48 protein-coding genes and 1 tRNA gene (2 of these 49 running past the window's edge) are annotated in these 57671 nt (G+C 72.4%); 29 read left to right on the top strand and 20 right to left on the bottom strand.

What is annotated here, in order from left to right; all coding sequences use genetic code 11:
* A protein-coding gene (locus ABD784_RS07020; RefSeq protein ID WP_344882021.1) for a TIGR03089 family protein crosses the window boundary here: on the bottom strand, positions 1 to 164 show its start. 607 nt of this gene lie to the left of the window's left edge; only the first 164 of its 771 coding nucleotides appear in the window; its start codon is at positions 162 to 164; its stop codon lies off the left edge, out of view.
* A gap of 280 nt (positions 165 to 444) precedes the next feature.
* Here ABD784_RS07020 and ABD784_RS07015 point away from each other — a divergent pair, with 280 nt between their 5' ends.
* From ABD784_RS07015 to ABD784_RS07005, 3 genes are read left to right on the top strand one after another with little or no spacing between them, the layout of a single operon-like run.
* Entirely contained in the window at positions 445 to 1071 is a 627-nt protein-coding gene (locus ABD784_RS07015) for a WhiB family transcriptional regulator (RefSeq protein ID WP_344882019.1), read from the top strand.
* Entirely contained in the window at positions 975 to 4415 is a 3441-nt protein-coding gene (locus ABD784_RS07010) for a glycosyltransferase family 2 protein (protein ID WP_344882017.1), read from the top strand. The genes ABD784_RS07015 and ABD784_RS07010 overlap by 97 nt, the downstream gene beginning before the upstream one ends.
* Positions 4412 to 6820, top strand: coding sequence for a DUF5719 family protein (locus ABD784_RS07005; RefSeq protein ID WP_344882015.1), 2409 nt, complete (start codon positions 4412 to 4414; stop codon positions 6818 to 6820). The genes ABD784_RS07010 and ABD784_RS07005 overlap by 4 nt, the downstream gene beginning before the upstream one ends.
* Before the next feature lie 124 nt (positions 6821 to 6944).
* On the opposite strand, the gene ABD784_RS07000 is transcribed toward ABD784_RS07005, so the two are convergent.
* Together ABD784_RS07000 and ABD784_RS06995 are read right to left on the bottom strand one after the other, a co-directional pair.
* Entirely contained in the window at positions 6945 to 7340 is a 396-nt protein-coding gene (locus ABD784_RS07000; protein ID WP_344882012.1) for a VOC family protein, read from the bottom strand.
* 109 nt (positions 7341 to 7449) lie between these two features.
* Positions 7450 to 7989 carry a metallopeptidase family protein gene (locus tag ABD784_RS06995; protein WP_344882009.1) on the bottom strand — a complete coding sequence of 180 codons (540 nt, stop codon included), beginning with the start codon at positions 7987 to 7989 and terminating at the stop codon, positions 7450 to 7452.
* A gap of 55 nt (positions 7990 to 8044) precedes the next feature.
* Between ABD784_RS06995 and ABD784_RS06990 the strand changes: the two genes are divergently transcribed.
* The 4 genes from ABD784_RS06990 to ABD784_RS06975 all read left to right on the top strand — a co-directional run bounded on the left by ABD784_RS06990 (position 8045) and on the right by ABD784_RS06975 (position 11665).
* Positions 8045 to 8509, top strand: a complete 465-nt coding sequence (locus ABD784_RS06990; protein ID WP_344882006.1) for a DUF3499 domain-containing protein — start codon at positions 8045 to 8047, stop codon at positions 8507 to 8509.
* Between the two features lie 105 nt (positions 8510 to 8614).
* Complete coding sequence (locus tag ABD784_RS06985) at positions 8615 to 8797, top strand: Trm112 family protein (protein WP_344882003.1); 183 nt, start codon at positions 8615 to 8617, stop codon at positions 8795 to 8797.
* A 62-nt stretch (positions 8798 to 8859) separates the two neighbouring features.
* Positions 8860 to 10329 carry an adenosylhomocysteinase gene (ahcY, locus tag ABD784_RS06980; protein WP_344882000.1) on the top strand — a complete coding sequence of 490 codons (1470 nt, stop codon included), beginning with the start codon at positions 8860 to 8862 and terminating at the stop codon, positions 10327 to 10329.
* A 106-nt stretch (positions 10330 to 10435) separates the two neighbouring features.
* Positions 10436 to 11665 (top strand): DUF1461 domain-containing protein, encoded by a 1230-nt coding sequence (locus ABD784_RS06975; RefSeq protein ID WP_344881997.1) that lies wholly within the window; start codon positions 10436 to 10438, stop codon positions 11663 to 11665.
* 128 nt (positions 11666 to 11793) lie between these two features.
* Here the strand turns inward: ABD784_RS06975 and ABD784_RS06970 are convergent, their stop codons facing one another.
* A complete protein-coding gene (locus ABD784_RS06970; protein ID WP_344881994.1) occupies positions 11794 to 13686 on the bottom strand; it encodes an AMP-dependent synthetase/ligase in 1893 nt (630 codons plus the stop codon).
* A gap of 112 nt (positions 13687 to 13798) precedes the next feature.
* Positions 13799 to 15598, bottom strand: coding sequence for a dolichyl-phosphate-mannose--protein mannosyltransferase (locus ABD784_RS06965; RefSeq protein WP_344881991.1), 1800 nt, complete (start codon positions 15596 to 15598; stop codon positions 13799 to 13801).
* A 289-nt stretch (positions 15599 to 15887) separates the two neighbouring features.
* Between ABD784_RS06965 and rsmI the strand changes: the two genes are divergently transcribed.
* The 3 genes from rsmI (at position 15888) to ABD784_RS06950 (ending at position 19367) form a co-directional block, all read left to right on the top strand.
* Entirely contained in the window at positions 15888 to 16712 is an 825-nt protein-coding gene (rsmI, locus tag ABD784_RS06960; protein WP_344883448.1) for a 16S rRNA (cytidine(1402)-2'-O)-methyltransferase, read from the top strand.
* A gap of 88 nt (positions 16713 to 16800) precedes the next feature.
* Positions 16801 to 18282: an NAD-dependent succinate-semialdehyde dehydrogenase gene (locus tag ABD784_RS06955; protein WP_344881987.1), complete on the top strand. Its 1482-nt coding sequence runs from the start codon at positions 16801 to 16803 to the stop codon at positions 18280 to 18282.
* Between the two features lie 179 nt (positions 18283 to 18461).
* Entirely contained in the window at positions 18462 to 19367 is a 906-nt protein-coding gene (locus tag ABD784_RS06950) for a TatD family hydrolase (RefSeq protein ID WP_344881984.1), read from the top strand.
* Between the two features lie 72 nt (positions 19368 to 19439).
* Here the strand turns inward: ABD784_RS06950 and ABD784_RS06945 are convergent, their stop codons facing one another.
* Positions 19440 to 20738 (bottom strand): peroxiredoxin family protein, encoded by a 1299-nt coding sequence (locus tag ABD784_RS06945; RefSeq protein WP_344881981.1) that lies wholly within the window; start codon positions 20736 to 20738, stop codon positions 19440 to 19442.
* A gap of 415 nt (positions 20739 to 21153) precedes the next feature.
* Between ABD784_RS06945 and ABD784_RS06940 the strand changes: the two genes are divergently transcribed.
* From ABD784_RS06940 to ABD784_RS06895, 10 genes are all read left to right on the top strand, one after another.
* Positions 21154 to 22308, top strand: a complete 1155-nt coding sequence (locus ABD784_RS06940) for a transglycosylase family protein (RefSeq protein WP_344881978.1) — start codon at positions 21154 to 21156, stop codon at positions 22306 to 22308.
* Between the two features lie 202 nt (positions 22309 to 22510).
* Positions 22511 to 23491 carry a 16S rRNA (adenine(1518)-N(6)/adenine(1519)-N(6))-dimethyltransferase RsmA gene (gene rsmA, locus ABD784_RS06935; RefSeq protein ID WP_425582938.1) on the top strand — a complete coding sequence of 327 codons (981 nt, stop codon included), beginning with the start codon at positions 22511 to 22513 and terminating at the stop codon, positions 23489 to 23491.
* Positions 23488 to 24408: a 4-(cytidine 5'-diphospho)-2-C-methyl-D-erythritol kinase gene (locus ABD784_RS06930; protein WP_344881972.1), complete on the top strand. Its 921-nt coding sequence runs from the start codon at positions 23488 to 23490 to the stop codon at positions 24406 to 24408. Before rsmA ends, ABD784_RS06930 begins: the two co-directional genes overlap by 4 nt.
* Before the next feature lie 38 nt (positions 24409 to 24446).
* Complete coding sequence (locus ABD784_RS06925; RefSeq protein WP_344881969.1) at positions 24447 to 26264, top strand: ABC-F family ATP-binding cassette domain-containing protein; 1818 nt, start codon at positions 24447 to 24449, stop codon at positions 26262 to 26264.
* 133 nt (positions 26265 to 26397) lie between these two features.
* The gene (locus ABD784_RS06920) at positions 26398 to 27378 is read left to right on the top strand and encodes an AraC family transcriptional regulator (RefSeq protein WP_344881966.1); all 981 of its coding nucleotides are present in this window, start codon (positions 26398 to 26400) and stop codon (positions 27376 to 27378) included.
* 46 nt (positions 27379 to 27424) lie between these two features.
* A complete protein-coding gene (locus ABD784_RS06915; RefSeq protein ID WP_344881962.1) occupies positions 27425 to 28546 on the top strand; it encodes an acyltransferase family protein in 1122 nt (373 codons plus the stop codon).
* A 206-nt stretch (positions 28547 to 28752) separates the two neighbouring features.
* A complete protein-coding gene (locus tag ABD784_RS06910; RefSeq protein WP_344881959.1) occupies positions 28753 to 29310 on the top strand; it encodes a hypothetical protein in 558 nt (185 codons plus the stop codon).
* A 160-nt stretch (positions 29311 to 29470) separates the two neighbouring features.
* Positions 29471 to 29545 (top strand) — tRNA-Gln (locus tag ABD784_RS06905).
* A gap of 85 nt (positions 29546 to 29630) precedes the next feature.
* A complete protein-coding gene (gene glmU / locus ABD784_RS06900; RefSeq protein ID WP_344881956.1) occupies positions 29631 to 31082 on the top strand; it encodes a bifunctional UDP-N-acetylglucosamine diphosphorylase/glucosamine-1-phosphate N-acetyltransferase GlmU in 1452 nt (483 codons plus the stop codon).
* Between the two features lie 42 nt (positions 31083 to 31124).
* Entirely contained in the window at positions 31125 to 32108 is a 984-nt protein-coding gene (locus ABD784_RS06895) for a ribose-phosphate diphosphokinase (RefSeq protein WP_344881953.1), read from the top strand.
* A gap of 122 nt (positions 32109 to 32230) precedes the next feature.
* Here the strand turns inward: ABD784_RS06895 and ABD784_RS06890 are convergent, their stop codons facing one another.
* Positions 32231 to 32632, bottom strand: a complete 402-nt coding sequence (locus tag ABD784_RS06890) for a PqqD family protein (protein WP_344881950.1) — start codon at positions 32630 to 32632, stop codon at positions 32231 to 32233.
* Between the two features lie 241 nt (positions 32633 to 32873).
* On the opposite strand from ABD784_RS06890, the gene ABD784_RS06885 reads away from it, so the two are divergent.
* The 5 genes from ABD784_RS06885 (at position 32874) to lepB (ending at position 36731) form a co-directional block, all read left to right on the top strand.
* The gene (locus ABD784_RS06885) at positions 32874 to 33467 is read left to right on the top strand and encodes a 50S ribosomal protein L25/general stress protein Ctc (RefSeq protein WP_344881947.1); all 594 of its coding nucleotides are present in this window, start codon (positions 32874 to 32876) and stop codon (positions 33465 to 33467) included.
* A gap of 11 nt (positions 33468 to 33478) precedes the next feature.
* On the top strand, positions 33479 to 34057 hold the full coding sequence (pth, locus tag ABD784_RS06880) for an aminoacyl-tRNA hydrolase (protein WP_344881944.1): 579 nt from the start codon (positions 33479 to 33481) through the stop codon (positions 34055 to 34057).
* A gap of 135 nt (positions 34058 to 34192) precedes the next feature.
* Positions 34193 to 35497 (top strand): aminotransferase class V-fold PLP-dependent enzyme, encoded by a 1305-nt coding sequence (locus ABD784_RS06875; protein ID WP_344881941.1) that lies wholly within the window; start codon positions 34193 to 34195, stop codon positions 35495 to 35497.
* On the top strand, positions 35494 to 35958 hold the full coding sequence (gene sufU / locus ABD784_RS06870) for a Fe-S cluster assembly sulfur transfer protein SufU (protein WP_344881938.1): 465 nt from the start codon (positions 35494 to 35496) through the stop codon (positions 35956 to 35958). Before ABD784_RS06875 ends, sufU begins: the two co-directional genes overlap by 4 nt.
* Before the next feature lie 2 nt (positions 35959 to 35960).
* Positions 35961 to 36731 carry a signal peptidase I gene (lepB, locus tag ABD784_RS06865; RefSeq protein WP_344881935.1) on the top strand — a complete coding sequence of 257 codons (771 nt, stop codon included), beginning with the start codon at positions 35961 to 35963 and terminating at the stop codon, positions 36729 to 36731.
* 106 nt (positions 36732 to 36837) lie between these two features.
* Here the strand turns inward: lepB and ABD784_RS06860 are convergent, their stop codons facing one another.
* On the bottom strand, positions 36838 to 38145 hold the full coding sequence (locus tag ABD784_RS06860; protein WP_344881932.1) for a hypothetical protein: 1308 nt from the start codon (positions 38143 to 38145) through the stop codon (positions 36838 to 36840).
* 11 nt (positions 38146 to 38156) lie between these two features.
* Positions 38157 to 38657, bottom strand: coding sequence for a DUF2505 domain-containing protein (locus ABD784_RS06855; RefSeq protein WP_344881929.1), 501 nt, complete (start codon positions 38655 to 38657; stop codon positions 38157 to 38159).
* Positions 38658 to 38850: 193 nt separating this feature from the next.
* Here ABD784_RS06855 and mfd point away from each other — a divergent pair, with 193 nt between their 5' ends.
* Positions 38851 to 42456: a transcription-repair coupling factor gene (gene mfd, locus ABD784_RS06850; protein WP_344881926.1), complete on the top strand. Its 3606-nt coding sequence runs from the start codon at positions 38851 to 38853 to the stop codon at positions 42454 to 42456.
* 24 nt (positions 42457 to 42480) lie between these two features.
* Here mfd and ABD784_RS06845 read toward each other — a convergent pair whose 3' ends face one another.
* The 6 genes from ABD784_RS06845 to ABD784_RS06820 form a co-directional block, all read right to left on the bottom strand.
* Positions 42481 to 42870 (bottom strand): hypothetical protein, encoded by a 390-nt coding sequence (locus ABD784_RS06845; RefSeq protein WP_344881923.1) that lies wholly within the window; start codon positions 42868 to 42870, stop codon positions 42481 to 42483.
* 201 nt (positions 42871 to 43071) lie between these two features.
* On the bottom strand, positions 43072 to 43482 hold the full coding sequence (locus ABD784_RS06840) for a YtxH domain-containing protein (RefSeq protein ID WP_344881920.1): 411 nt from the start codon (positions 43480 to 43482) through the stop codon (positions 43072 to 43074).
* A 183-nt stretch (positions 43483 to 43665) separates the two neighbouring features.
* On the bottom strand, positions 43666 to 43914 hold the full coding sequence (locus tag ABD784_RS06835; protein WP_344881917.1) for a hypothetical protein: 249 nt from the start codon (positions 43912 to 43914) through the stop codon (positions 43666 to 43668).
* Between the two features lie 88 nt (positions 43915 to 44002).
* Positions 44003 to 44674, bottom strand: coding sequence for a deoxyribose-phosphate aldolase (gene deoC, locus ABD784_RS06830; protein WP_344881914.1), 672 nt, complete (start codon positions 44672 to 44674; stop codon positions 44003 to 44005).
* 83 nt (positions 44675 to 44757) lie between these two features.
* On the bottom strand, positions 44758 to 46560 hold the full coding sequence (locus ABD784_RS06825; RefSeq protein WP_344881911.1) for a phospho-sugar mutase: 1803 nt from the start codon (positions 46558 to 46560) through the stop codon (positions 44758 to 44760).
* A 10-nt stretch (positions 46561 to 46570) separates the two neighbouring features.
* The gene (locus ABD784_RS06820) at positions 46571 to 47380 is read right to left on the bottom strand and encodes a purine-nucleoside phosphorylase (RefSeq protein ID WP_425582936.1); all 810 of its coding nucleotides are present in this window, start codon (positions 47378 to 47380) and stop codon (positions 46571 to 46573) included.
* A 116-nt stretch (positions 47381 to 47496) separates the two neighbouring features.
* On the opposite strand from ABD784_RS06820, the gene ABD784_RS06815 reads away from it, so the two are divergent.
* Both ABD784_RS06815 and ABD784_RS06810 read left to right on the top strand, forming a co-directional pair.
* Entirely contained in the window at positions 47497 to 48906 is a 1410-nt protein-coding gene (locus ABD784_RS06815; RefSeq protein WP_344881908.1) for an NAD(P)H-quinone dehydrogenase, read from the top strand.
* Between the two features lie 174 nt (positions 48907 to 49080).
* Complete coding sequence (locus ABD784_RS06810) at positions 49081 to 50484, top strand: MFS transporter (protein WP_344881905.1); 1404 nt, start codon at positions 49081 to 49083, stop codon at positions 50482 to 50484.
* A 158-nt stretch (positions 50485 to 50642) separates the two neighbouring features.
* Here the strand turns inward: ABD784_RS06810 and ABD784_RS06805 are convergent, their stop codons facing one another.
* The 4 genes from ABD784_RS06805 to ABD784_RS06790 form a co-directional block, all read right to left on the bottom strand.
* A complete protein-coding gene (locus tag ABD784_RS06805) occupies positions 50643 to 52385 on the bottom strand; it encodes a glycoside hydrolase family 13 protein (RefSeq protein ID WP_344881902.1) in 1743 nt (580 codons plus the stop codon).
* An 80-nt stretch (positions 52386 to 52465) separates the two neighbouring features.
* Entirely contained in the window at positions 52466 to 53359 is an 894-nt protein-coding gene (locus tag ABD784_RS06800) for a carbohydrate ABC transporter permease (protein WP_344881899.1), read from the bottom strand.
* A 2-nt stretch (positions 53360 to 53361) separates the two neighbouring features.
* A complete protein-coding gene (locus ABD784_RS06795; RefSeq protein WP_344881896.1) occupies positions 53362 to 54285 on the bottom strand; it encodes a carbohydrate ABC transporter permease in 924 nt (307 codons plus the stop codon).
* A 17-nt stretch (positions 54286 to 54302) separates the two neighbouring features.
* Positions 54303 to 55574, bottom strand: coding sequence for an ABC transporter substrate-binding protein (locus ABD784_RS06790; protein ID WP_344881894.1), 1272 nt, complete (start codon positions 55572 to 55574; stop codon positions 54303 to 54305).
* 111 nt (positions 55575 to 55685) lie between these two features.
* Between ABD784_RS06790 and ABD784_RS06785 the strand changes: the two genes are divergently transcribed.
* Positions 55686 to 56924: an ROK family transcriptional regulator gene (locus tag ABD784_RS06785; protein WP_344881892.1), complete on the top strand. Its 1239-nt coding sequence runs from the start codon at positions 55686 to 55688 to the stop codon at positions 56922 to 56924.
* A 76-nt stretch (positions 56925 to 57000) separates the two neighbouring features.
* Here the strand turns inward: ABD784_RS06785 and ABD784_RS06780 are convergent, their stop codons facing one another.
* A protein-coding gene (locus ABD784_RS06780; protein ID WP_344881889.1) for an acetyl/propionyl/methylcrotonyl-CoA carboxylase subunit alpha crosses the window boundary here: on the bottom strand, positions 57001 to 57671 show its 3' portion. It continues 1096 nt past the right edge of the window; only the last 671 of its 1767 coding nucleotides appear in the window; the start codon falls outside the window, past its right edge; the stop codon is at positions 57001 to 57003.

Below are 57671 nucleotides of genomic sequence, written 5' to 3'. Positions count from 1 at the left end.
GACTTGGCGACCCAGTTGTCGAACACGCGGCCGGAGAGCTCGACGCGCTCGCCGCCGGCGCCGTGCCACACGAGCAGCGGGGCGGCCGAGGCCCGGAGGGGCCGCAGCACGTCCTCGGCCCCGGTGAACGGCAGGTGGTCGGAGGGAGAAGATTTTCCGGTCATGGTCGCTCCTCGAGTTGCTGTGAAAACCCTGACAATCCGCGGAAGTCGTGTTCTGACTGGTCTGGCGCGGAATCCGCTCGGCGTGGCGTGCCGGGACACGCCGATGCTGAGTCTCTAGAATCCCCCAGCTCGCTTGACGGCGTCGAGTTACACAAGTGTAATTATGGCGGCGGCACGGCCCGCTTCCCTCTCAAGGTAGCCGACCGCCCGAACAAGCAATCGAGCGCAAGACGAGAGTCATCCGCCGGAACCACCACCTGGACAGTCGAAGGGCTCAACAATGGGGACACCCGAACGCATTCACGAGCACAACTCCGCCGCCGCGCAGGCCTCCAAGAACTATGGTTCGCGCGGCGTCCCGGCGGACTGGTTCCTCGACCCGGCCGACGACGCCGCAGCCGAGCGGTTCCGCGAGTCCTCGCTGAAGCTCGAGGACCAGGCCACGGCCTTCCTCGCCGCGCACGAGGCCGCCGGGCTGCCCTCCGAGACCGCGGTCGGCGGCACGCTCGGCGACGTCCAGGACCTCTACGCGGACCGCGGCCACGGGGACGCGGCGCCGGCCGAGGCGCTCCAGGCCGACCCGCTGCAGACCGAGGCGCTCCGGGGCTCCGGCGAGCGGCCCGCCGAGGCGCAGCCCGCCGAGCGCAACCTCTGGCTCGGACTGATCGGCGACGCCGAGGACGAGGGGGAGCTCGGCTGGCAGACCGAGGCCCTCTGCGCCCAGACGGACCCGGAGGCCTTCTTCCCGGAGAAGGGCGGCTCCACCCGCGATGCCAAGAAGGTCTGCGGCGCCTGCAACGTGCGCGCCGAGTGCCTCGAGTACGCCCTGGCCAACGACGAGCGCTTCGGCATCTGGGGCGGGCTGTCCGAGCGCGAGCGCCGCCGTCTGCGGAAGCGAGCGGTCTGATTTCCGAGCACGTCCGGGTCACCGCCGTCGTCGCGACGCACGACGGCGCCGCCTTCCTCCCCAGAACACTCGAGGCCCTCACCAACCAGACGCGGCCCGTCGACTCCTACATCGGGGTCGACGCGTCCTCGCGGGACGGCTCGGCCGACCTGCTGGCCGAACTCCTCCCGGAGGGCGCCGCCGTGGTCGAAGCGGCGGCGCGCGGCTTCGGCCACTCCGTGGCCGAGGGGCTGCGGGGCCGCCTGCCCGAGGCCGACGCCGATGTCCAGGACTGGATCTGGCTGGTCCACGACGACTCGGCCCCGGCGCACGACGCGCTGGAGAACCTGCTCCGCGCCGTGGAGACCAGCCCGTCCGTCACGATCGCGGGCTGCAAGCAGCTCGACGCCGACCGGCCCCGGCGCCTGCTCGACGTCGGGCTGTCGATGAGCCGCACCGGCGAGCGGCTGACCATGATCGAGGCGGACGAGCTCGACCAGGGGCAGTACGACAACCGCTCGGACGCGTTCGCCGTGAACTCCGCCGGCCTCCTGATCCGCCGCGACGCCTGGGAGCTGCTCGACGGCTTCGACCCCGCGCTCCAGGGCGTCGGCGACGACCTCGACCTCGCCTGGCGGAACCGGCTCGCCGGGCACCGCGTCGTGGTGGTCCCCCGCGCCCGGATGTACCACGTGGCGGACGCGGTCAAGAGCATCTCCGGGCCGCTCGCCGCGCGCCGCTCGCAGGTCTACCTGCGCCTGAAGCACGCCCCTGCGGTGGCCGTTCCCTTCATCGCGATCGGCGCGCTCCTCGGCGGCATCGGCCGCTTCCTGGCGGGCCTCGTGGCCAAGGACCCCGGCTTCGGCGCGCGCCAGCTCGCGGCCTCCTTCCTCGCCGTCTTCAGCCCCGTCAGCCTGATCCGGTCCCGCCGCCGAGCAGCCCGCACGCGCCGCCAGCGGCGCTCCGCCGTCAGACCGCTGATGACGGACCGGCGGGACGTCCGCGAGCACAAGCGCCACCTCCTCGCGGGAGCCCACCACGACGCCGTCGTCGGCGACGGGGCCGGCGGCTCGCTCGAGGCCTCGAACCCCTCGGGCGACGCGAACGACGACTTCGCGGCCATCGCCACGCCGCACCGCACCAGCTCGGTGGTCAGCGCCCTCCTCGCCACCGGCATCGCGCTGGTCCTCTCGCTCGTCGGCCTGCGCCACATCATCGGGGCGGCGGCGGTGGCCGGCGGCTCGGCGCTGCCCGTGACCGCAGACCTCTCCGATCTCTGGACCAGCGCCACCACCTGGTGGCAGTCCACCGGCGCGGGCATCGGCGGCCCGCCGGACCCGTTCGACCTCTTCCTCGTGCTGCTCGGCGGCCTCGGCCTCGGGCACACGAACGCCGCGGTCACCGTCTTCGCGCTCGCCGCGATGCCACTGGCCGCGCTCTTCGCCTGGCTGGCGCTCGGCGCCGTCACCGGCTCCCGGGCGATCCGCCTCCTCGGCGCACTCCTCTGGGCACTCCTGCCCGCCCTCCAGGCCGCGCTCGCCGGCGGCCGCCTCGGCGCCGTCGTCGTGCACGTGTTCCTGCCGCTGGTGGCGCTCGGCGTCGTCCGCAGCATCGGCGGCGCCCGGCGCCGCGGCCAGGACGGGCTCAACGAGTACGACGACGTCGGCGCGCCCGAGCGTCCCGGCGTCGGCGGCGTCCCGTCGTGGACGGCCGCAGCGGGTGCGGCCCTGGCGCTCGCCGCAGTCGTCTCCGCGGCGCCGGCCCTGCTGGTGCCGGCCATCGTCGCCATCGTGGTGCTGGCCGTCGCGACCGGGCGCCGGGCCCGCACACTCTGGTGGGTGCCGGTCCCGGCGCTCGCCGCCTCGGCCGGGCTGATCGCTGGCGCATTCGAGAACTCGCGCGTACTCCTGGCGGACCCGGGGCTCGCGCAGGCCTTCACCCCCGCCCCGGTGTGGCAGCGCCTGCTGGGCTTCCCGGAGGCCCTGGGGACGCAGACGGCACCGGAGTGGCTGCCCGCCCCGCTCGCTGACCTGGACCTGCCGCCGTGGGTCCTGGCCGCAGCGGCGGTCGTCGCCCTGCCGGTGCTGGCTTTCGCCGTCGTCGGCGCCCTGCTCCCGGCCCGCGCCGGGTGGGCCGCACGCGCCGGCTGGGCCGTTGCGATCGTCGGCCTCGCCGCCTCGGTCGGGGCCCAGCTGGTCGCGACCGGACTGGACCAGGGCGTCGCGGTCACGCCGTACACGGGTACGTTCGTCTCGGTGGCTGCGCTCGGCCTCCTGTTCGCGGCCGCGGTCGGCGCGACCCAGGCGCGCGAGCCGAACACCACACGCGACGGCCGGCCCGCACTGGGTGCTGGCCGGCGCGCCGCGGTGAACGCCGGCGCCGTCGTCGCGGTCCTGTCCCTGCTCCTCGCCGCGGGCGGGTGGCTGGCCGCAGGCTCGCTCCCGGGGGCGGACCTGCGCCTGGCGGCCGCGCCGGAGCGCACTCTGCCCGCGACGGCCGCGGATCGCGGCACGGGGGAGTACCAGACCCGGACGCTCGTGGTGGAGCAGCGGGAGGCCGGAGTCATCCAGGCCTCGCTCGTCAGCGGAGGCGGGGCGACGCTGGACGCGTCCGCCGTGGTGGCGCAGACCCACGAGTTCTACGGGTCGCTGCTCGAGCAGCAGCGCCGTGAGGACGACGCGGCCACCACGGCCCTGCGCGCCACGGTCGCCGCGATCGTCTCCGGCCAGAGCATCGACCCCCGCGAGGACCTGCGCGACCTCGGCGTCGCGTTCGTGGTCCTCGACGAGTCGAGCGCCGGCGGCGACTACCTCGCCTCCCAGATCAACGTGGTGCCCGGTCTGGCCAGCGTCGGCAAGACCGCCTCCGGCTGGCTCTGGCGCGTCCACGACGCCGCGAGCGAGGCGACGGGGGAGGGCACCGCCGACTTCGCCTCCCGCGTGCGCATCGAGAGCGACGGCGCGGTGGAGCACCTCGTGGAGAACGACCGCGGGCGGGTGGCCGACCAGTCCATCCCGGCCGGCTCGACCGGGCGCACCGTGGTGCTCGCCGAGCGCGCCGACACCGGCTGGCACGCGACCTTCGACGGCCGGCCCCTGCACGGCACCGAGGCCGGCTGGGCGCAGGCCTTCGAGCTGCCGCCGGAGGCGGGCGAGCTGCGGGTCTGGCATGCCAGTCCGCTGCGCCTGCCGATCGCCGTCCTGCAGGTGGCGGTCCTGATCCTCACCGTCCTGCTGGTGCTTCCGTTCCGTGCCCGCCGACGGGTCGCCGTGGCGCAGCCCCGCTGGCGGCACGAGGGTCACGCCGAGGAGGACGAGACCGGGCTGGATGCCGCGGACGAGCCCACGGAGGAGGAGTCCCGATGAGCAAGAAGACGCGAGACCAGTCGGACCCGGAGCGCGAGGAGCCCCTGGGCCGCGACGCGCGCCGGGGCGGCGACGACTCCGAGCCGGGCCGTGGGCCGGAGGGCCGCGACGAGAGCCCGGTCCCCGCGCCCGGTCCGGTCGACCGGACGGAATCCGACGCCGGACCGCAGGGCCTCCCGCGGCCGGTTCCCGCCGGGGCGGTGGCCGGCTCCGGCGGGACCGGTGCGGCCGACGACGACGCGCATCGCCGCGACCTCGAGGAGGCACTCGCCGCCCTCGGGGACGACGACGAAGCCCCCGCGACGGACGGGGTGCCGAACGGCGACGCCGGCGAGGGTGCCGACCCAGGCCACCGCGACGCCGCGCCGTCAGCGGGGGACCCGCCGCAGGGCGCCGCCGCGGACCGTCCCGACCTCGCCCCCGCGCCGCCGGATGCTGAGCCCGAGACCTCCGACCGCGCGCCCGAGCCCTCCGACCGCGCACCCGAGCCTTCGGAGGAAGCGCCTGCGTCGTCGGACGCCCCGACGCAGCCCGCGAGTGCTGCAGCGGCGTCCTCGACCACGAGCCCCGAGCCGACGCCCGAGCCGACACTCGCGGCGTCGGAGCCCCAGACCGCGGAGCCCGAGACCAGGGAGTCACGGGCCGCGGAGCCCGAGGCGTCGAAGGCCGCCTCGGAGCCGGCGCCCGAGCGGGCTCCGGACGCGGCTCGTCACGAGGCGGCCGCGCCGAAGGCAGCCCCGGAGGCCGAGGCGCCCCGCCGCTCGGCCGCCGTGGCCGGCACGGCGACCGCGGGGAGCCGCCGCGCCCAGCGCGAGAAGCGACGCCGGACGCGGAGGCTCATCGCGGCGGCCGTGGGCGCCGGGCTCGTGATCGTGGCCGGCGGCGGCGTGACCGCCGCCAGCCTGCTCCCCACGCCGAACGCCGCCGTGGACCTCGGCGTCACCCAGGCCACGGTCCCGGCCGGCGACACCGTGCTCTCCTGCGCGCCGGAACCACGCATCGTCGAGGGCACCACGGCCGAGGGCAGCGATCCGCAGTTCGCCCCCGAGTCGGAGACCGCCTCGTCGCCGATCCGCGCCACGGTCGTCAGCGATGCGGCTCAGCGCCTGCCCGGCGCCGCGGTCTCCGCACTCGGCGGTGACGTGCTCCAGCAGCTGGCCGAGCGCATCCCCGAGGACCAGGCCGCCGAGGCCTCGGGGTCCAGCGCCGAGGGCTACACGGGCCAGACGGCCGAGACGGCCAGCGGCGTCGACCACCCGGGGTGGGCCGTGCTCCGCGCGCAGCCCCTCGGGGGCCTCAAGTCCCTCGCCGGGATGTCCCGCAGCTTCAACGCGAACGACGGCGACCTGGCCGGCTACGCGGCGACGACCTGCCAGGCGCCCTCCAACGACCAGTGGATCACCGGAGTCTCGACGCAGGTCGGGCGCACCGGCCTGCTGACGCTGGCCAACCCGTCCGAGTCGGCGGCCACGGTGGACCTCGAGCTGATCGGGACCACGGGCCGGGCGGACGCGGCGAACCTGCGCGGGATCGTGCTGGCGCCGGGGGAGACCCGCAGCATCGTGCTGGCCGGCATGATCCCGGACGATCCGGCCGTCAGCGTCCACGTGACCTCCACCGGGGCGGCCGTGAACGCCGTCGTGCAGCAGTCCGTCCTGCGCGGGCTGACGCCCGGCGGCGTCGACTACCTGCATTCCGGTGCGTCGGCGGGCCGGCAGCAGACGGTGCCGGGCATCGTGGTGCAGGCGCCCGAGGACCGGGCTCCCGCCGAGGGCGACTACGCGGACGCCGTGCCGCAGCTGCAGGTGGCCAACCCGAGCACTGTCGACGCCGAACTGAACCTGCGGGTGTTCGGGCCGTCCGGCGAGGTCGAGATGCCCGGCGGGGCCACCGTCACGGCGGCCGCCGACTCCGTCACCGGGCTGAGCCTGGCCGAGCTGCCCGAGGGGACCTACACGGTCGCCATCCAGTCGTCGGAGTCCGTGGTGGCCGGGGCCCGCTCCGTGCGGGCAGGTTCCGGAGAGGACGGCGCACCGACCGACTTCGCCTGGGCGCCCTCCGCCGCACGGCTGGCCAACCAGCACGTCATGGTGCCGCCGCAGCTCGGCGACACGGCCCTCGTCCTGGCCTCCGCCGGCGGCGAGTCCACCGTCGAGGTCCGGCCCATCGCGGCCGACGGGACGATCGGCGAGGCCCGCACCATCGAGATTCAGCCGACGCGCACGGAGACGCTGGCCCTGGACGACCTCGGCGAGGACACCGCCGCTGTGCTGATCGACTCGGCCGGGGAACCGGTCTACGCGGCGCAGCGGAGCCTGACCGACGGCGGGCACGGCATCTCCGTGCTGCCGGTGCCACCGCCCAGCGAGGGCCAGCGGAACATCGCCGTCGACATCGTGCACTGAGCGGGCACAGCGGTGGGTCAGGCCCGGGCGGATCCGCCAGGGACCGACCCACCGGTCTCAGCCATCCCCCGGCCCCTGTCCTCGTTAGGGCTTGCGGGACGGTCCTCAGCCCTCGGGGTCGAGATCAGCCGAGGTCAGGCGCGGTCTGGATCTGGATCAGATTGCCGCACGTGTCGTCGAGGACGGCGGTGGTGACCGGGCCCATCGCCGTCGGTTCCTGGGTGAACCGGACGCCCAGGCCGCGGAGACGCTCGTACTCGGCGTGGACGTCGTCGACCTCGAAGGCGGTGAACGGGATGCCGTCGGCGACCAGCGCCTCCTTGAAGGGGCCCGCCGCCGGGTGGCCGCTCGGTTCCAGGAGCAGCTCGGTACCATCCGGGTCCTCGGGGGAGACCACCGTCAGCCACCGGGCCTCGCCCATGGGGATGTCGTGCTTCTTCCGGAAGCCGAGGATCTCCGTGTAGAAGTGGTCGGCCCTCGCCTGGTCGTCGACCAGGACGCTCGTCAGATTGATGCGCATTGCTCTGCCTCTCGTCGGTTCGTTGCCATCGGTCGTGGTCTCGGTTTGCCGTCCGCCGGTGCTGACGCCTCCCGCTGCGCTGCTGCCTCCCGCTGCGCTGCCGCCGGTGCTACTGCGGTCCGCGCAGGGTGCTGCGCCCGTAGGCGGGGTCGACGTCGTACGGGTCCATGTCCAGGAGCTCGCCGACGAGCTCCACCAGCACGTCGTGCACCAGGTCCGGGAGGTCGCTCGGCGTCAGGCACAGCTCCTCGACCGGTTTCCGGTAGACCACGATCTCCTCGCGCGGGCCCTTCGCCGCGGTCCCGCCGTCGCCGGGGGCGCCGGCCGCGCCGGCCTTGTACCGGACGCTGCGGCCGAGGGGAACGCTCGCGCTGCGCGCCTCCGCCCGGTCCAGCGCGGATTTCTCGGGCGTGAAGGAGACCAGGAACTGGACCGCCGAGAGACGCTTCGGATGCAGCTGCTCGAGCCGCAGCTCGGACTCCGCCACGAGCTCCTCGAAGCGCTCCTGACGTGTGCGCGAGCCCGGGAGCTGGGGCAGCAGGAGCGGGCCGCGCAGCCCGCGGCCGTGGCGATTGCGGCGGCGGCGCCAGAAGCCGCGCGCGTTCGGCGGCCTCTCGACGGAGCCGGAGTCGAACGTGAAGCTACCCATGAAACGAGCTTAGCCTCCACGGTCCGGTGGGCCTCTGCGGGTAGGGTGGTTCCTCGTGGGATCCATTCGCCTGTGTTCGCGCTCGGCCTGTCAGGAGCCGGCCATCGCCACCCTGACGTACGTCTATGCCGAGTCCACGGCCGTGCTGGGGCCGCTCGCCACCTTCGCCGAGCCGCACTGCTACGACCTCTGCGTCACGCACGCCAACCGCATGACCGTGCCGCGCGGATGGAACGTCATGCGCCTGCAGATCCCCGACGCGCCCCGGCTCGCCCCCGACGAGCTCTCGGCCCTGGCCGACGCCGTCAGCGAGTCGCCGAGCGCCGCCCCGGACGACGACGCTCGGAACGGCACGTCCCAGAGCGGCATGTCCCAGAACAATGCGTCCCAGACCGGTTCGAACGGCCAGGCCCAGCGTGGCCGCGAGCCGCTCACCCCGCCCGCGGACGCGGGCATCGAGGGCATCCCGCAGCCGGGCGAGCGACCCAATCTCCGGATGCTCCGCGAGCCCAACGAGTAGGGCCGCCTCGCCCCGTCCGCCAGCCGGACGACCCGCCCGGGACCCGCGTCTCGTGACGTCATCCGTGGTCGCCGGACCGTGCCTGCCACGGCCTAGACTGGGGCCATGGCCCATATCTCTGTGCAGCTCCTCGCCGACCTCCGCTGCCCCGTGACCGGCTCCGCGCTGGCGCTCGACGGCGACTACCTGGTCTCCGTGGACCCGGCCGCCGACGGCGAACGCGTCCGGTACCCGATCGTCGACGGGATCCCGGTGCTGCTGCCGCCGGACGCGGCCGCGGCCTCCTGACGCACCCGCAGACCCCGCCCTGCCGCGGCAGGGCCGCCCCCACCACCACGGAGAGAACCCGGATGACTTTCGACTACAAGATCGCCGACCTCGGCCTCCACGAGGCCGGCCGCCACCAGATCCGTCTGGCCGAGCATGAGATGCCCGGGCTGATGGCTCTGCGCGCCGAGTACGGCGACGCCCAGCCCCTCAAGGGGGCCCGCATCGCCGGGTCGCTGCACATGACCGTGCAGACGGCCGTCCTCATCGAGACGCTCGTGGCGCTCGGCGCCGAGGTGCGCTGGGCCAGCTGCAACATCTTCTCCACGCAGGACGAGGCGGCGGCCGCCGTCGTCGTCGGCCCGGAGGGCACCGCCGAGGAGCCGCAGGGCGTCCCGGTGTTCGCGTGGAAGAACGAGTCCCTCGAGGACTACTGGTGGACCGCCGAGCAGATCCTCACCTGGCCGGGCGCGGCCGAGGACCCCGAGCTCGGGCCCAATATGATCCTGGACGACGGCGGCGACGCCACGCTCCTGCTCCACAAGGGCGTCGAGTTCGAGGCCGCGGGCGCCGTCCCGGCCACAACGGACGCCGACTCGCACGAGTACTCGATCATCCTCGACCGGTTGCGGAAGTCCCTCGCCGCCGACCCGCAGAAGTTCACCCGCCTCTCCGCCGGGATCCTCGGCGTGACGGAGGAGACGACGACGGGCGTCATGCGGCTGTACCAGCTCGCCGAGGCGGGACAGCTGCTCTTCCCGGCCATCAACGTCAACGACTCGGTGACCAAGTCCAAGTTCGACAACAAGTACGGCATCCGGCACTCGCTGCCGGACGGCATCATGCGCGCCACCGATGTCCTGATCGGCGGGAAGGTCGCCGTCGTCTGCGGCTACGGCGACGTCGGCAAGGGGGCCGCCGAGGCGCTGCGCGGGCAGGGTGCGCGCGTGGTCGTCACCGAGATCGATCCGATCTGCGCCCTGCAGGCCGCGATGGACGGCTACCAGGTGGCGCGCCTGGACTCCGTGCTGGAGCAGGGCGACATCTTCGTCACCACCACCGGCGGCAAGGACATCATCATGGCCGCCGACATGCTGCGCATGAAGGACAAGGCGATCGTCGGGAACGTGGGGCACTTCGACAACGAGATCGACATGGCCGGGCTCGCCGCCGTCGACGGCGTCCGGAAGGTCGAGATCAAGCCGCAGGTCCACGAGTGGGTGTTCGACGGCGGGACCGAGCGCGAACGCTCGATCATCGTCCTCTCCGAGGGCCGCCTGCTGAACCTCGGCAACGCCACGGGCCACCCGAGCTTCGTCATGTCGAACTCCTTCGCGAACCAGACCATCGGCCAGATCGAGCTCTTCACCAAGGCCGGCACCGGCGAGTACCGGAAGCAGGTCTACGTCCTGCCGAAGCTGCTGGACGAGAAGGTCGCGCGCCTGCACCTGGACGCGCTCGGCGTGGAGCTGACCGAGCTCTCGGCCGGCCAGGCCGACTACCTCGGCGTGCCCGTCGAGGGCCCCTACAAGTCGGACCACTACCGGTACTGAGGGGAGGGGCGCGCTCCGTCGGGCCGCCGCTGGTTCCGCGCCCTTCCGGGGCTGTGCGGGCCGCGCCCACTAGGGTGGACGTAGACCCACGCTGGAAAGGAACTGGATGAGCGAGAAGGACGCGGCCACGACGAGGGCCGAGGCCGTTGCAGGCCGCGGCACCGCCACGACGGATCCGAGGCCCGCCGGTGACGCGACCCCGGCGACGAACCCGACGCCCAAGGTCGCCCCGGCGGCCACGGGCCGGTCGCAGGCCGATTCCCCGCGTGGTTCCGGCAGCGATGCCGACCGCGCCCCGGGCCCGTCACCGTCCCCGTCCCCGTCCCCGTCACCGTCCCCGTCCCCGTCACCGTCGGCCGCCTCCGGTCCGGAGGCGGCCCCCGTGACGCGCGCCCAGCTCCGGGCGTCGCGCCCTGCGCCGTCGCCGTCCCCCGCCCCGGGTCCCGCGAAGGACGCGCATGACCCCCTGCTCAGCGCCGTCCGCACCAGCGCCCCCTCCGGGGCGCCCCGTTCGCGGGTCCTGCGCAACGCGGAGGAGGTCGCGCAGCGGTCCACCCCGGCCCCCGTCTCGGCGCCGGTCAGCGATGCCGAGGGCCGCCGACGCCGCGGGGAGGCCCGTGAGGCGGCCCTGCGCGCCAAGCCGGTCATGCCCCGGATCGTTCAGGCTGTGCTCGCCGTCATCTATCCGTTCCTGCTGGTCGTCGGCGCGCTCAAGGCCGTGGCCAGCCCCTGGTTCCTCTGGCTCGAGTACCACCGGCCCGGGTTCCCCGCCGACGAGTTCGGCTGGGACACCGCGACGCGGCTGACCTACGGCTCGTACGGGGTCGACTACCTGAACAACGCCGCCGGGCCCGACTTCCTGGCCGGCCTGCGCGACGGCAGCGGCGATCCGCTGCTGCTCGCCTCCGAGGTCGCCCACATGGCGGACGTCAAGGCCGTGCTGGGCACGGCGTTCGCCGGGGGACTCGTGCTGCTCGGGCTGACGCTCGTCGGCCTGTGGTACCTGGGCCGGAGGTATCCGGGCGGGGTGCGTCGCGCGCTCTTCGCCGGCTCGGTGGCGACACTGGGCCTCGCCGCGGCCCTCGCGCTGGCCGCCGTGGTCAACTGGGGCGCCTTCTTCACCTCGGTCCACTCCGTGTTCTTCGCCAACGGGACGTGGACGTTCCGCTACTCCGACGCCCTGATCCGGCTCTACCCGGAGCAGTTCTGGGTCGACTCGGCGATCGCCGTCGGGGCGCTCGTCCTGGCCGCCGTGGTGATCACGCTCATCGCCACCTGGCCCACGGCCAGCCGCCGCCAGCGCTCGCGCGCGCTGGTCTTCGGCCGCCGCTCCTGACCGGGCGGTTCCCCGACCAGGCCGCTCCTGACCGATAGCTCCTGCCCGGGGCGTCCCCGCGGGCGACGTCCCGGGCAGGAGCCGTGGTCGGCCGGGCACGCCGGCCCGGGCTTCGGCCCTCCGGCGCGCTACGTCCGGTAGAGCGCCTCGATGTCCGCGGCGCAGGTCTCCACCACGGCGTTCCGCTTGAGCTTGAGCGACGGCGTCAGGTGTCCGGACTCCTCCGAGAACCGGTGTCCCACCACCGTGAACTTCTTGACGCCCTCCGCCTGGGAGACGGTCCGGTTCGCCTCGTCGATGGCGCGCTGCAGCTCCCCGAGGACCTCCGGGTGCTCGGCGGCCTCGGGGACCGTCATCGGCGGCAGGCTCCGGCCGGAGAGGTAGGCGGCGAGCTCGTCCTCGTCCAGGGAGACCAGGGCCGAGACGAACGGACGGCCGTCGCCGACCACCACGGCCTGGTCGACGATCCGACTCGCCCGGATGAGCTCCTCCAGCGGTCCGGGGGAGACGTTCTTGCCGCCGGCGGTGACGATCAGATCCTTCTTGCGGCCCGTGATGGTCAGGAATCCGTCGCCGTCGAGCTCGCCCAGGTCCCCGGTGCGGAAGAACCCGTCCGCGGTGAACGCCTCCGCGGAGGCCTCCTCGTTGTTCCGGTACCCGGCGAAGACGCCGACCCCGCGCAGCAGCACCTCGCCGTCGTCCGCGATCCGCACGGTGGTGCCCGGGATCGGGAAGCCGACCGTTCCCATGCGCACGTAGTGCGGCTGGTTCACGGTCGCCGGAGCGGTGGTCTCGGTGAGGCCGTAGCCCTCCAGCAGCTGCACGCCCGCGCCGCGGAAGAAGTGGCCGAGCTCGTCGTTCAGGGCGCTCGCGCCGGAGATCGCGAAGCGCGCCCGTCCGCCGAGGACGCCGCGCAGCTTCGGGTAGAGGATCCGGTCGAAGAGCAGGTGCTGGGCGCGTGTGCGCACCGGGAGCCGGGACTCCTCGCCCCGGGCGGCGGCGTCACGGTGCCGGGAGACGGCGATCGCGACCTGCTCGGCGCGCAGGAAGAGCGAGCCCTTCCCGGCCGCCTCCGCCTTGGCCAGCGCCCCGGTGCGGATCTTCTCGAACACCCGCGGCACGGCCAGCAGGAACGTCGGCCGGAACGAGGCGAGATCCTCCATCAGCGTCGCCATCGACGGCGAGTGCGCCACCGTGGTGCCGGAGTGCACGCAGCACTGCTGCACGGCCCGGGCGAGCACGTGCGCCAGCGGCAGGAACATCAGGGTCCGCGAGCCCTCGTGGACCACTTGCCGCATGTGCGGGACCAGGTTCACGGCCACGCCGGCGAAGTTGCCGTGCGTCATCCGGCACGCCTTGGGCCGCCCCGTGGTGCCGGACGTGTAGACCAGCGTGGCGACGTCGTCGTACCCGGCCGAGCGGCGGGCCTCCTCGACCTGCGCATCCGTCACGGTCGAGCGCTCGCCGGCCGCGAGGAGGAGCGCCACGTCGCTGCCCGAGGTCACGCCCAGCGGCGCCCGGCCGCCGGTGGCGCTCCCGGCGACGCTGCCGCCGGCCACGGAGTGCGCGGCGTCGAAGCAGAACGTCTGCACGGGCTCGCCGAGCCCGTCGACGGCGGTGGCGACGGTAGCGGCGCGCTCGGCGCTCTCCGCGAAGACGTGCCGGGCGCCCGAGTCCCGCAGGATCCACTCGATCTGGTAGGCGGAGCTGGTCTCATAGATCGGGACGGACACGCCGCCGGCGAACCAGATGGCCTGCTCCACGAGGGCCCACTCGTAGCGGGTGCGGGACATGATCGCGACCGCCGAGCCAGGGGTCACGCCGACGCCGATGAGGGCCTTCGCGAGCCGCCGGACGACGTCGACGTACTCGGCCGTGGTGACGTCGGCCCACCGGCCGGAGGCGTCGTGGACCTGGTAGATCGGGGGAGTGTCGCCGCGCGCGAGCCGGTCCAGCAGCAGCTGGGTGACGTTGTAGGACTTCGGTAGTTCGATGAGCAGATCGGTCCTGGCTTCGCGCACGGGGCTCTCCCTGGTGAGGTGGTGGTCCAGCCGACAGTCTAGCGACGCCGGATGACCCCTCCGCGGGAGGGTGCGCGCCGGAGTGCGCCTCCCCGCGGCGGGCGGTCCCGGGTCAGCCCCAGGAGGGCAGCCAGAGGCGCAGGTGCCATCCCTCGGGGCCCATGGGCTGCCCGGTCCAGACCGGCAGGAAGAACGCCGACACGGCCAGGACGAGGGCCAGATAGACGCCGACGACGGCGAGGCCGACGCGTCGTTGCTCGAGCCCGACGGGCCGGCCGCCCGAAACCCCGCCGGTGGCCGGCGCCCGGCTCGCGGACGGGTTCAGCATCAGGCCGATCACGTAGGCCACGGCCAGCATCAGGAACGGGTGGAAGGCGATCGTGTAGAAGAAGAACATGGTCCGGTCCGGGAAGAACCACCAGGGGACGAACCCGGCGGCGATGCCGGAGAGGATCGCCCCGGCCCGCCAGTCACGGCGCCCCGCCCAGTAGAGGAGCACCACCAGCACGGCCAGCGCGGCCGTCCACCAGAGCACCGGGTTGGGCAGATCGGTGATGACGTACGTGCAGCTGTCGAAGCGGCAGGCCCCCTGGCCGCCATCGACCGTCTCGAAGTGGAACAGGACCGGCCGGCCGGCCACCAGCCACGTCTCCGGGCCGGACTCCCACGAGTGGTCCGAGTCCAGGCCACCGTGGAACTCGAAGGCGCTGCGGTGGTACTCGATCAGCGAGCGCACGGCGTCCGGGACCAGCGGCCACGCCTCCTCGGGATGCTCGGCCGCCCACTGGCGGTCGTACCCGCCGGGTGCGGCCAGCCAGCCCGACCAGGAGGCGAGGTATGCCGCGGCGGCGGCCGGGACGATGGTGAGGAACGCGGGGATCCCCTCGCGGAGCAGCCCGGCGGCCAGCCAGTGCCGGATGCCGGCGGCGCGCCGGGCCCCGACGTCCCAGAGCACGGTCATCAGGCCGAAGACCGCCACGAAGGCCAGGGCGGACCACTTCACGCCGACCGCCGCGCCGAGCAGGAGGCCGGCCACCAGACGCCACGGCCGCCACAGCAGCCACGGCCCGTACAGGAACGGCGGCTCCGGCAGTCGGCCCCGGGAGCGGGCGGTCGATGCGCTGCCCGCTCCCGGGGAGTCGTCCGGCGCTCGGCGGCGCGTGTCCCGGCGGTCGATGCGGTCCGCGCGTGCCAGTGCGGCGGCCAACCGCCGCCGTCCGTCCTCCCGGTCCCGCAGCAGCGCGTAGAACGCCGCGAGGACGAAGAGCATGAGGAAGATGTCCAGGAGCGCCGTGCGGGACATGACGATGTGGTGGCCGTCCACGGCGGTCAGCAGCGCGGCGGACGCGGCCAGCGCCGTCGAGCCCAGGAGGCGCCGGCCGACGAGGTAGACGAGCGGCACGGACAGGGTCCCGGCGACCGCCGCCGCGAACCGCCAGCCGAGGCCGTTGTCCGTGCCGAAGACGAGCATCCCGAGGCCGATGAGCCACTTGCCGAGCGGCGGGTGCACCACGTAGGACGCCTCCCCGAGCGGCTGCGGCTCCCCGGCGAGGAACTGCTCGTCGGCTCCTTCCTCGGGCCACTGCCGCTCGTACCCCGACTGCAGGAGGGTGAAGGCGTCCTTAACGTAGTAGGTCTCGTCGAAGGTGAGGTCGTGCGGCTGCGCCAGATGCGCCAGCCGCAGCCAGGCGGCCAAGGCGGTGATGAGGACCGGCAGCAGCCACACGGCGTGGTGCAGGAGCCAGCCGGACAGCCGGGCGGAGCCGGCCCGGACCCGGTCCGAGGGGCGCCGTCGCGTGCCCGTCCCGCGTCCGTGCGCGGTTCCGCGACCGTGCGTCGGGCGGCCCAGCAGCCGGCGCTGCAGGGCCTCGGCCGTGGCCTTCTCCTCCGGGGGTGCGATCCAGCTCCTCACGCCATCACCCTAGCGGGGCGCGCCCACGATTCGGCGCTTCCCGTCCCCGGCGTGGAGCCGCGCGAGGCGGGCCGGAGACCTCCGGGGCCGGCGGAGCCCCGCGCGATAGGCTGACCCGGTGGCCGACCCGACGAACCCCTCCGACGACAGCACCGACGACGTGACCCCTGCCGGCAGCACTGTCGACGGCTCTCCCGACGACAGCGATCCCCCTGCCGACAGGACTCCGGACGGGCCGGCGGGCCCAGCCCACGGCGTCGCGCCCGGTGCCCGCCCCGGAGAGGGCCGGATCGTGCTCGCGGCGACCCCGATCGGCAACCTCTCCGACGCATCGCCCCGCCTGGTCGAGTGCATGACGACGGCGGACGTGGTCGCCGCGGAGGACACCCGCCGGCTCCTGCACCTCGCCAACGCGCTCGGCGTCCGGGTGCCCGGCAGGCTGATCAGCTACCACGAGCACAACGAGTCCCACCGGATCGCGGACCTGCTGCGCCTCGTCGAGGACGGCGCCACCCTGCTGGTGGTCTCCGACGCCGGCATGCCCGCCGTGTCCGACCCCGGCTTCCGCCTGGTCGAGGCCGCCGTCGAGGCGGGCCTGGAGGTCACCGCCGCGCCCGGCCCGTCCGCCGTGCTCACCGCGCTGGCCCTCTCCGGCCTGCCGACGGACCGCTTCACGTTCGAGGGCTTCCTGCCGCGCAAACCGGGGGACCGGGCCTCGCGTCTGGCCGACCTGGCGGGCGAGCGCCGCACCATGGTGTTCTTCGAGGCGCCCCACCGGCTCGAGCCGATGCTCCGCGCGCTCGCCGACGCCTTCGGGCCGGCCCGCCGCGCCGCGGTCGCCCGGGAGCTCACCAAGCTCCACGAGGAGGTCCGCCGCGGGCCCCTGGACGAGCTCGCGGAGTGGGCGTCCGACGGCGTCCGCGGCGAGATCGCCGTCGTCGTCGCCGGGAGCACCGCCGAGGAGGAGACGGACGACGTCGACCACGTCGCCGCCGTCGAGCAGCTCATGTCCACGGGGATGCGGCTGAAGGACGCCGTGGCCGCGGTCGCCGAGCGGGACCGCGTCTCCAAGCGCGAGCTGTACGCCGCCGTGGTCGCGGCGCGCGGCAAGTAGCCCGGGAACCGTTCACGTGTTTTCGGGTTGCCGGGTCCGTACCGTAAATTGATGACACGCATTCATTTACGACCTTCGGGAGTTACCAATGACGATTAGCCCCGAGCGCGAGGCTGCCCTGCTGGCTTCGGTCCCCACCGGACTGCTCATCGACGGCGAGTGGCGCGACGCGTCGGACGGCGGCACGTTCGACGTGCACGATCCGGCGACCGGCAAGGTCATCGCCACGCTCGCGTCCGCGACCAGCGAGGACGCGAAGGCCGCGCTCGACGCCGCCGATGCCGCCCAGGCCGAGTGGGCGCGCACCCCGGCGCGGGTCCGCTCGGACATTCTGCGCCGCGCGTTCGACCTCATCAACGAGCGCGCCGAGGACTTCGCGCTGCTGATGACGCTGGAGATGGGCAAGCCGCTCGCGGAGGCCCGGGGCGAGGTCGCGTACGGCAATGAGTTCCTGCGCTGGTTCTCGGAGGAGGCCGTCCGCGACTACGGGCGTTACCTCACCACCCCCGAGGGCAAGAACAAGATCCTCGTGCAGAACAAGCCGGTGGGCCCCTGCCTGCTGATCACCCCGTGGAACTTCCCGCTGGCCATGGCCACCCGCAAGGTCGGCCCGGCCATCGCCGCCGGCTGCACCATGGTGCTGAAGCCGGCCAAGCTCACCCCGCTGACCAGCCAGTTGTTCGCGGCCGTCCTGCTGGAGGCCGGCCTGCCGGCCGGCGTGCTCAACGTGGTCTCCGGCAAGAGCGCCTCGTCGATCTCCGGCCCCATCATGAAGGACAGCCGCCTGCGCAAGGTCTCCTTCACGGGGTCGACGCCGGTCGGCCGCCAGCTGCTCAAGGACGCCGCGGACAATGTGCTGCGCACGTCGATGGAGCTCGGCGGCAACGCGCCGTTCCTGGTCTTCGAGGACGCCGACCTCGACAAGGCGGTCGAGGGCGCCATGGCCGCCAAGATGCGCAACATGGGCGAGGCCTGCACCGCGGCCAATCGCTTCCTGGTCCAGGACACGGTCGCGGAGGAGTTCACGCGCAAGTTCGCCGAGGCCATGCGTGGGCTCAAGCCCGGCCGCGGCACCGAGGACTCCACCACCGTCGGCCCGCTGATCGACGGCGGGGCGCGCGACGACGTGCACCAGCTCGTCACGGCGGCGATCTCCGCCGGCGCGGAGGCCGTCTGCGGCGGCGAGCCGATCGACGGCGACGGGTACTTCTACGCCCCGACCGTGCTCGGCAACGTCCCGAACGACGCGGCGATCCTCGGCGAGGAGATCTTCGGCCCGGTCGCCCCGGTCACCACGTTCAAGACCGAGGAGGAGGCCATCGCGCTCGCCAACGCCAGCGAGTACGGCCTGGCCTCGTACCTCTTCACCCAGGACTACGCCCGGATGTTCCGCGTGGCGGAGCAGATCGAGTTCGGGATGGTCGGCTTCAACGCCGGCGTCATCTCCAACGCGGCGGCACCGTTCGGCGGCGTCAAGCAGTCGGGCCTGGGCCGCGAGGGCGGCGCGGAGGGCATCGCCGAGTACAGCACCGTCCAGTACATCGGCATCGCCGACCCGTACGCCAAGTAGTCGGTCCGGCCTACACCGAGGCGGCGGGCGCGCGGACTCCGGTCCGGGCGCTCGCCGCTTTTCTCTGCCCAGCCCGGCCGTTTCCGGTCCGGCCGTTCCCGGTCCGATCGTTCCCGGGGCGGGCGGTCCTGCTCCGGGCCCGGCGGCTCGGCCCGCAGGCGCCCGTTAGGATGGACGGTGTGTCCGATGATGCTGTGATTCCCGGGTCCGTTCCCACCGCTTACGCGCCCCCGGAGGGCGAGACGGTGGACAAGCGCAAGAACTATCCGCCGGCCCCGGAGCCGCTGCCGGTCCCGGTTCCCGACAACCACACCCACCTGGATTTCCGCGGCGGCTGGGTGACGGTCGGCCTGCAGGACGCCCTGGACACGGCCGAGGCCGTCGGCGTGCCGGGGGCGGTGCAGGTCGGGTGCGACGTCGAATCCTCCCGCTTGGCCGTCGAGGCCGCCGAGACGCACGGTCGTCTCCTCGCCGCCGTCGCGATCCACCCGAACGACGCCGCAGAGCTCGCCGGCCGCGGGGAGCTCGACGCCGCGATCGCCGCGATCGACGAGCTGGCCGCCGGCGAACGGGTGCGGGCGGTCGGGGAGACCGGCCTGGACTACTACCGCACCGGCCCCGAGGGGCATGCCGCGCAGCGCGAGTCGTTCCTCGCCCACCTCGAGATCGCCGCCCGCCGCAGCAAGGCCCTGCAGATCCACGACCGCGACGCCCACGCGGACGTGGTGGACGTCCTGACCAGCGGGGTCCAGCTGCCGGACCGCGTGGTGTTCCACTGCTTCTCCGGCGACGCCGAGCTGGCCCGCCTCTGCAACGAGCACGGATGGTTCATGTCCTTCGCCGGGACGGTGACGTTCAAGAACTCCATCGGCCTGCAGGAGGCCCTCCTGGTGGCGGACCCGAGTCTGGTCATGGTCGAGACCGACGCGCCCTTCCTGACGCCGCACCCGTACCGCGGGCAGCCGAACGCGGCCTACATGATCCCCTACACGGTGCGCTTCATGGCCCGGCACCTGGACCGGGACCTCGCCGAGTGGTGCTCCACGCTGGCCGACAACACCCGCCGGGTCTACGGGGACTTCTAAGGGGAGGAGGGGTCCAGCGGGAGCGAGGCGGCGAGAGCGGGCCCCGCGGGCGCGTCCCCGCGACCGCGGGGCCTAGCGGCCGGACTCCGTGGCGGTGTCCTCGGCCGGCGCGACCGAGCCGGTGATGACGTCGGCCAGGCCGGCGATGTACTCCGGTCCGGTGGTCGGGCCGGCCGCGATCGTTGCGTCCGGTGCCACCAGCAGTGAGGACGGGGTGTAGCGGACCCCGAGGAGCCGCTGGATGGCCCGGCTCGGATCCTCCAGGACCAGCGGGCGGAGATCGGGGTGCTCCGCGAGGAACCGCTCGGGATCGCGGGAGACCAGCAGCCGGACATCCACGCGCTCGCCCCAGGCCTCCCGCCAGTCCTCGAGCTGCGCCAGCACCTGATTGCAGGCATTGCAGGCGGGGCGGACCAGGATGAGCAGCACGGCCCGGTTCGGCGCGATCCGGCGCAGACCGACGAGCTCGTCGCCCTCGATCGGCCGGACCATGACGTCCGGGAGCACGACGCCGGTGAGGTCCTCGGGCTGGGCCTCCTCCATCGAGGACGGGGCCGGCTGCTCCGACAGCAGCCAGCGCACGCGTTCCGGTGTCGCCGGCGCCGCGTCCATCGTCGGCGCCTCGTCCCGCGCCGATTCTCGGTCGGTCGTCGGTTCCTCGTCCCGTGGCGTTCCTCGGTCCGGCTCCGCTGTTGCCTTCCCGCCCTCGGTCTCGTCGGACGGCTTCCCGGCGGAGGCATCCGCGGCGTCCCCGGCGGCGGCACCCCCGGCGGCAGCGGTTCCGGCGGCGGTCGTGCCGGCCGTTCCGGTCGCGGCGGCTACCGGCCGCGAGACCTGTCCGCGCGGCGCCGCGAGCCGCCACGCCAACGGCACCACGACGGCGAGGAGCACCGCGGCGAACCACCACCAGTCGGAGGCGCCGAGGGCGGCCAGATCGGCCGGGACGGACCGTCCGAGCGCTGCCCAGAGGACCGCGAGCGCTCCCAGCAGCACCAGGCCGACGTTGCGCGCCAGGTCCCGGCGGCCCACCGGCCCCCGCGAGAGCGCACCGAAGCAGGCGCATTCCTGCGGTTCGTCGGCACGGAGCAGCTGCGCCACGAGCCAGGTGTAGAACCCGCACAGGAGCAGCGCCAGCACGGCCGCGGCCAGGTTGCCGGGCCACGGTGCCAGGAGGGCCAGCCCGAGCACGATCTCCACCCACGGATGCAGGCGGCGGACCCATCGCGCGTTGACCACCGCGGGTATGCCGGGCGCCGATAACAGCTCCGTTGCAGCCTCCCGGCGAGATTTCGTCATGACTTTCGCCACGCCGGCGACGACGAGGACGACGGCGAGGACGAGGGGCGGGGTGACTAGCGCGAATGGCGTCATGCGGCCATTCTCCCACCGGGGCGCCGGTCGCGTTCAACCTCAAGATTCGGCGCGCTTGAACGTTGCATCGATTGTGACTTGGTAACGGAAAGGTTACGGTTAAGGTCAAATAGCCGGGATCGGGGAAGGTCTCGGGTGTTCAGCGCTCGCGCGTCACAACCACATAGCAACCTGCTTGGACGCTCCGTTCGTGTGTCCAAGCGCGGTCGGCTCCGCGAGAGGCGACGCGCCCCGGCCCCTCCGGCCGGGGCGCGGCACGCCTCCGGGAGGACCGCGTGCGGGCCGGCTGTGACACGCGATTGATGGAGACGTCGGCCAGGCCGGCAGGTCCGCACGTGAGACTCGTGCGGGAAACCCCTGCCGCGCTGTTTCCCCGCAGCCGGGCAGAACCGAAGTTGGGAAACCCTTGAAGAACATGTTCCGGAACCGATGGGCCAAGGTCGCGGCCCAGGCCGTCGTCCTCACTGCACTGATCCTCGGCGTCGTCGCCTACGTGGGCGCCTCCAAGACCATCGACGTCACGGTCGACGGCGAGACCCAGAGCGTCACCACCTTCGGCGGCACCGTCGCCGACGCACTCCAGGCCTCGGAGATCGAGCTCGCCGCCAAGGACGAGGTCGCACCGGCTCTGGACGCGGCGATCGACGACGGCAGCACCGTGACCGTCAATCGCCACAAGACGGTCGAGGTCGTCATCGACGGCGAGACCCGCACCGTCGGCACCACCGGGCTCACGGTGGCCGACATCATGAAGCAGCTCGGCGTCAACGGGGAGGCGGAGATCTCCCTCGGCGCCGGCATGGAGCTGGCCGCGCTCAGCACCCCCATCGAGGTCCAGACCCCCAAGAGCGTCACGCTGAACGTCGGCGGCGAGGAGCAGGAGCTCCAGACCACCGGCCTCACCGTCGCCGACGCGCTCGCCGACGCCGAGATCGAGGTCGGCGAGGCCGACATCGTCGAGCCGGCCGACACGGCCACGGCCCTCGAGGACGGCATGGGCATCACGGTCGTCCGCGTCACCACCGAGACCCGCACGGCCACCGAGGCGATCCCGCACGAGACCGAGAAGGTCGAGGACGACTCGATGGACCGCGGTGACACCGACGTCGAGACGAAGGGCGTCGACGGCGTCCGCGAGATCACCAGCCAGGTCACCCTGCACAACGGCGAGGTCGAGAGCACCGAGGTCGTGGGCACCGAGATCACCGAGGAGCCCGTCACCGAGGTCATCAAGGTCGGCACCAAGCGCGAGGAGCCCAAGCCGGAACCGAAGTCCTCCTCCTCGTCGTCCTCCTCCGGCGGCACGACCGCGTCCGGCCCGTCCTCGGGCGCCTGGGCCGCCCTCGCCCAGTGCGAGTCCGGCGGCAACTGGTCCATCAACACCGGCAACGGCTACTACGGCGGCCTGCAGTTCAGCGCCTCGAGCTGGGCCGCGGCCGGCGGCACCCAGTACGCGCCGCTGCCGCACCAGGCCTCGCCGTCCGAGCAGATCGCGACCGCCGAGCGTCTCCGCGCCAACGGCGGCTGGGGCCACTGGCCGCACTGCTCCGCCCAGCTCGGCCTGCGCTGATCCCCGCGCAGCGCACTGGTCCCACCGCGTAGCGCTGCCCGCACCGCGCCCGTCCCACCGCCTCCGAGGCGGAGGGGCGGGCGCGGCCGCGTCTCGGCCCCGCGGACGCACACCCCGACGGCCCGGCCCGGGACGATCCGGGCCGGTCCGGTGCGGTCCCGCCGATGCGGGCAGGAGCCCGGCGCGACCCAGACGAACTAGGATGGACACCGTGACTTCCGACGCCGACACGACCCCGCCCGCCGGCGAATCCGCCGCCCCGCTCCTCGGCGCCACCGAGATCCGCCGCCTCGCCGACGAGCTCGACGTCCGGCCCACCAAGACGCTCGGCCAGAACTTCGTGATCGACGGCAACACCATCCGCCGGATCGTCGCCGCCGCGCACCTCGGCCCCGCGGAGACGGTGCTGGAGGTCGGTCCCGGCCTGGGCTCGCTGACGCTGGGCCTGCTGGACGCCGCCGAGCGCGTCGTCGCCGTCGAGATCGACCCCAAGCTGGCGGCCCGCCTGCCGCAGACGGTCCGGGAGATGCGTCCCGCCAAGGCGGACGCCCTGGACGTCGTCCTCGCCGACGCGATGCGCGTGACCGAGCTGCCCCACGAGCCGACCGCGCTGGTCGCGAACCTGCCGTACAACGTCGCCGTGCCCGTGGTGCTGCACCTGCTCGAGCACTTCCCGTCGCTGCGCCGGGGCCTGGTCATGGTGCAGGACGAGGTCGCGGACCGGCTCGCCGCCAAGCCGGGCAGCAAGATCTACGGCGTGCCCAGCGTCAAGGCGACCTGGTACGCGGACATGCGCAAGGCCGGCGTCATCGGGATGAACGTCTTCTGGCCGGCCCCCAAGATCCACTCGGGGCTCGTCGGCTTCGAGCGGCACGAGCCGCCGGTCACGACGGCGTCGCGCCAGGAGGTCTTCGCCGTCATCGACGCCGCCTTCGCCCAGCGCCGCAAGACCCTGCGCGCGGCGCTGTCCGGGTGGGCCGGCGGCGGGGCCGCCGCCGAAGCGGCCCTCCGGGCGGCGGGGGTCGATCCGCAGGCGCGCGGCGAGAAGCTCGGGATCGAGGAGTTCGCCGCGATCGCCGCCCACCAGGGCGCGGCCCCCGCCGTTCCCGAGGCGGCCGCGCCCGCCAGCGACGCCGTCCCCGGCGATGCCCCCGCCGGCGAGGCAGGGGGCGAGGCCCCGTGAGGGACGCCGTCACCGCCCGCGCGCCGGGCAAGATCAACGTCCACCTCCGGGTGGGGCCGCCCCGCCCGGACGGCTACCACGACGTCGCCAGCCTCTACCTGGCCGTGGATCTCTACGAGGACGTCAGCGCGGCCCTGCGCGAGGACGACGGGATCACCGTCCGCCTCGACGAGGACTCCACCGCCGTGCGCGATCCCGAGGACTTCCCGCTGGGCCCCGACAACCTCGTCATCCGGGCGGCCACCCTGCTCGCCCGGCACACCGGCACGGAGCGCGGCGTCGATCTGACCGTCACCAAGCGCGTCCCCATCGCCGGCGGCATGGGCGGCGGCTCCGCGGACGCGGCCGCGACGCTCGTGGCCTGCAATGCGCTCTGGGAGACCGGCCTGAACCGCGAGCAGCTCTGCGAGCTCGGCTCCCAGCTGGGCGCCGACGTGCCGTTCGCGATCACCGGCGGCGCGGCCGTCGGACTCGGGGTCGGCGACCGGCTCTCGCCGTTGCTGGCGCGCGAGCGCACCCACTGGGTGGTCCTGCCCGCCTCCTACGGCCTCTCCACGCCGCAGGTGTTCGCGCAGCTCGACGCGCTCCGGGCGGACCGCGACGTCGACACGCCGACGGAGGTCGACTCCGCCGTCGTGCACGCGCTGGTCCACGGGGACACGGACGCGCTGGCCCGGCTGGCGGCCAACGACCTCGCGCCCGCGGCGCTCTCGCTGGCCCCGGAGCTCGGCGCCGTCCTCGACGAGGCGCGGACCGCCGGGGCGCTCGCGGCGATCGTCTCCGGATCCGGTCCCACGGCGGCGCTCCTGGCCGCGGACCCCGTGCACGCGGAGGAACTGGCCGTCCAGCTCGCCGACGCCCCCGGCGTCGCCGCGCTCCCGGTCCACGGGCCGGTGCGCGGCGCCGCGCTGATCTAGCCCACCGACACCCATAGCACCACCGCAAAGGACACCACTTGGCACACCTGCTCGGCGCGCAGAATCTGCGCATCTCCTTCGGCACGCGCACCGTCCTGGACGGCGTTACCGTCGGCGTGGACGACGGCGACCGGATCGGCATGGTCGGCCGCAACGGCGACGGCAAGTCGACGCTGATGCGCCTCCTGGCGCGCCAGCAGACTCCGGACGAGGGGCAGGTCACCCACCGCAGCGGCCTGCGCGTCGGCTACCTGAACCAGCTGGACGTGCTCGACGGCGACCTGCCCGTCGGGGAGGCGATCGTCGGCGACGCGGCCGATCACGAGTGGGCGTCCAACCCACGCGTCCGCGACGTCATGGGCGGGCTCGTCGCCGAGGTGGACTGGCACGCGCGGGTCTCCTCGCTCTCCGGCGGGCAGCGCCGCCGAGTGGCCCTGGCGAAGCTGCTCATCGGCGACCACGACATCATCATGCTCGACGAGCCCACCAACCACCTCGACGTCGAGGGCGTCGCCTGGCTCGCCCAGCACCTCCAGCAGCGCTGGCGGCCCAACCAGGGCGGCCTGCTGGTGGTCACCCACGACCGCTGGTTCCTCGACGAGGTGAGCACGCGCACCTGGGAGGTGCACGACGGCGTCGTGGACGGATTCGACGGCGGGTACGCCGCGTACGTGCTCGCCCGGGCGGAGCGGGACCGCATGGCCGCCGTCGTCGAGAACAAGCGCCAGCAGCTGGTCAAGAAGGAACTGGCGTGGCTGCGCCGCGGCGCCCCCGCGCGGACGTCCAAGCCGAAGTTCCGCATCGACGCCGCCAACGAGCTGATCTCCGATGTCCCGGAGCCGCGCGACTCGATGCAGCTGGCCAAGATGGCCACGGCCCGGCTGGGCAAGGACGTGATCGACCTGGAGGACGTGTCCCTCAGTTTCGGGAGCGACGGCGGCCGCCCCCTCTTCGACGACATCACCCTGCGCCTGGCGCCGGGGGAGCGCGTCGGGATCGTCGGCGTCAACGGCGCCGGCAAGTCCACGCTGCTGCGATTGCTGAACGGCGAGATCGAGCCGACGTCCGGCCGGATGAAGCGCGGCAAGACCGTGAAGACGGCCGTGCTGACCCAGGAGGTCCGCGAGCTCGAGGAGCTGGGGGAGCAGCGCGTGATCGAGCTGATCCAGCGCGAGCGCAACCACTTCCAGGTGGACGGCAAGGAGATCTCCGCCGGGCAGCTGGTCGAGCAGCTCGGTTTCTCCCAGCAGAAGCAGTGGACCCGGATCAAGGAGCTCTCCGGTGGCGAGCGGCGCCGGCTGCAGCTGCTGCGCCTGCTGATCGGGGAGCCCAACGTCCTGATGCTGGACGAGCCGACCAACGACCTGGACACCGACACCCTCGCCGCGATCGAGGACCTGCTGGACGGCTGGCCCGGCACCCTGGTGGTCGTCAGCCACGACCGGTACCTGCTCGAGCGCGTCACGGACTACCAGCTGGCGCTGCTCGGCGACGGGAAGATCCGCTTCCTGCCCGGCGGCGTGGAACAGTACCTGCAGCTGCGCTCGGAGGCCGAGGCGGCCGGCGGCATCGCCTCCAACACGACGACACCGGCGTCCTCCGGTGGATCGGCGGCGACGTCGTCGTACGCTGAGGCGGACAAGCGCGAGGCGCGCAAGACGCTGAACCGGCTGGACAAGCAGATGGCCAAGCTGAGCGCCTCGATCGAGGCGCTGGAGCTCCAGATGGCGAAGGCGTCCGAGGCGATGGAGTTCGAGCGGCTGACGGAGCTGACCCAGGAGGTCAACGGGCTCAAGGACCAGCGCGAAGAACTCGAGCTGGAGTGGCTCGAGGCCGCGGAGATCGCCGAGGGGTAGTCCTCGGGCGCTCCGGATCGGGTGCTCCGGGGCCGGGCGCTTCGAAGGGCGCTCCGGATCGGGCGTCGCGGATCGGGCGCCGCGGATCGGGCGCCGCGGATCGAACAGGGGGGATGGAGCGAGCGTGGCGGAGATGAGGCAGCGGATTGTCCGGCGTCGCCGGATGGTCTTCACGGCGGACAGCGTGATCGTCGACGGCGTGGCGACGCGGACCGGCGAGCAGGGCGCCTTCGGGCTGGTCACGCCCCGGCAGCCGAGCTGGGGTGCCACCGTGGACCGGCTCGACGTCGGTGCGGTGAGCCTGCTCCGGGCGTCGGTCCGTCCCGGGGCGGGCCGGTTGGAGCCGGACGACGGGGAGCGGCAGCTGGTCTTCGCCCGCGTCGACTCCGGCCGGCTCGAGGTCGTGCCGGAGACCGGGCCGGCCTTCTCCGTGCAGGGCGGGCAGATGTTCCTCTATCGCTCGACGGAGCCCTATGGGCTCCTGTGGCATGAGCACGTGGAGGTCCTGCTGGTGGGCGTCCCCCTGGAGCTCGCCGACGAGTTCGGGATCCGGCAGGAAGCCGTGGATGGTCGCCTGCGCACGGACTCGGCGCTCCGCGCCCCCGTGCTGGCGTTCCTCGAGGCCATGGCGGCCATCGACAGCGCGGTCGGACCGCTCGATGCCTACTTCCTCGAGAAACTGGTGCACGAGATGGCCGCGGCGGTCCTGCTGTCCAATCGCCGCGTCGGCGGCATCGCGGAGGAGAGCCAGCCGGGCGTCTACGATCGGGCGCTGTCCCTCATGACGGCCCTGCGCGCGGACCAGAACCTGACTCCGGAGCGGGTGGCCGGCGAGCTCAACGTCTCCCTGCGCAACCTGCAGCGCGAGTTCTCCCGGAACGGGAGCTCCGTCGCCGCGACGCTGCGCCGGCTCCGGGCCGAGCTCGCCGTCCAGCTGCTCACCGACCCCCAGTACGACGTTCTGACCATCCCTCAGGTCGCGTACTACGCGGGATTCGGGTCGGCGCCGCTGATGCGCCGCGCGCTCACGGCGCACGGTTGGGGGACGCCGGCGGAGGTGCGTCAGCGGCGGAGCGAGGGGAACGCGCTGGGGCGCACCGGGAGCAGCAGATGACGCCGCCCGCTGGTGGCGCGGGGTCGCACAGGGAAGAATCACAGCCATGACCCAGACCACGAGTGGATCGCCCGCGCACGATCGACCGGCTGATCGTGCCCGGTCCCGCGGCACCACTGGCTCCTCGCCCTCCGCCTCCGGCCGACGCGTCTCGGCTCTCGACATCGCGCGTGGCGTGGCGATCCTCGGCATGCTCTTCGCGCACGCTGCGCCCATCGGGCCGGACAGCGCCCTGCCGCTCAAGGCGCTCGCCGCGGCCGCGCAGGTCACGGCGCCGATGTTCGTCATGCTCGCCGGACTCTCGCTCGGCTTGATGACCGGCGGCGGCAGCCCGGCCGTGGACGGCCGCTGGAGTCTCCGCTGGCAGATCCTCCGCCGGGGACTGGTGCTCATCGCGCTGGGGCTGGCGCTGTGGCGGATCGACTCGGGCATCGCCGTCGTCATCGACTACATCGGCGTGGTGATCGTCCTGCTGGTGCCGGTGCTGTTCGCGCCCCGCTGGCTGCTCGCGGCGCTCGCGGCCGCGGCCCTGGTCGCCTCGCCCCTGCTGCGCGCGTGGGCCGAGCGGGAGGGCCTGATCGTTCAAGTGGCGGGCGACCCCGTGCTGGGCAAGCTCGCCTCCTGGCTGGTCCTCGGCCCGCACTACTGGGCGGCCCTGTTCCTCTTCTTCGCGCTCGCCGGTCTGATCATCGCGCGGTCGGACGTGCGCGCGGCCAGGACACCACGGCGTCTCATCCTCGCCGGGGTGGCCGCGGGTGCCGTCGGCGTCGCGGTGGCGCTGACGACGTCGTACTCCCCGCACCCGGGCTCGACCGAGCCCAGCGGGAACCTCGTGGCGCTGGGCTGCGCGGTGGGCCTCGTCGGCGTGTTGCTGTTCCTGGAGGGGCGCACGGGGGCGCGCGGCGTGCTGCGGGCGCTGGCTCCGCTCGAGTGGGCGGGACGGATGCCGCTGACGATCTATACCCTTCAAATCGTGCTCTTCGGCATCGTGCGCGGGGCCACAGGTTCCATCTCCTCGTGGCTGCTGCTCTTCGGGGCGATCCTTCTCTCGCTCGTCTTCGCCTGGGCGTGGACGCGTTGGGTCTCCCGCCAGGGACCGCTCGAGGCTGCCGTGGCCTGGGTGTCGGGCCGGCCGGTCAGCCTCGGGAGAACGGAGCGTTCGGCGTAGCAATTCGTGCAATGGTCGTCGCGCAACCCGATACAGCGAACTTTTCACGCCAGGTATGGTGCTATTTCGCGCCAAACTGGACGTTACGTGGCAGTTCCATTGGATCTTGAGGTTTGACTGGGTGCTGTTCACCACAACCGGGGGGATTGCTGGCCGAAAGGCGGCATGGGTCTCTTCCATTCCTCAACTTCAAGGAGCGACACCGCATGTCCAACGAAGAAATCACCACGTCCGGCCTCAGCCGCCGTTCCGTGACCAAGGCCGCCGCCTGGTCCATGCCCGTCATCGCAGCGGCCGTCGCCGCCCCGATGGCCTCGGCCTCGCCGGCCACCACGTTCGACGTCGCCATCAGCGGCTCCTGTGTCGGCGGTATTACTGTCGCCGGGATCAACGCTTTTGGCGATCCGACTTTCACTATCACGGCCGCATCCGGTGTCATCCCGGCAGGCACCATCTTCAACCTGTCCACCGGTTCGTTGCTGAGCCTTGGCGTGATCAGCTCCTCCGATCTCTTGGCGGCGAGCCTCCTGGACGACGGCTCCATCCAGCTGGTCACGACCGCGGATATCGCCACCAGCGTCCCGGTCTCGATTCCGGTCTCCGACGGCGTGATCAACGCTGACCTGCTCGGAAACTACACCTTGTCGTACGTCTCCGCTCCGGCTGGCTTCACGGAGTCCGGACCTGGCGCCAACTCGGACAGCGTGAACAACACCCGGGTCGGTTTGCCGCTCCTGCCGGACGTCAGCCTCTGCACCGCCTAGTTGGCTAGCGGCCCGCTCCCGCGGACCGCTCGACGGCCCCGCTTTCTCCCCGGAGGAGCGGGGCCGTCTCGCGTCCAGCCACTGGTGCACGACCACAGCTGTGTCGGGCCAATATGGCAGAATGGTTGATCGTGCCCAGCCCCGCACGGGGCGAACACGGTCCGCCCTGGTGTAATGGCAGCACGCCGGCCTTTGGAGCCGTGCAGTCTAGGTTCGAATCCTAGGGGCGGAACCACGCCGAAGGGCGCGGACGATCAACCGTTAGACTGAGGACGCTCGGCGCAGGCTGGGCTCATGCAGTCGATCGCAGGGAGTAGAACTTGAGCGTGGAAGCCACCGCACCGGCAGCCGTCATTGTCCTCGCAGCCGGGGCTGGCACTCGGATGAAGTCCGCGAAGCCGAAGATCCTGCACCAGATCGGCGGGAAGTCCATGGTCGGCCACGCCATCGCCGCCGCCCGCGGCCTCGACCCTGAGCGCCTCGTCGCCGTCGTCCGCCACGAGCGTGACCGCGTCGCCGCGCACCTGCTGGAGATCGATCCCAGCCTCGTCATCGCCGACCAGGACGAGATCCCGGGCACCGGCCGCGCCGTGCAGGTCGGTCTGGAAGCGCTCCCCGAGGATCTCGAGGGCACCGTCGTCGTCACCTACGGCGACGTCCCGCTCCTCACCGGGGAGCTCCTCGCCGAGCTGGTCGCCGAGCACAACGCCGGCGGCAACGCCGCGACCGTCCTCTCCGCCCGCCTCGAGGATCCGACGGGCTACGGGCGCATCGTCCGCGACACCGACGGCTCCGTCGCGGGGATCGTCGAGCACAAGGACGCCAGCGACGAGCAGCGCGCCATCGACGAGGTCAACTCCGGCATCTACGCGTTCGACGCCGCCGTCCTCCGTTCCGCGCTCAAGCAGGTCACCACGGAGAACGCCCAGGGCGAGATGTACCTGACGGACGTCCTCTCCATCGCCAGGAACGACGGCGGCCGCGTCGCCGCCGTCGTCACCGAGGACCCCTGGCAGGTCGAGGGCGCCAACGACCGCGTGCAGCTCGCCGCGCTCGGCAAGGAGCTCAACCGCCGCACGCTCACCCAGTGGATGCGAGCCGGCGTCACGATCGTCGATCCCGAGTCCACGTGGATCGACGTCCAGGTCGCCCTGAGCAACGACGTCACCATCAAGCCGGGAACACAGCTCCACGGCCACACGGCCATCGGCACCGACGCGGTCGTCGGCCCGGACACCACGCTCACCAACGTGCAGGTCGGCCCGGGTGCCACCGTCACACGCACGGACGCCACGGACTCGGTCATCGGCGCCAACGCCAAGGTCGGCCCCTTCGCCTACCTCCGTCCCAAGACGGATCTGGGCGAGGACGGCAAGATCGGCGCCTTCTACGAGACCAAGAACGCCCGCATCGGCAAGGGCTCCAAGCTGAGCCACCTGGGCTACTCCGGCGACTCCGTCATCGGCGAGTACACCAACATCGGCTGCGGCAACATCACCGCCAACTACGACGGCGAGAAGAAGCACCAGACCGTCATCGGCTCGCACGTGCGCACCTCGTCGAACACCGTCTTCATCGCACCCGTCAGCGTCGGCGACGGCGCCTACACCGGCGCCGGGGCCATCGTCCGCAAGGACGTCCCCGCCGGCGCGCTCGCACTGTCCGTGGCGCCGCAGCGCAACACCGAGGGCTGGACCGAGGCCAAGCGCCCGGGCTCCGACTCGGCGCGCGCCGCCGCCCAGGCCAGCGGTCAGCCCGCGAGCAATTCCTAGAACCCCCTCTCTAGCCCCGCCCCGTTTCAAGGAAGAGGATCGATGAGCGAACTCCGCCGCACAGAAGACAAGAAGATGGTGGTGGCCACCGGCCGGGCCCATCCTGAACTCGCGGAGGAAGTCGCGAAGCACTTGGGCATCGACCTGCTGCCCATGAGCGCCTACGACTTCGCGAACGGTGAGATCTACGTCCGCTCCGGGGAGTCGGTCCGCGGCAAGGACGTGTTCCTCATGCAGTCGCACCCGGCGCCGCTGAACAACTGGCTGATGGAGCAGTTGATCATGATCGACTCGATGAAGCGCGCCTCGGCCCGCCGCATCACCGTGGTCGCCCCGTTCTACCCGTATGCGCGGCAGGACAAGAAGGGCCGCGGCCGCGAGCCGATCTCGGCCCGCCTGGTCGCCGACCTCTACCGGACCGCCGGTGCGGACCGCGTCATCAGCGTCGACCTGCACACCGCGCAGATCCAGGGCTTCTTCGACGGCCCCGTCGACCACCTGGTGGCCATTCCGCTCCTCGCCGACTACATCCGCGGCCGGGTGGGCTCGGACAGCGTCACCGTGGTCTCCCCGGACACCGGACGTGTGCGCGTCGCCGAGCAGTGGGCCGAGCGCCTCGGTGGCGTTCCCCTCGCCTTCGTCCACAAGACGCGCGATCTGACCGTCCCGAACCAGGCGCTGTCCAAGACCGTGGTCGGCGACATCAAGGGCCGCACCTGCGTCCTGATCGACGACATGATCGACACCGGCGGAACCATCTCCGGCGCCGTGCGTGTCCTCAAGGACGCCGGTGCCAAGGACGTCATCATCGCGGCCACCCACGCCGTCTTCTCCGAGCCCGCGTCCCAGCGGCTCGCCGAGTCGGGCGCCCGGGAGATCGTCGTCACCAACACGCTGCCGATCCCGAGCTCGAAGCGCTTCGAGCAGCTGACCGTCCTCTCGATCGCGCCGCTGCTGGCCCGCGCGATCAAGGAGGTCTTCGAGGACGGCTCGATCACCAGCCTGTTCGACGGCGTCACCCACTGACGCACCACGCCGCCCTGGGCTGACGGAGGGCCCGGACGGGACGCTCACCGAGCGTCCTCGTCCGGGCCTTTCCGCGTCCGGGGCGCTCCTGTGTCCGCCGGCCTCGCTAACGGACGGCGTCGCTAATGGACGGCGTCGCTGGAGGCCGGGACCCGCTCGGCCAGCCCGGCGTCCGCCAGCCGGTCGAGGAACTGCTCGACGTCGGTCTCAATCTCCGCGGGCTCGACGCCGAACTCGGCCGCCGTCGTGCAGGCAATCTCGGTGGCGGTGGCACCCTCGCCGGGGGCCGCACCGAGGGCGTCCCAGATCGCCGACGCCGACCCCGTGAGCACGAGCGGCTGGGGTGCCTCGCTCGGCGGCCGCCCGGCCATGTCGAACAGGGGCAGGAGCGCGTGCCGGTCCTCCGTCTCCGAGCGCACCTCGGCGACCTCGCTCGCCCGGCGGTAGCGGACCGGGGCGGATCCCCGGGCCGTGCTGCCGGCCTGTCCCTCGCCGTGGGGCCGTTCGGGTGCAGTGGGAGTCATGCAGCGATTGTAGTGCGGAGGGCCGGTGGAGGGGCCGCGGCCCCGGTGCCTGCACGGGCTGGTAGGATGGGCTGCGAATGCCCAGGCGAGGGAACGGCCCGATGGCCGATTCCGTGATCGACGAGGCTAGCGACACCACACGTGTGTCCCTAGATTTCTCGGCCGGCCTACGCACTGACGTGGCCGGCCGTTCTGCTGATCGGCACCCGGGCGTGCACGACGCATCGAAGATGGAGAAACCATGACTGATCAGTTCAAGCTCCCGGTAGAGCTCCGCACCGAGTTCGGCAAGGGCTACGCCCGCCGCGCCCGTGCCAACGGCCAGGTCCCCGCGGTCATCTACGGCCACGGCACCGACCCGATCCACGTGCTGCTCCCGGCCCAGGAGGCCTCGCTGGCCCTCCGCCACTCCAACGCCCTCCTCGACCTCCAGGTCGAGGGCAAGTCGCAGCTGGCCCTGGCCAAGGACATCCAGCGCGAGGCCATCCGCGGCTTCCTGGTCCACGTGGACCTGCTGGTCGTCAACCGCGGCGAGAAGGTCACCGTGGACGTCAACGTCCACACCGAGGGCGAGACCGCGCCGGGCAGCATGCTCGAGCAGGAGCTCTTCACCGTGTCCGTCGAGGCCGACGCCACGCAGCTGCCCGAGTACGTGACCCTGGACGTCCAGGGCAAGGAGGTCGGCGACCTGCTGCACGCCTCGGACCTGGTCCTCCCGGCCGGCACCACGCTGCTGACCGAGCCGGACGCCGTGGTCGCCACCGTGCACGCCCCGCGCGGCGCCGACACCCCGGCCGAGGCCGCGTCCGAGGGCTCCGCCGAGTCCGCCGAGTAATCTCGGACTCCATGTCCCAGGACATCTGGCTTGTAGCCGGGCTCGGAAACCCCGGGCCCGGCTACACGCATCATCGGCACAATATCGGCCAGAAGGTCGTGGATGAGCTGGCCGTGCGCCTCGGCGCCAACTTCAAGGCCCACAAGGCCCGCGCCCAGGTCGCCGAGGGGCGCCTCGGCATCGGCGGGCCCCGGCTGGTCCTCGCCAAGCCCCTGACCTACATGAACCTCAGCGGAGGACCGGTCTCCGCCCTCGCCAAGTTCTACTCCGTCGACCCCGCGCACGTCATCGCCGTCCACGACGAGATCGACGTGGACTTCGGCCGCGTGCGGGTCAAGGTCGGCGGCAGCGAGAACGGCCACAACGGCCTGCGCGACATCTCCAAGGCGATCTCCACGAAGGCCTACCCCCGCGTCCGGGTCGGCGTCGGCCGGCCCCCGGGGCGCATGGAGGCGGCAGCCTACGTGCTCCGCGACTTCTCCACCACCGAGAAGAAGGAACTGCCGTTCCTGATCGACGACGCCGCCGACGCCGTCGAGCTCCTCGTCACCCGCGGCCTCGAGGCCGCCCAGGAGCGCTTCGCCGGCTGACCCGCAGACCGCGCGGCATAGGTAAGGCAGTGCTGGGGTGTGCACGGCACGTCGAAGTGGGATGATTCGGATACAGACACGTAGCGAAATTGCGGCCCGGCACTGTTCGAGCCGCACGCGAGAAAAGGACTTCGCGTGGAATCTACTCCGAGCCCAACCGTCGCCACACCGGAGACCGGCCTGACCCCCGCCGAGGTCGGCCGGCTCCGCGCCGATTTCCCACTGCTGACGCAGACTCCTGGTCTCGTGTACCTCGACTCGGGCGCCACGAGCCAGAAGCCGCGCTGCGTCTTCGAGGCCGAGCAGCACTACTACGAGCGGGCCAACGCAGCCGTGCACCGCGGCGCCCACTCGCTCGCCGTCGAGGCGACGGACCAGTACGAGGCGGCTCGCACCGCCGTCGCACGCTTCATCGGCGCGGACGACGACGAACTCGTGTGGACGTCCAACGCCACCGAGGCGCTGAACCTCATCGCCTACGCCTGCTCCAACGCGAGCGCCGGCCGCGGCGGCGAGGCGGCCGAGCGCTTCCGGCTGGGGCCGGGCGACGAGATCGTCGTGACCGAGCAGGAGCATCACGCCAACCTGATCCCGTGGCAGGAGCTCGCGTTCCGCACCGGCGCCACCCTGACCTACATCCCGGTGACGACCGACGGCGCGCTGCAGGTGGACCGGCTTGAGGACGTCGTCACGGAGCGCACCCGCATCCTCGCCTTCACACACGTCTCCAATGTGCTCGGCACCATCACGGACGTCGCAGCGTTCGTGGCGCGGGCCAGGGCCGTCGGCGCGCTCACCGTCCTCGACGGGTGCCAGTCCGTCCCGCATCTGCCCGTGGACGTGAAGGCGCTCGACGTCGACTTCATGGCGTTCTCGGGGCACAAGATGCTGGGCCCCACGGGCATCGGCGCGCTCTACGGGCGGCGCGAGCTGCTCAACGCCATGCCCCCGTTCCTCACCGGCGGCTCCATGATCACCACGGTCACCATGGAGCGCGCCGAGTTCCTGCCGGCACCGAATCGCTTCGAGGCCGGTACGCAGCGCATCGCGCAGACCATCGGGCTCGCCGCCGCGGTCGGCTACCTCGACGAGGTCGGCATGGACCGCGTCGCCGCCTGGGAGGAGCACCTCGGTGCCCGCATGGCCGCGGGCCTGGCCGGGATCGACGGCGTCCGGCTCATCGGACCGGCGGGCGTGGAGCGGATCGGGACCGCCACCTTCGCGGTGGAGGGCGTCCACCCGCACGACGTCGGGCAGTTCCTGGACAGTCGCGGTGTCGCCGTACGCGTGGGCCATCACTGCGCCCAGCCGCTGCACCGGACGCTCGGGGTCACGGCCACCACCCGCGCCAGCACCTATCTGTACAACACCGAGGACGACGTCGACGCGCTGCTCAGCGCCGTCGCCGACGTCCGTGGCTTCTTTGGAGTGACACCGTGAGCGGGCTCGAACAGCTCTACCAGCAGATCATCCTGGACCATGCCAAGCGCCGCGTCGGCGAGCCGCTGGCGGACCCGCAGGGCGGGCACCCGGCCGGGGAGTCGCACCAGCACAACCCGATCTGCGGCGACGAGATCCGGCTGCGCGTGGAGCTGGACGGCACCACGGACCAGAGCATCATCGAGCGCATCAGCTGGGAGGGCAACGGCTGCTCCATTTCCATGGCGGCCGCGTCGGTGCTCAGCGAGATGGCCGCGGGGACCACGCGCGGCGAGCTCCTGGAGCTGATCGACGAGTTCCGCGAGATGATGCGCTCCCGCGGCACCACGGAACCGGACGAGGAACGGCTCGGCGACGGCGCCGCGTTCGCCGGGGTCTCCAAGTTCCCGGCGCGCGTCAAATGCGCCATGCTCTCCTGGGTCGCGGCGGAGAACGCCCTGCTCGACGCAGCGAAGGCCTAGGCGTGGCCGGGGAGGAGCCGCAGGGCCGGGTCGCGGAGGACGCCGGGTCCCCGGCCGACGGCGGGGCGCGCCGCCCGCGCCGTCCCTGGCCGTTCTGGCTGAGCTTCATCGTGAACCTGCTGGTCGCCCTCGTGGTGGTGGCCCTCGTGCAGGCCTTCGTGGTGAAGGTCTTCACCGTTCCCAGCGGTTCCATGGAACCGACGCTGAACGTCGGGGACCGCATCGTCGCCAACCGGATCCCGTACCCGGAGACGACTCCGGAGCGCGGCGACGTCGTCGTCTTCAGCGCCGACGGCGCGTGGGAGCCCCAGCTGCCCGAGCCCGGTCCGCTCCTGCGGGCGGCGCAGTGGTTCGGCGACCTGACGGGCATCGGCCCCTCGAGCGAGTACTACCTGGTCAAGCGGGTCGTCGGCGTGCCCGGGGACACCGTGGAGTGCTGCGACGACGACGGCCGGCTCCTCGTCAACGGAGAGCCGCAGGAGGAGCCGTACCGCGGCAACACCTACCCGTTCGAGCCGGATGTCCTCGACTGCGCCACCGAGAACCGCTCGCAACGCTGCTTCGGACCCATCACCGTGGGCGAGGGCGAGCTACTGGTGATGGGCGATCACCGCAGCAACTCCGCGGACTCCGTCATCGGGTGCCGCTCGGCGCTCCCGCCGGAGGAGGGCGATGACGCAGCGCGTCAGGACTGCTTCCGGCCGGTGGAGACGGACGATGTGGTCGGCAAGGTGGTGCTGAAGCTGATCCCGTGGGGCAGAGACGGGCTCTGAGCGCGCCCTCTGAGCGACGCTTCTGAGCGCCGCCTCGGAATTCCACCTCTGAGGTCCGCCCCGGAGTCGGGAGGGCGGCGTCAGAGCGAGGTGGGCCCGGGAGGGATCAGCTGCGCACGAGGACGCCGTGCTCCACCAGCGTCTCGAGCTGCTCGTCGAGCAACCGTGCCCCGTCGGGGTGCTCGCCGACGGCCGCGACGACGCCGGCCAGGAGCTCCTCCGGCGTGCGGGGCTCGGCGGTCAGTTCCCAGAGGAGCGGCCCGAGCCCGCGGAGGACCACCAGTTTCTCGTCGATGAGCACGGACAGGCTGTGGCCCAGGGCATCGTCGATGGCGATCGCGTCGTCGGCGCGCTGGCGCCGGTAGCGCCGCAGCCCGTCAGCCGCCCCGCCTCCCGAGTCGCCGCCCGCCGCCGGAGCGACGCCGGAGTGCCCTGCGGCCGGGACGTCCGGTCCCAGGGGCAGCGGTGCCCACTCGCGTGCGGGCCCGCCCGGGCGGCCCTCCTCCTGGGAACCCTCGTGCCCGTCCTGGGACCCCTCGTGCTGGGACCCCTCGTGCTGGGCATCCCCGGGCTGCAGGTGCGCGGCGCGGCCGGTCCCGGCGTCCGGTCCGGCAGCGGAGAGCAGCCGGCGCACGAGGGGCACCAGCGTCTCGGACTCCGCATACGTCAGGCGCAGCGCCCCGCCGCAGGCATCCAGAAGCTCCGCCAGGCGGCACAGCCCGCGGGGCAGATGCGAGAGGGACGAGGTCTGGGGCGCCAGATACTCCAGTGCCTCGGAGAGCGGCATCCGCGTCGCGGTGGGGGACTGCGGAGCCGACTCCCGGCGGTCGAGTACGGCGACGCGACGCAGGACCGGAGCCTCCGGGGCCGGCAGCAGGCCGAGCTCGTCCGGCCCGGCCTGGCGCTTGGGCCGCCGGCCGGAGGGCGGCAGCAGCGACAACGGCTTGGGGAACGGGACGATCCCGCCGTCTTCCCGCACCACCACTGTCTCATCGGTGAGGTAGCCGAAGTGCCGGCCGAGGACCCGGGTGGCGGTCGTCTTGCCGACTCCGCTGGCCGCGACGAGCGCGATCGTCGCCCCCGACTCGGGGAGCGCCAGGGCGGCCCCGTGGAGCATCACGGCCTCGCCCCGCCCGGAGGCGATGGCCGCCCCCGTGGCCGTGTAGACCAGACGCTCGTGGAAGCCCTCCCAGTCGTGCCCGGGGTGCTTCACGAGGCCGTCCTCGGCGTGCCCGGAGTCGAGCACGGGGGAGTCGAGCACCCCCGAGTCGAGCACGGGGCGGCAGCGGCTCCAGGCCGTCTCCAGGGTGCGGGACTCGGCCTCGTCGAGTCCGGCCGCAGCGAAGGTCCCCGCGGCGGCGCGGGCGCGGAAGCGCCAGGCGTCGGGCCGCCCGGGGACGGATGAGTCAGACACGTGCCGGTCCGTCAGGCGCGGCCGTCGAGCCAGGCCTGGGCCTCCTTGGCCTGCAGGTTGAGGGCCTTGCCGAGGAACGGCTCGGCAGCGGAGGCGATCTTGCCGCCGAGGAACGGCACGCTGGACTTCACCTCGCCGGAGAGCTCGACGACGGTCTCCCCGCCGCGTGCGACCAGGCGCTGGACGGCCTTCACGTCCACGGGGGCGCCCGCGACGTCGATCGCGATGTCCACGGTGCGGCTGCCGTCGGCGGCGGGCACGGACCAGTTCTCCCGCTGCGTGACGGTCATGGTGGCGCCGACGAACTTGCGGGCCAGGTCCGGCAGGCGATCGGTGGGCACGGCGCGGACGGCGGTCAGCGTGAAGGCGCCCGAGGCCGGGCCGGTGACGTCGAAGTCCGTCAGTGTGCCGCCGGCCTTGGTGCTGACGTGCTGGACGAACTCGCGGTCGGCGAAGACCTCGGCGATCCGCTCGGCCGGGTAGGGCAGGGTGGTGGTGGCGCTCAGGGCCATGGGGGTGCTCCTTCTTCGGTGACGTCCGTCTCCGGCCTACTCTATGCGAGCCGGTGCTCAGGCCGATGGCACCGCGCGCCCCGGCACGGTGCGCCGCCGACGGGGTAATCTTGTACAGCTCCCGGTATTCCCGTCCTCGGTGGATCCCGGGTCTTCGTGTTGCCCTCCCCACGGACTTCCGAAAGGGAAAACCATGGCACTCTCCGGCCTGCGCGCTGCGCTCTCCGAAGACCGCACCTTCGCTCAGATCCGGACGTACGCGTCCAAGCCGTACGAGGCGCGCAGCCGGGATCTGGCGGTCTCCGGGCCCGCGGGTCTCCGGGCTCCGCTCGTCGCCGAGGTCCTCGACGGCCTCGCCTCCGCCGGAGCGGAGGGCCGCGACGCCGTCGTGCTGGCCGTGACCGCCACCGGCCGCGAGGCCGAGGACCTGACCGCTGGCCTGGCCGCCTACCTGCCCGCCGAGTCGGTGGCCCTGTTCCCCAGCTGGGAGACCCTCCCGCACGAGCGGCTGTCCCCGCGCTCGGACACCGTGGGCCAGCGGCTCGCCGTCCTCCGCCGGCTGCGCCACCCGGACGGCCGGCTGAAGGTCGTGGTGGCGCCCATCCGCGCGGTGGTGCAGCCGCTGGTCGACGGTCTCGGCGACCTCGCCCCGGTGCACCTGCGGGTCGGCGAGGAGCGGGACTTCGAGGACGTGGTCCGCGAACTCGCCGATGCCGCGTACGCGCGGGTGGACATGGTGACCCACCGGGGCGAGTTCGCCGTCCGCGGCGGCATCCTGGACGTCTTCCCGCCCACGGAGGACCACCCGCTGCGCATCGAGTTCTTCGGCGACGAGGTGGACCAGATGCGCTGGTTCTCGATCGCGGACCAGCGCTCCCTGGCGGCCAGCGACGGCGAGGTGCCCACCGAGCTGTACGCCCCGCCGTGCCGCGAGCTGCTGATCACCCCGGCCGTGCAGTCGCGGGCCGCGAAGCTGAAGTCGGCCATGCCGGCCGCGGCGGACATGCTCGAGAAGATCGCCGGCGGCATCGCCGTCGAGGGCATGGAGTCCCTGGCGCCGCTGCTCGTGGACCGGATGGTCCCCTTCGTGGGCCAGCTCCCGGAGCACTCGATCGCCGTGATCATGGAGCCGGAGCGGGTGCGCTCCCGGTCCAACGACCTGGTGGAGACGAACCAGGAGTTCCTCGCCGCCGCATGGTCCACCGCGTCCGACGGCGGCGCCGCGCCGGTCGACCTGGCCCAGGCCGACGGCGTGGCCGAGTCGCTGGACGCCGGCAACTTCCGCACCCTCGGGGACACACTGCTGGACGCCGCCGAGCACCGGGTCTCCTGGTGGTCCCTGACGTCGCTGACGCAGGACGAGGACACCCTGCCCGACGTCGACACGCTCGCCCTCGACGCGCGCGAGCCGCGCGGCTACCGCGGCGACGTCGCCGAGATGCTCGAGTTCATCGGCTCGCGCGTCCGGGACGAGTGGCGGCTCGTGGTCGCCACCGACGGGCCGGGCCCCGCGCAGCGCATCGCCGAGCTCCTGCACGACGCCGGGATCCCCTGCCACCGCGTCGGGTCGCTGGAGGAGCCTCCGACGCCGGGGCTGATCGAGATCACCACGGCGGTCGCCGGCCGCGGGTTCGTCTTCGACGGGCTCAAGCTCGGCCTGCTGACCGAAGCCGACCTGCTCGGCCGGTCCAGCGCCTACGCCCCCGGCAAGACCGGGCGGAAGCTCGCTTCCAAGCGCCGCAACGCTGTGGACCCCCTGCAGCTGACCGAGGGCGACCTGGTGGTGCACGAGCAGCACGGCATCGGCCGGTTCGTCGAGCTGATCCAGCGCAAGGTCGGCGGCGGCAAGGACGCCGCCATGCGCGAGTACCTGGTCCTGGAGTACGCGCCGTCCAAGCGCGGCGCGCCGGGGGACCGGCTGTTCGTCCCCATGGACCAGCTGGACCAGGTCACCCGCTACGTCGGCGGGGACGCGCCCGCACTGTCCAAGATGGGCGGCTCCGACTGGGCGAGCACCAAGTCCAAGGCCAAGAAGGCCGTCAAGGAGATCGCCGGGCAGCTGATCCGGCTCTACTCGGCGCGCATGGCCAGCCGCGGGCACGCCTTCGCCCGGGACACCCCCTGGCAGCACGAGCTGGAGGAGGCGTTCCCGTACGTGGAGACCCCGGACCAGCTGACCACCATCAACGAGGTCAAGGCCGACATGGAGAAGGACATCCCCATGGACCGGCTGGTCTCCGGCGACGTGGGATTCGGCAAGACGGAGGTCGCGGTCCGCGCCGCCTTCAAGGCCGTCCAGGACGGCAAGCAGGTCGCCGTCCTGGTGCCCACCACGCTGCTGGCCCGCCAGCACAGCGAGACGTTCTCCGAGCGGTTCGCCGGGTTCCCCGTGCGCGTGGCGGCGCTCTCGCGCTTCCAGACCGCCAAGGAGGCCAAGGAGATCCTGGCCGGCATGGAGGACGGGAGCATCGACGTCGTCGTCGGTACGCACCGCCTGCTCAGCAAGGGCATCGAGTTCAAGGACCTCGGCCTGGTGATCGTGGACGAGGAGCAGCGCTTCGGCGTCGAGCACAAGGAGGCGCTCAAGACGCTGCGCACCAACGTGGACGTGCTGTCCATGTCCGCCACGCCGATCCCGCGCACGCTCGAGATGAGCCTGACCGGGATCCGCGAGACCTCGACCCTGGCGACCGCCCCGGAGGAGCGCCACCCCGTCCTGACCTACGTGGGCGCCTACACGGACAAGCAGGTCACCGCCGCGATCCGGCGCGAGCTGATGCGCGACGGGCAGGTCTTCTTCGTCCACAACCGCGTCTCCTCGATCGACCGGATCGCCGCGCAGCTGCGCGAGCTGGTGCCGGAGGCGCGGGTGGAGGTCGCGCACGGCAAGATGAGCGAGGCCCAGCTGGAGCGGATCATGGTGGACTTCTGGGAGCGGAAGTTCGACGTGCTCGTGTCCACGACGATCATCGAGACCGGCCTGGACATCTCCAATGCGAACACGCTGATCGTCGACCGGGCCGACGCGTACGGCCTGAGCCAGCTGCACCAGCTCCGCGGCCGGGTCGGGCGCGGCCGCGAGCGGGCCTACGCGTACTTCCTCTGGAACGCGGAGAAGCCGCTCGGCGAGGTCGCGCTCGAGCGGCTCAAGGCCGTCGCCGCCCACAACGAGCTCGGCGCCGGATTCCAGCTCGCGATGAAGGACCTCGAGATCCGCGGCGCCGGCAACCTCCTCGGCGGCGAACAGTCGGGCCACATCGCCGGCGTCGGCTTCGACCTCTACCTGCGGCTCGTCGGCGAGGCCGTCGCGGACTTCCGCGGCGACGCGGAGGAGAAGCCCACCGAGATGAAGATCGAGCTGCCGATCAACGCGCACCTGCCGCACGACTACGTGCCGGGCGAGCGTCTGCGGCTCGAGGCCTACCGGAAGCTCGCGGCCGCGAGCGACAACGGCGCGATCGACGAGGTGGTCGAGGAGCTCCAGGACCGCTACGGCGACCTGCCGGAGCCCGCACGGCTGCTGGTCGACGTGGCACGGTTCCGGGTGCGCGCGCGGGCAGCCGGTCTGACCGACGTGGCGCTGCAGGGGAACTTCGTGAAGTTCGCGCCGGCCGAGCTGCCCGAGTCACGGCAGCTCCGGCTCGAGCGCATGTACAAGGGGGCCCAGGTCAAGCCCGCGCTGAACAACGCCATCCTCGTCCCGAAGCCGCGCACCAGCCCCGTCGGCGGCCGGGACTATGCCGACCAGGAGATGCTCGAGTGGGTCAACGGCGTGGTGCGGGCCCTCTTCGAGGAGTAGGCCCGGCGGGGGAGCGGGAGTCGGTCAGTCCTCGACCGTCTCGACGCCGTCCCGGCCGCCCCACTCGGCGAGGAACTCCTCGCGGCTCAGCGAGTCCAGGTCCCGGCGGACCAGAGCCAGCAGGCTCTCGGCCTCGTCGATGCTGTTGCCCGTGATCCGCAGGATCTCGGCGTCGTTGTCGATCCGGCGCACGACGACGGTCGCGCCCAGGGCGTCGGAGCCGTCGCCGCCCAGCACGGCGTCGGCCAGTCCGGCGACCCAGCGGCCGGCGGCCCTGAAGGGGCCGTCGTTGGCCCGCTCGTACGAGGCGTCGTAGTCCTCCGACGCGTGGTGCTGCTCCGCGGCGTGGCGACCGTGCGCGGGACGCTCCTCGTCGAACGTGCTGTGCTCTCCGGACGTTGCTGACGATGTCACGGTGTTCCCCTTCCTCGTGAGGCCAAGACTTCCGGGCCTGCCCCCAGTGTAGGGCCGCGGCCCCGGCCGCGGCGATGGGAGCCGGGCCCGCCGCGACGAGTCGGAAGCGGGCGCTGCGGAGCCGGGGCGGGCCCGGGAGCGCCGAGGGCCCCGACGAGCTGGTCGTCGGGGCCCCTCGGGGTGTTCGCGGTTGCGCCGGTGTCAGCGGCTCTCGCCGGAGGTCGGGGGCGGCGTCGGCAGGTCCTCCGCCGGCGTGCCGGCGACGTTGCTGGAGCCGTGGTAGGACTGCGGACGGCTGGAGGAGCCGCCGGACGATGCGCTGCCCGTGTCGCCGTCGGACTCGGGATGGTGCTTGCCGAGCTTGTCGGTGACGGTGTCCTTCGTCTCCTTCACCTTGTCGGCGACCTCCGGGGACTTCTCCTTGATGAAGTTGGCGACGCCCGGGGCCTTCTCCTTGACGGCGTTGGTGACCTGGTCGACCTTCGCCTTCGTGTCCGGGTCGTCCCAGATCTCGGAGGCCTTGGTCCGGATGGCCTCGTACTTCTCGCGCCCGGCGCGTGCACCCAGCACGTATCCGATCGCGGCGCCGGCTAGCAGGGTAAGAATCCGCATGGTTGTCTCCCTCGGTACCGTTGTCCTCGGCTGTCCCCGCTGGGGGCGGGACGCCGTCGTGTGCCCCTACCGTAGGCACAGCCGCACCCCGACGACAATCGGGAGGCCCTGTTAAGGACCTCCCGATTGGCTGCGAGGATTCCGGGCAGTGCCCGGATGGTGCGGGCCCGGCCCGCAGGTTGCTCAGATCTCGCGCTTGGCGTGCTCCTGCGCGTGGATGTCGGAGCGGCCCAGGAGGTGCTGCGGGATGATGAAGGCCAGCGCGCACAGGACCAGGCAGGTCAGGCCCGGCAGCCAGGCGTTCTCGAGGGTCCAGAAGCTCAGCGCGTAGAGGCCGCCGAAGAAGAGCACCAGCATCACCGCGAAGGTGAGCAGGCTGGAAGCCAGCTGTCCCTGGCCGGAGTAGGCCTTGTTCTTGCCGTTCGAGTACACCGCTACGCTCCTTGTTTCGCGCCCCGCCCTGCGGTCCGCCGGCGCGGGAGGCGGCGGCGTGACGGGGCGGAAATGACTTGTGTCCCGCCTAGTAGGCGGACGACGATTCTGCTCCCTCTACAATAGCAACTCCCGAGCTGGCGCCCAGCCGTGTGGCGCCGGCCGCGATCATCGCCTCGGCGTCCGCCAGCGAGCGCACGCCGCCCGAGGCCTTCACGCCGATCTCCGGCCCGACCGTCCGGCGCATCAGCCGCACGTCCTCCACCGTGGCGCCGCCGCCGCCGAAGCCCGTGGAGGTCTTGACGAAGTCCGCGCCCGCGGCGACCGCGGCCCGGCACGCCAGGACCTTCTGCTCGTCGTCCAGCATGGCCGTCTCGATGATCACCTTGAGGATCGCGCCGCCGTCGTGCACGGCTCCGGCCACAGCCCGGATGTCCTCCACCAGCGCCGCCTCGTCCCCCCGCTTGGCCGCGGCGATGTCGATCACCATGTCGATCTCGTCGGCGCCGGCCTCGATGGCCTGCGCGGCCTCGAACGCCTTCACGGACGTGAGGGTGGCGCCGAAGGGGAAGCCGATCACGGAGCAGGTCAGGACGCCGGACCCGGCGAGCTCCGCGGAGACCAGCGGCACCCAGACGGGGTTCACGCACACCGACTTGAAGCGGTACTTCTTCGCCTCCTCCACCGCGGTCAGGATGTCCTCCCGCGGCGCGTCCTGCTTCAGCAGGGTGTGGTCGATGTAGCTGGCGATGTCGCTCATGGTTCCTCCCGGGGAAAGTCGTGGAGAGCTGTCGATGGTCAGTGATGGGCGGCGGCGTAGCGCCGGCGCCGGTGGGTCCGGGTCTAGCGCTGTTCCGCGACGCCCAGGGCGGACGCGACGTCGGTCCGCACCCGCGCGAGCCGCTCGGCGGCCCGGCCGCGTGCGTCCGCGAGACCGTCCGGGGCGGCGACGGGCTCGACGACCTCGAGGTAGCACTTCAGCTTCGGCTCCGTGCCGCTGGGGCGGACGATCACGCGCGTGTCGTCCGCCGTGAGGTACAGCAGGGCATCGGTCGGGGGCAAGGCGGCGGAGCCGGTCTGCAGGTCCAGCGAGGTCAGGACCTCCGACCCGGCGAGGCCGCGCGGCGGCTCGGCCCGCAGGCGCCGCATCATGGCCCCGAGCTCGTCCAGGGAGGCGACGCGCACCGAGAGCTGGTCCGTCGCGTAGACGCCGTGCTCGAGGGCCAGCCGGTCCAGCTCGTCCAGCAGGGACCTCCCGGCGGCCTTCAGGCCGGCGGCGAGGTCGGCCAGCAGCAGGGCCGCCGAGATGCCGTCCTTGTCCCGCACGAGGCCGGGCGCGACGCAGTAGCCGAGCGCCTCCTCGTAGCCGTAGGCCAGGCCCGGGACGCGGGCGATCCACTTGAAGCCGGTCAGCGTCTCGCGGTGGGCGATGCCGTGCCGGGCCGCGATGCGCCCGAGCAGGCGGGAGGAGACGATCGAGTTGGCGAAGACGGGCCCGTCGGCCGCGTCCGCGGCGCCGCCGAGCCGGGCGCCGCCGAGCCGGGCGGCGCCGAGCCGGGCGGCCAGGGACTCGCCGAGCAGTGCGCCGACGTCGTCCCCGCGGAGCATGCGCCAGTCGGTGCCGCCGTCGACGGCCGTGGGGACGGCCGCGGCGCAGCGGTCGGCGTCGGGGTCGTTCGCGATCACGAGGTCGGCGCCGACCTCGGCGGCGCGGGCGAGCGCGAGGTCCATCGCGCCCGGCTCCTCGGGGTTGGGGAAGGCGACCGTGGAGAAATCGGGGTCGGGCTCGGCCTGCTCGGCCACCGGCGACACGCGCGTGAAGCCGGCGCCGTCGAAGACGCGCTGCATGGTGTCGCCGCCGACCCCGTGCATCGAGGTCAGGACGATGCCGAGGTCCGCGCGCTCGCCCCGGTTCGCCGCGGTGGCGGGGGAGAGCGCGACGACGTCGCGGACATAGCGGTCCACGAGCTCCTCGCCGCGGACGGTCCAGCCCGAGGCGGCGAGCGGGATCGAGTCGAGCGCGCCGTCGTACCGGATCCCGGCGGCGATGGCGGCGTCCAGCGGAGCCACGATCTGGGCACCGCGGCCGTCGGCGTCGACGGCGCGGCCGCCGAGGTAGACCTTGTAGCCGTTGTCCTGCGGCGGATTGTGGCTCGCCGTCACCATGACGCCTGCCTCGGCGTCCAGTGCGCGGACGGCGCGGGCCAGGACCGGCGTCGGCAGGGTCCGCGGCAGCAGGGACGCATCGATGCCGGCGGCCGTGAGGACGGCGACCGTCTCCTCGGCGAAGACCTCCGAGTTGTAGCGGCCGTCGAAGCCGACGACGGCGCGCGGGGTGTACTGGCCGCCGGCGGTCCGCAGCAGGAACGCGGCGAGGCCGGCGGCCGTGCGGCGCACCACCTGTCGGTTCATCCGGTTGGGTCCGGCGGCGAGGGCTGCGCGCAGGCCGGCGGTGCCGAACTCGAGCGTGGTGGCGAAGCGGTCCTCCAGGTCGGCGCGTGCGGTCGCGTCCCCGGCCGCGGCCGCCTCGACGAGCCCGGTGAGCTCGGCGGCCGTCGCGGGGTCCGGGTCCTCCGCGATCCAGCGCCGCGCCTCTTCCAGGAGGTCGACGGGAGGGTACGGGCGGACGTCCTCGGGGGTGCTCATGGGCGAGGCCTCAGATCCGGTCGACGATCTCGGCGAGCAGCTTGGAGATCCGCGGGCCGGCGGCGCGCCCGGCCTCGATGACCTCCTCGTGGCTGAGCGGCTCGTCGCTGATGCCGGCCGCGAGGTTGGTCACCAGCGACATGCCGAAGACCTCCATCCCGGCGTGGCGGGCGGCGATGGCCTCCAGCGCGGTGGACATGCCCACCAGGTCCGCTCCGATGCGCTTCGCATACTGGACCTCGGCCGGGGTCTCGTAGTGCGGGCCGGTGAACTGGGCGTAGACGCCCTCGTCCAGCGTCGGGTCCACGCCTCGGGCCAGCTCCCGCAGGCGCGAGGAGTAGAGGTCGGTCAGGTCCACGAAGGTGGCGCCCTCGAGTGGGGACGACGCCGTGAGATTGATGTGGTCGCTGATGAGCACCGGGGTGCCGGGCGACCAGGCGGGGTTCAGGCCGCCGCAGCCATTGGTGAGGACCACGGTGCGGCACCCGGCGGCCGCGGCCGTCCGGACGCCGTGGACGACGGCGCGCACGCCGCGGCCCTCGTAGAAGTGGGTGCGGGCGCCGAGGACCAGGATCCGCCGGCCGGACGGGGTGAGGACCGAGCGCACCGTGCCGACATGGCCGGCGACGGCGGGCGCATGGAATCCGGGCAGCTGGTCGGCCGGGACCGTGTGCGTGGTCTCGCCGAGCAGGTCGGCTGCGCCGCCCCAGCCGGAGCCGAGCACCAGCGCGACGTCGTGCGAGTCCACGCCGGTGGCCTCGGCGATGGCGGCGGCGGCCTCTGCGGCCAGTTCGAAGGGTTCGTTCACATTCTCGCTCACGGGACTAACCTACCGCCTGCGCCCGGCCGCGTCCCGGCGGGGCTGCGCGGTCCGCCTCCCCTGCGATCCACCGGGCCCGCCGGTGTGGGATGCAACGGAGCGCCATCTGATAGACAATGGGCCTCGTGACCTCTACTCATGCGCTGAACAACATCCGTCTCGTCATCATCGGCGGTGGCCCCGGCGGCTACGAGGCCGCGATGGTCGCCACCCATCTCGGGGCCGACGTGACCCTCGTCGAGCGCCAGGGGCTCGGCGGCTCGACCGTCCTCACCGACGTGGTGCCCTCGAAGACCCTCATCGCCACGGCCGACGCCATGCGCCGCGTGAGCAACGCCGTGCACTTCGGCGTGCAGGTGGGCGCCGAGGAGGCCACGGCCGACCTGGGCATGGTCAACCAGCGCCTGCTGGCGCTCGCCAAGGACCAGTCGGGCGACATCCACGCCGGGCTTGAGCGCGCGGGCGTGCGGATCATCCTGGGCGAGGGCCGCCTCGAGGACGGGAAGACCGTCGCCGTGAAGCGGCTCGATGGAGGGGAGGAGCGGCTCGAGGCCGACGCCGTCCTGCTCGCCGTCGGCGCCAAGGCCCGCGAGCTCCCCACCGCCCAGCCGGACGGGGAGCGGATCTTCAACTGGACCCAGATCTACAACCTGCAGGAGATCCCCGAGCACCTGATCGTCGTCGGCTCCGGTGTGACCGGCGCCGAGTTCGCCTCCGCCTACAACCTGCTGGGCACCAAGGTCACGCTCGTGTCCTCCCGCGACCACGTGCTCCCGGGCGAGGACGCCGATGCCGCGAAGGTCCTGGAGACGGCGTTCGAGCGCAACGGCATCACGGTCAAGAGCAAGGTCCGCGCCGACGCGGTGGAGCGCGACGGCGACGGCGTCAAGGTGACGCTGAACTCCGGCGAGGTGGTCGAGGGCAGCCACTGCCTGGTCGCCGTCGGCGGCATCCCCAACACCAAGGACCTCGGCCTGGAGGAGGCCGGCGTGGAGATCGCCGAGTCCGGACACATCAAGGTCGACGGCGTCTCCCGCACCACGGCGACCGGCATCTACGCCGCCGGCGACTGCACCGGCGTGTTCGCGCTCGCCTCGGTCGCCGCGATGCAGGGCCGCATCGCGATCGCGCACCTGATGGGCGACGCCGTGAAGCCGCTGAAGCTGACCGAGGTCTCGGCGAACATCTTCACCAGCCCGGAGATCGCCACGGTCGGCGTCACGGAGCAGGAGGTCGCCGAGGGCAAGTACCAGGCGGACATCATCAAGCTGGACCTCACCACGAACGCCCGCGCGAAGATGATGAACGTCTCCGAGGGCTTCGTGAAGATCCTCGCCCGGAAGGGCTCCGGCACCGTGGTCGGCGGCGTGGTGGTGGCGCCGCGCGCGTCCGAGCTGATCTTCCCGATCGGCCTGGCGGTCCGGAAGCGGCTGCACGTGGACGATCTCGCCGAGACGTTCACGGTCTACCCGTCGCTGGCCGGCTCGATCTCCGAGGCCGCCCGGCGCCTGCACGTCCACCTGTAGGGGGACCGGCGGGCCGGGAAGCACCGGCCCGCCCCCGCGCGACCCCGCACCGTGTCGCCGGCCGACGGGCAGTTCGTTGCATTCTGTTCATAATATGGACAGAACGTCCACAATATGGCGAGCGCTTCCTAGGATGGGACCCCATCACATCCATCCGAGTGAGAAGGAAGTACCGTGACTGCCCCACTCCCCACCGCCCCGTCGGCGGGCGGCGCGCGACCGGCCGCCAACACGCGCGGCCGTGTCATCTTCGCCAGCTTGATCGGCACCACGATCGAGTTCTACGACTTCTACATCTACGCCACCGCCTCGGTGCTCGTCTTCCCGGCGCTGTTCTTCCCGAACGCCACGGAGATCAACGCCATCCTCAGCGCGTTCGCCATCTTCGGCGTCGCCTTCGTGGCCCGCCCCCTCGGCTCGATCCTGTTCGGCCACTTCGGCGACCGGATCGGACGCAAGGGCACGCTCGTCGCCTCCCTGCTCACGATGGGCATCGCGACCTTCCTGATCGGCTTCCTGCCCGCGGCACAGGGGAACTTCACCGTGCTCGCGCCGCTGATGCTGGTGCTCCTGCGCTTCGCCCAGGGCCTGGCCCTCGGCGGCGAGTGGTCCGGCGCCGCCCTGCTGGCCACGGAGAACGCCCCGGCCGGCAAGCGCGCCATCTACGGCACCTTCCCGCAGCTCGGCGCCCCGATCGGTTTCATCGTCGCCAACCTGCTCTTCGTCGGCCTGCAGCTGTCGCTGACCGCCGAGCAGTTCCAGTCGTGGGGCTGGCGCGTGCCCTTCATCCTCTCGGCCGTCATGGTGGCCGTCGGACTGTACGTCCGCCTGAAGCTGGTCGAGTCCGTCGCCTTCACCAACGTGCTGGCGCAGAAGAAGGTCGAGAAGTCCCCGCTGGCCGCCACCTTCAAGCACCACTGGCGCCCGGTCCTCGCCGGCACGTTCATCATGCTGGCCACGTACGTGCTGTTCTACCTCATGACGTCCTTCACGCTGACCTACGGCACCGCCGAGACCGAGGAGCAGGCTCGCGCGGCCGCGGCCGAGACCGGCACCGCCTTCGACGCGGCCGCGTTCGTTCCCGGGCTCGGCATCGACCGACCGCTCTTCCTCACCATGCTGATCATCGGCGTGGTCTTCTTCGGCATCTTCACGGTGGTCTCCGGGCCGCTGGCAGAGAAGCTCGGCCGCCGCCGCTTCCTCCTGTGGGTGACGGCGGGGATCCTCGCCTTCGGCCTGGCCTGGTCGCTGTTCTTCGGCCCCGGCACGGGGGCGGCCATGGCGGGCCTGATCGTCGGCTTCACCCTCATGGGCCTCACCTTCGGCCCGATGGCCGCCGTGCTGCCGGAGCTCTTCCCGGCGAACGTCCGCTACACCGGCTCGGCCGTGGCCTACAACCTCTCGTCGGTCATCGGCGCCGCACCGGCCTCGTTCGTGGCCATCGCACTGTGGCAGGCCGGCGGCGGCAACACCGTGCTGGTGGGCGTCTACCTGGCGGTCGCCGCCGTGCTGACGTTCGCGGCCCTGTGGCTGACCCGCGAGACCCGCGACGTCGACTACGACAACAACGTGGCCTGACGGCCGCGGGAGATCGCTCCCGGGCGCGACCCGGGACGGAATCCGCTCCCGCGGATCCAGTACGACGGCGGGGCCGGCACCCAGGTGCCGGCCCCGCCGTCGTACTCACTGCCGGTCCGCCCGAATCCCGCCGTGGCGGCGCATCCGAGCGGACCCCGCTACTGCCGCACCCAGGCCGTGGACTCGCCCGGGAGGGCCCCGTCGGCCACCGGGCCGCTGGCGACGAGCACCTCGCCCGCGGGCAGCGGGAACGGGGCGGCCCCGAAGTTCGTGACGGTCAGCCAGCCGCCGGGGCGGCGGAAGGCCAGCACGTCCTCACGGCCGGTCGCGACCCACTCGAGCCGCTCCTCCGTCTGGAGCTCACGCCGCAGTCGCAGGGCCGTGCGGTACATCTCCAGCGTGGATCCCGGAACGCCCGACTCGGCCTCCACCGAGTAGTCGGCGAACCAGTCCGGCTGCGGCAGGTGGGCGTCGCCGTCGCCGAAGCCGTAGGAGGACCCGGACCGGGTCCACGGCAGCGGCACGCGGCAGCCGTCGCGGCCCTTGTCCACCCCGGGGTTGCGGAAGAACGTCGGGTCCTGCCGGGCCTCGTCGGGGATGTCTCCGACCTCGTGCAGCCCCAGCTCCTCGCCCTGGTAGAGGTAGGCGGAGCCCGGCAGGGCCAGCTCGAACAGCGAGGCCGCGCGGGCCCGGCGCTCGCCGCGGGACCGGTCCAGCTGGTCCTCCGGCGCGCCGGCGAGCACCCACCCCGCGCCCTGCTTCATGTCCTGCTCGGTGCTTCCCACGCCGGTCGGCAGCGGCGGCAGGCCGTAACGCGTGGCGTGCCGGACGACGTCGTGGTTGGAGAGGACCCAGGTGGAGGACGAGCCGGACTCGGCGGCCAGCGCCAGGCTGTCGACGACGACCTCCTTGAACGCGGCGGCGTCGAACGCCTGGGTCAGCAGGTCGAACTCGAAGGCCTGCCCGAGCCCCTCGGCGCTCGCGTAGCGCGGACGGCGGTGGCGCTCCACCCAGGCCTCCGCCACTGCGGTGCGGGGCGGATCGTAGGAGTCGAAGACCTTCCGCCACTCGGCATAGATCTCGTGCACGTCGTCGCGGTCCCAGATCGGGTGCTCGCCGCCGCCGCGGGGGATGGAGTCGAGCTCGGCCCGCGAGGGCAGCGGGTCGGTGAGGTCCTTGGTCAGGGCGTGGGCGACGTCGATGCGGAAGCCGTCGACGCCGCGGTCCGACCAGAAGCGCAGCGTCTCCAGGAAGTCGTCGCGCACCTCGGGGTTGGCCCAGTTGAAGTCGGGCTGCTCGGGGGCGAACAGGTGCAGGTACCACTGGCCGTCGGCCACCCGGGTCCACGCCGGCCCGCCGAAGATGCTCTGCCAGTCGGTCGGCGGCTCGGAGCCGTCGGGGCCCTTGCCGTCGCGGAAGATGTAGCGCTCCCGCGCCGGGCTCCCGGGGGCGGCGGCGAGGGCCTCCTGGAACCACACGTGATCGTTCGAGGAGTGGTTGGGCACGATGTCCACCACCACCTTGATGCCCTCCCCGTGGAGGGCGGCGACCATCGCGTCGAACTCCTCGAGCGTGCCGATGCGCGGGTCGACGTCGCGGTAGTCGGCGACGTCGTAGCCGCCGTCCGCGAGGGCCGACGGGTAGAACGGGCTCAGCCAGACGGCGTCGATGCCCAGCTCCGTGAGGTATGGGACGCGCGAGATGATGCCCTGCAGGTCGCCGATGCCGTCGCCGTTGGCGTCGGCGAAACTGCGCGGGTAGATCTGGTAGACGGCCGCCTGGCGCCACCAGGTGGCGGCCGAGTCCGTCGGAGCGACGACGGCCCCCTGCAGGTCGGCGTGGTGGGTGCCGCTCTGCTGGGTGCCGGCCTGCTGGGTGCTGGCCTGTTGCGCGAGGGTCATGGGGATGGTTTCCTTTCGGTTCGGGATCGAGTCGGTGGAGGTCGATGGTGCGCGCGCTGGTGCACTGCGCTGGTTCACAGCTACTTCACGGCGCCCTGCGTGACCCCGGAGAGGACCCAGCGCTGGGTGAAGACGAACGCCACGATCGCCGGCGCCATGGCCATCAGGTAGGACGCGAAGGACACGTGGTAGTTGCTGCTGAACTGGCTCTGGAAGAGCTGGTTGACTACCGGCAGCGTCTGCATGCTCGGATCGGAGATGATCATGGACGGCATCATGAAGTCGTTCCACGAGAATAGGAACGCGAAGATGCCCACGGTGGCGCTCATCGGTGCGAGCAGCGGGAAGATGATCCGCCAGAAGGTCTGCCACGTCGAGGCGCCGTCGATGCGGGCCGCTTCCTCGAGCTCGCCGGGCATGTTGCGCAGGAAGGTGGTCAGCAGCATGACGTTGAAGCCGAGCAGGAACATCACGTGCAGGATGCCGACGCCCAACGGGGTATCGAGTCCCACGATGCCGGTGAGCTTGATCTGCGAGAGGGCGAGCACGGGGAACGGCAGGAACATCGCCGCCAGGACGTAGAAGAAGGCGAACTTGAAGGCCCGCCGCTCCCAGTTCGCGTGGATCGCGTAGGCGGCCATGCTGCTGATCAGCACGGCTCCGGCGACGGCGACGGCCGAGACTAAGAGCGACGTGGCGAAGGCCGCGGGGAAGTCGGTCAGCCGCCAGGCCTCCAGGAACCCCTCGACGCTCATCGGGCTCGGCAGGGCGAACGCCTCGGCCTGGACCGCCTGCGAACCGGTCTTGAAGGCCATGTTGATCGTGACGAAGAGCGGGACGAGCACCGCCAGCGTGCACACGGCCAGGAGGAGCGTCAGCGGGACGTTGTAGCGGTCCCTGCCGAGCCGGGCCTGCGAACGGCTGACCGGGACGCGGCGGGTGGTGCCGAGGGAGTCGTAGCTGCGGACGGACATGGTCACTGCTCCTTCCCGCGCATGAAGCGCAGCTGGACGAGGGCGATGGCCAGGGTGATGAGGAAGAACATCGTCGCCGTGGCCATCTGGTACGCATAGTCGCCGGTCTCGAAACCGGAGAAGATCGTCATGGCCACCGAGCGCGTCGCCGTTCCGGGGCCCCCGTCGGTGAGGCCCACGATGATGTCGTAGGCGTTGAGGAAGTTCTTGAAGGTGATGACCACGTTGATGAGGATGTAGCCGGCCATCAGCGGGATGGTGATCATCCGCATCTGCTTCCATGGACCGGCGCCGTCCAGGGCCGAGGCCTCGTAGAGGTCGCGGGGGATGGCGAGCAGCCCGGCGATGAAGATCAGCAGGGCCTGCGGGATCGCCTGCCAGGCCGTGACGACGACGATCGAGATCCAGGCCAGGTCCGGGTCGGCGAGGATGCTCTCCTGCAGGGGGCCGAGCCCGAGGCTCCGTGCCGCTGCCGGGAGCGACTTGGCGAAGAGGAACTGGAAGACGAACGCGATGATGATCGGGGAGACCACCATGGGGATCACGAAGATCGCCCGCATCGGGACGCGGAACCGGATCTGGGAGGTCAGGCCGACGGCGAGCAGGAAGGCGAGCACGTTCGTCACCACCACGGTGACGGCCGAGAAGCCGAGGGTGAAGCCGAACGAGGTGAGGATCGCCGGGTCGGTGAACATGAGCCGGTAGTTGGCCAGTCCCACGAAGTCCCAGTCGCCGTAGCCCACGGAGTTCGTGAAGCTGAAGAAGACGCCCATGATCGCTGGCAGCACGATGCACAGGGTGAACGCGATGAGCGTGGGCAGCAGGAAGAGCAGGTGCGTGGTGTCGGGCCCGCGCCTGCGGGTCGGCCGCAGGCCGTCCGGTGCCGGAGCCGGGGTGGCCGGCGGTGCCTTGATGAGGGTGGACATGGTGTGCTCCTAGTCGGTCAGGCCCGCTTGGCCAGGCGGGCCCAGTCGGCGTCGAGGGTGCGCAGGGTCTGGTCGAGGTCGGCCCCGAAGACCAGGCTCTGGCAGTAGTTCTCGAAGGGGATGGTGAGCGGGACGCCCTGGGAGACTCCCTGGTAGACCGCGCCGCGGTCGATGAAGGGCTGCAGGTCCGCGATCCGGGGGTCGGTGACCGGCGGGGCATCTGTGCGGACGCCGAAGCCGAGGGCGAACTCGTTGTACGCGTCCTGGACCTCCGGCTGGGTCAGGAAGCCCAGGAGCTCGCGCGCCTCCGGTTGGTGCTGCGATCCCTCCGGGATCCAGAGCGCGAGGTCGATGTTGACGCGGACCCGGTTGTCGGCGGGGTCCTCGGTCATCGGCAGCGGGAAGGTGCCGACCTGCAGGTCCGGGTTGAGTTTCTCGATCTCGATCAGGGCCCAGGGTCCCTGGAAGTACATGGCGGCCTCGCCGTTGGCGAAGGCCACGTTCCCGTCGCCGTACTTCCGGCTCGCGGCGTCGTCGTTGGAGTACTTCGCGAGTTCCAGCATCCGTTCCAGCGGTTCGCGGAGCGTCCTGCTGAAGGACACGGGCGAGTCGGGGCCGACGTCGGGCCCGATCTCCCGCAGCTGCTTGAAGAAGTCGATGACGTCCACGAGGCCGCCGACGCAGTAGTCCACCAGGCCCTGCTTGACGGACCAGGCGTCCCCGTAGGTGTTGTAGATCGGGGTCACCCCGGCCGCGCGGAAGGTCTCGCACGCCGCGACGAACTCGCTGTGGGTCCGCGGCACCTCGACTCCGTGCTCGGCGAAGATCTCGCGGTTGAAGATGACGCCCGCCGCCATCAGGGAGTACGGCAGGACGGACGTCCGGCCGGGGTACAGCGGGTAGAGCTCGAGCTGCCGCTGGACGGCCGGGGCGATCAGCTTCGCCTGCGGCAGGTCCGAGAGGTCGGAGAGCTCGCCGCGCTCCTGGAAACGCGCCATCTCGAAGTTGTAGAGCTGCAGGGCGAGATCGGGCGGCGAGCTGCGCACGAACATCCCGTTGAGGGTGCCCTCGCTGGTGTCGTGGATCGGACGGATGCCGGGGTGCTCCGAGCGGAACTGCTGGAGCAGGTCGCCGATGTGCCCGATCACCTCGCGCTTGGTCTGGTAGAAGCGGATCTCGGTCGCCTCGGAGGCACTGGCCGAGCATCCGGCGAGGCCGAGGCCGGCGAGCCCGGCCGCGCCGGTCAGGAATCGCCGCCGCGAGACGGCCGATGGTGGCGGTGTAGCCATACTCGTCTCCTTGAGGAGGTAGAGGAGGGCCCGGAAGCCCCTTGTGATGAGCACCACATGATTGCGGCACTAAATTTAGCACCTAAATCAATACTTGCCTATACTCGTGGAGTGAAAAAAGTCGCAGACGACTCGATCGGCCCCGCCGCCGAGGCACGTGTCCCGGACGCGGCTCCGGCGCCGTCCCTGCGCCGCGACAACGCCTACCGCCTCCTCGAGGCCGCGTGGTCGCGCGGGCCGCTGACCGCCTCGGACCTGATGGAGCTGACCGGGCTCACCCGCGCGACGGTGCTCGGCCTCTGCAAGGACCTGGAGGGGGCCGGGTGGCTCCGGCCGGCCGGTGACTCGCGCGCCGCAGGGGTGAGTGCCAAGGGGCGCCCGGCGCTCCGCTACACGTTCAACCCCGGCCGCGCCCACGTCGTCGGCGTCGACGCCGGTCAGCACACCATGACGGCGGTCCTGGCGGACCTGCGCGGCGCCGAGGTGCGGCGCCGGCGCTGCCACCCCGCCCCGGAGGCGACCGGCGCCGAGCGGCGCCGGATGCTCGCGGGGCTCGTCGATGGCCTCCTGGCGGAGGCCGGATTCGACGACGGCGACGTCGCGGCGATCGCCCTCGGCGTCCCGGCACCGGTCGACGCCGAGGGGCGGTCCCCGTCCGACACGCTCGACAACTTCTGGTCGCGCATGAACGCGGACCTGGTCACCGTCTTCGCGGACCGGCCCTGGCACGCGATGGCGGACAACGATGCGAATCTCGCGGCCGTCGCCGAGGCCTCGGCCGGCGCCCACGCGGGCGTGCGGTCCTACGCCACGCTGCTCTCCGGGGAGCGCTTCGGCGCGGGGGTCGTCATCGACGGTCACCTGCTCCGGGGGCGCCGCGGCGGCGTCGGCGAGATGCGCGTGCTGGAGCTCGTCACCGGTGTGGGCCACCCGCACGGCATGACCTACCGGGCACGGCAGGAGGTCGTGCGCGCCCACGCGGACGGTCGGCTCGCCGCGAGCTCGCTGGCGAGCCTGCCGTTCGACGGCGTGAGGGCCGAGCACGTCTTCGCGGCGGCGCGCGAGGGCGACGAGCTGGCCGCCGCGATCGTCGACGAGCTCGCGCAGACCCTGGCGCAGGTCGCCATGCTGCTCTCGGGCCTGCTGGACCTGGAGCGGATCATCGTCGCCGGGGCCGTCGCGGCCTCGGCGCTGCCCGTGCTCGAGCGGGTGCGTGAGCTCATGGGGCACGAGTCCACGATGTCGTGGGCCGAGCTCGTCGCCTCGGAGCTCGGCGAGGACGTGGTGCTCCGCGGGGCCGTCGAGTCGGCCATCGCGTTGGTCCGGGCCTCAGCCCTGGATCCGGTCTGAGGCCGGCTGCTGGAACGACGACGGCGCCGCCCACCGTGAGGTGAGCGGCGCCGTCGTCGATCCGGGCTGGGCCGGGTCAGTCCGTGATGGTGGCGATGACCGCGCCGGCATTCACCGTGTCGCCGACCTTCGCCTGCAATCCCTCCAGGACGCCGCCCTTGTGGGCCGTGAGCGGCTGCTCCATCTTCATGGCCTCGAGCACCACGATCAGGTCGCCCTCGGCCACCTCGTCGCCGGCCGCCGCGGCGACCTTGACGATCGTGCCCTGCATCGGGCTCGTGAGGTCGTCGCCGGAGACGGCCGCGGCGGAGCTGGACCGGGCGGACCGCTTGCGCTTGGGCTTGCCGTTGGAGCGGGCGGCGACGGAGCCGAGCCCGGCGGGGAGGACCACCTCGAGGCGCTTGCCGCCCACCTCGACGGTGATGGCCTGGCGCTCGCCGTCGTCCTCGGCCGCCTGGGCGGACTGCGCGGCGTCGAAGGGGGCGATCTCGTTCCGGAACTCCGTCTCGATCCAGCGCGTATGGACGCTGAACGGGCCCTCGTCCGGGACGAAGGCGTCATCGTCCATGACGGCCAGGTGGAACGGGAGGACCGTGGGCATGCCCTCGATCGTGAACTCCTGGAGCGCGCGGCGGGCGCGCTGGGCTGCCTGCCGCCGCGTGGCACCGGTGACGATCAGCTTGGCGATCATCGAGTCGAAGCTCCCGGAGACCGTCTCGCCCTCCTCGACGCCCGAGTCGACGCGCA

The sequence above is a fragment of the Zhihengliuella alba genome (assembly GCF_039538765.1).
GTDB lineage: Bacteria > Actinomycetota > Actinomycetes > Actinomycetales > Micrococcaceae > Zhihengliuella > Zhihengliuella alba.
Note: the sequence above shows the minus strand (reverse complement) of the source record. Positions and strands in the feature narration are given on the sequence as shown.

What these genes read in the sequence shown, in the direction of transcription:
- ABD784_RS07015 (WP_344882019.1), top strand. Translation starts at nt 445, where the DNA reads ATGGGGACACCCGAACGCATTCACGAGCACAACTCCGCCGCCGCGCAG.
- ABD784_RS07005 (WP_344882015.1), top strand. Translation starts at nt 4,412, where the DNA reads ATGAGCAAGAAGACGCGAGACCAGTCGGACCCGGAGCGCGAGGAGCCC.
- ABD784_RS07000 (WP_344882012.1), bottom strand. Translation starts at nt 7,340, where the DNA reads ATGCGCATCAATCTGACGAGCGTCCTGGTCGACGACCAGGCGAGGGCC.
- ABD784_RS06995 (WP_344882009.1), bottom strand. Translation starts at nt 7,989, where the DNA reads ATGGGTAGCTTCACGTTCGACTCCGGCTCCGTCGAGAGGCCGCCGAAC.
- ABD784_RS06985 (WP_344882003.1), top strand. Translation starts at nt 8,615, where the DNA reads ATGGCCCATATCTCTGTGCAGCTCCTCGCCGACCTCCGCTGCCCCGTG.
- ahcY (WP_344882000.1), top strand. Translation starts at nt 8,860, where the DNA reads ATGACTTTCGACTACAAGATCGCCGACCTCGGCCTCCACGAGGCCGGC.
- ABD784_RS06975 (WP_344881997.1), top strand. Translation starts at nt 10,436, where the DNA reads ATGAGCGAGAAGGACGCGGCCACGACGAGGGCCGAGGCCGTTGCAGGC.
- ABD784_RS06955 (WP_344881987.1), top strand. Translation starts at nt 16,801, where the DNA reads ATGACGATTAGCCCCGAGCGCGAGGCTGCCCTGCTGGCTTCGGTCCCC.
- ABD784_RS06945 (WP_344881981.1), bottom strand. Translation starts at nt 20,738, where the DNA reads ATGACGCCATTCGCGCTAGTCACCCCGCCCCTCGTCCTCGCCGTCGTC.
- ABD784_RS06940 (WP_344881978.1), top strand. Translation starts at nt 21,154, where the DNA reads ATGTTCCGGAACCGATGGGCCAAGGTCGCGGCCCAGGCCGTCGTCCTC.
- rsmA (WP_425582938.1), top strand. Translation starts at nt 22,511, where the DNA reads ATGGACACCGTGACTTCCGACGCCGACACGACCCCGCCCGCCGGCGAA.
- ABD784_RS06920 (WP_344881966.1), top strand. Translation starts at nt 26,398, where the DNA reads ATGAGGCAGCGGATTGTCCGGCGTCGCCGGATGGTCTTCACGGCGGAC.
- ABD784_RS06915 (WP_344881962.1), top strand. Translation starts at nt 27,425, where the DNA reads ATGACCCAGACCACGAGTGGATCGCCCGCGCACGATCGACCGGCTGAT.
- ABD784_RS06910 (WP_344881959.1), top strand. Translation starts at nt 28,753, where the DNA reads ATGTCCAACGAAGAAATCACCACGTCCGGCCTCAGCCGCCGTTCCGTG.
- ABD784_RS06895 (WP_344881953.1), top strand. Translation starts at nt 31,125, where the DNA reads ATGAGCGAACTCCGCCGCACAGAAGACAAGAAGATGGTGGTGGCCACC.
- ABD784_RS06890 (WP_344881950.1), bottom strand. Translation starts at nt 32,632, where the DNA reads ATGACTCCCACTGCACCCGAACGGCCCCACGGCGAGGGACAGGCCGGC.
- ABD784_RS06885 (WP_344881947.1), top strand. Translation starts at nt 32,874, where the DNA reads ATGACTGATCAGTTCAAGCTCCCGGTAGAGCTCCGCACCGAGTTCGGC.
- pth (WP_344881944.1), top strand. Translation starts at nt 33,479, where the DNA reads ATGTCCCAGGACATCTGGCTTGTAGCCGGGCTCGGAAACCCCGGGCCC.
- ABD784_RS06855 (WP_344881929.1), bottom strand. Translation starts at nt 38,657, where the DNA reads ATGGCCCTGAGCGCCACCACCACCCTGCCCTACCCGGCCGAGCGGATC.
- mfd (WP_344881926.1), top strand. Translation starts at nt 38,851, where the DNA reads ATGGCACTCTCCGGCCTGCGCGCTGCGCTCTCCGAAGACCGCACCTTC.
- ABD784_RS06840 (WP_344881920.1), bottom strand. Translation starts at nt 43,482, where the DNA reads ATGCGGATTCTTACCCTGCTAGCCGGCGCCGCGATCGGATACGTGCTG.
- deoC (WP_344881914.1), bottom strand. Translation starts at nt 44,674, where the DNA reads ATGAGCGACATCGCCAGCTACATCGACCACACCCTGCTGAAGCAGGAC.
- ABD784_RS06825 (WP_344881911.1), bottom strand. Translation starts at nt 46,560, where the DNA reads ATGAGCACCCCCGAGGACGTCCGCCCGTACCCTCCCGTCGACCTCCTG.
- ABD784_RS06815 (WP_344881908.1), top strand. Translation starts at nt 47,497, where the DNA reads ATGGGCCTCGTGACCTCTACTCATGCGCTGAACAACATCCGTCTCGTC.
- ABD784_RS06805 (WP_344881902.1), bottom strand. Translation starts at nt 52,385, where the DNA reads ATGACCCTCGCGCAACAGGCCAGCACCCAGCAGGCCGGCACCCAGCAG.
- ABD784_RS06800 (WP_344881899.1), bottom strand. Translation starts at nt 53,359, where the DNA reads ATGTCCGTCCGCAGCTACGACTCCCTCGGCACCACCCGCCGCGTCCCG.
- ABD784_RS06795 (WP_344881896.1), bottom strand. Translation starts at nt 54,285, where the DNA reads ATGTCCACCCTCATCAAGGCACCGCCGGCCACCCCGGCTCCGGCACCG.
- ABD784_RS06790 (WP_344881894.1), bottom strand. Translation starts at nt 55,574, where the DNA reads ATGGCTACACCGCCACCATCGGCCGTCTCGCGGCGGCGATTCCTGACC.